Annotated in this window: 44 protein-coding genes and 2 pseudogenes; 25 read left to right on the top strand and 21 right to left on the bottom strand. The window is 72.3% G+C overall.

Annotated elements, in window-relative coordinates:
• Nucleotides 1-162: 162 nt before the first annotated feature.
• Together AB0E85_RS30995 and AB0E85_RS31000 are read right to left on the bottom strand one after the other, a co-directional pair.
• A complete protein-coding gene (locus tag AB0E85_RS30995; RefSeq protein ID WP_361934064.1) occupies nucleotides 163-930 on the bottom strand; it encodes a hypothetical protein in 768 nt (255 codons plus the stop codon).
• Between the two features lie 164 nt (nucleotides 931-1,094).
• Nucleotides 1,095-2,768, bottom strand: coding sequence for a PucR family transcriptional regulator ligand-binding domain-containing protein (locus tag AB0E85_RS31000; protein WP_361934067.1), 1,674 nt, complete (start codon nucleotides 2,766-2,768; stop codon nucleotides 1,095-1,097).
• Nucleotides 2,769-3,074: 306 nt separating this feature from the next.
• Between AB0E85_RS31000 and AB0E85_RS31005 the strand changes: the two genes are divergently transcribed.
• The 5 genes from AB0E85_RS31005 (at nucleotide 3,075) to AB0E85_RS31025 (ending at nucleotide 9,705) form a co-directional block, all read left to right on the top strand.
• Nucleotides 3,075-3,965 (top strand): xanthine dehydrogenase family protein subunit M, encoded by an 891-nt coding sequence (locus AB0E85_RS31005; protein WP_361934070.1) that lies wholly within the window; start codon nucleotides 3,075-3,077, stop codon nucleotides 3,963-3,965.
• Nucleotides 3,965-4,546, top strand: a complete 582-nt coding sequence (locus AB0E85_RS31010; protein ID WP_361934072.1) for a (2Fe-2S)-binding protein — start codon at nucleotides 3,965-3,967, stop codon at nucleotides 4,544-4,546. The genes AB0E85_RS31005 and AB0E85_RS31010 overlap by 1 nt, the downstream gene beginning before the upstream one ends.
• 2 nt (nucleotides 4,547-4,548) lie before the next feature.
• The gene (locus AB0E85_RS31015; RefSeq protein WP_361934075.1) at nucleotides 4,549-6,948 is read left to right on the top strand and encodes a molybdopterin cofactor-binding domain-containing protein; all 2,400 of its coding nucleotides are present in this window, start codon (nucleotides 4,549-4,551) and stop codon (nucleotides 6,946-6,948) included.
• Between the two features lie 110 nt (nucleotides 6,949-7,058).
• Nucleotides 7,059-8,516, top strand: a complete 1,458-nt coding sequence (locus AB0E85_RS31020; protein WP_361934078.1) for an NCS2 family permease — start codon at nucleotides 7,059-7,061, stop codon at nucleotides 8,514-8,516.
• Nucleotides 8,517-8,553: 37 nt separating this feature from the next.
• Entirely contained in the window at nucleotides 8,554-9,705 is a 1,152-nt protein-coding gene (locus AB0E85_RS31025) for an XdhC/CoxI family protein (RefSeq protein ID WP_361934081.1), read from the top strand.
• A 35-nt stretch (nucleotides 9,706-9,740) separates the two neighbouring features.
• Here AB0E85_RS31025 and AB0E85_RS31030 read toward each other — a convergent pair whose 3' ends face one another.
• Nucleotides 9,741-10,181, bottom strand: a complete 441-nt coding sequence (locus tag AB0E85_RS31030) for an SRPBCC family protein (protein WP_361934084.1) — start codon at nucleotides 10,179-10,181, stop codon at nucleotides 9,741-9,743.
• 28 nt (nucleotides 10,182-10,209) lie between these two features.
• Nucleotides 10,210-10,977 (bottom strand): polysaccharide deacetylase family protein, encoded by a 768-nt coding sequence (locus AB0E85_RS31035; protein ID WP_361934174.1) that lies wholly within the window; start codon nucleotides 10,975-10,977, stop codon nucleotides 10,210-10,212.
• Nucleotides 10,978-11,144: 167 nt separating this feature from the next.
• On the opposite strand from AB0E85_RS31035, the gene AB0E85_RS31040 reads away from it, so the two are divergent.
• From AB0E85_RS31040 to AB0E85_RS31050, 3 genes are all read left to right on the top strand, one after another.
• Entirely contained in the window at nucleotides 11,145-12,146 is a 1,002-nt protein-coding gene (locus AB0E85_RS31040; protein ID WP_361934087.1) for a glycosyltransferase, read from the top strand.
• A complete protein-coding gene (locus AB0E85_RS31045; RefSeq protein WP_361934090.1) occupies nucleotides 12,143-12,742 on the top strand; it encodes an HAD-IIIA family hydrolase in 600 nt (199 codons plus the stop codon). The genes AB0E85_RS31040 and AB0E85_RS31045 overlap by 4 nt, the downstream gene beginning before the upstream one ends.
• Before the next feature lie 689 nt (nucleotides 12,743-13,431).
• Nucleotides 13,432-14,412, top strand: a complete 981-nt coding sequence (locus AB0E85_RS31050) for a glycosyltransferase family 9 protein (RefSeq protein WP_361934093.1) — start codon at nucleotides 13,432-13,434, stop codon at nucleotides 14,410-14,412.
• A 15-nt stretch (nucleotides 14,413-14,427) separates the two neighbouring features.
• Here the strand turns inward: AB0E85_RS31050 and AB0E85_RS31055 are convergent, their stop codons facing one another.
• The 3 genes from AB0E85_RS31055 to AB0E85_RS31065 all read right to left on the bottom strand — a co-directional run bounded on the left by AB0E85_RS31055 (nucleotide 14,428) and on the right by AB0E85_RS31065 (nucleotide 17,105).
• Nucleotides 14,428-14,748, bottom strand: a complete 321-nt coding sequence (locus AB0E85_RS31055; RefSeq protein WP_355834082.1) for a hypothetical protein — start codon at nucleotides 14,746-14,748, stop codon at nucleotides 14,428-14,430.
• A 105-nt stretch (nucleotides 14,749-14,853) separates the two neighbouring features.
• A complete protein-coding gene (locus tag AB0E85_RS31060) occupies nucleotides 14,854-15,780 on the bottom strand; it encodes a polysaccharide pyruvyl transferase family protein (protein WP_361934097.1) in 927 nt (308 codons plus the stop codon).
• A 296-nt stretch (nucleotides 15,781-16,076) separates the two neighbouring features.
• Nucleotides 16,077-17,105, bottom strand: a complete 1,029-nt coding sequence (locus AB0E85_RS31065; protein WP_361934177.1) for a LacI family DNA-binding transcriptional regulator — start codon at nucleotides 17,103-17,105, stop codon at nucleotides 16,077-16,079.
• Nucleotides 17,106-17,418: 313 nt separating this feature from the next.
• Between AB0E85_RS31065 and AB0E85_RS31070 the strand changes: the two genes are divergently transcribed.
• The 5 genes from AB0E85_RS31070 (at nucleotide 17,419) to AB0E85_RS31090 (ending at nucleotide 22,846) form a co-directional block, all read left to right on the top strand.
• On the top strand, nucleotides 17,419-18,735 hold the full coding sequence (locus AB0E85_RS31070; RefSeq protein ID WP_361934100.1) for an ABC transporter substrate-binding protein: 1,317 nt from the start codon (nucleotides 17,419-17,421) through the stop codon (nucleotides 18,733-18,735).
• 11 nt (nucleotides 18,736-18,746) lie between these two features.
• A complete protein-coding gene (locus AB0E85_RS31075; protein ID WP_361934103.1) occupies nucleotides 18,747-19,787 on the top strand; it encodes a sugar ABC transporter permease in 1,041 nt (346 codons plus the stop codon).
• On the top strand, nucleotides 19,784-20,617 hold the full coding sequence (locus AB0E85_RS31080; protein WP_361934106.1) for a carbohydrate ABC transporter permease: 834 nt from the start codon (nucleotides 19,784-19,786) through the stop codon (nucleotides 20,615-20,617). Before AB0E85_RS31075 ends, AB0E85_RS31080 begins: the two co-directional genes overlap by 4 nt.
• 32 nt (nucleotides 20,618-20,649) lie before the next feature.
• Nucleotides 20,650-22,302 (top strand): glycoside hydrolase family 13 protein, encoded by a 1,653-nt coding sequence (locus AB0E85_RS31085; protein ID WP_361934109.1) that lies wholly within the window; start codon nucleotides 20,650-20,652, stop codon nucleotides 22,300-22,302.
• Between the two features lie 88 nt (nucleotides 22,303-22,390).
• Nucleotides 22,391-22,846 carry a VOC family protein gene (locus tag AB0E85_RS31090; protein ID WP_361934112.1) on the top strand — a complete coding sequence of 152 codons (456 nt, stop codon included), beginning with the start codon at nucleotides 22,391-22,393 and terminating at the stop codon, nucleotides 22,844-22,846.
• Nucleotides 22,847-22,855: 9 nt separating this feature from the next.
• Here the strand turns inward: AB0E85_RS31090 and AB0E85_RS31095 are convergent, their stop codons facing one another.
• Nucleotides 22,856-24,391, bottom strand: a complete 1,536-nt coding sequence (locus AB0E85_RS31095; protein ID WP_361934180.1) for an MFS transporter — start codon at nucleotides 24,389-24,391, stop codon at nucleotides 22,856-22,858.
• Between the two features lie 299 nt (nucleotides 24,392-24,690).
• Here AB0E85_RS31095 and AB0E85_RS31100 point away from each other — a divergent pair, with 299 nt between their 5' ends.
• On the top strand, nucleotides 24,691-26,247 hold the full coding sequence (locus AB0E85_RS31100) for a Re/Si-specific NAD(P)(+) transhydrogenase subunit alpha (RefSeq protein ID WP_361934115.1): 1,557 nt from the start codon (nucleotides 24,691-24,693) through the stop codon (nucleotides 26,245-26,247).
• A gap of 6 nt (nucleotides 26,248-26,253) precedes the next feature.
• Nucleotides 26,254-27,687, top strand: coding sequence for a Re/Si-specific NAD(P)(+) transhydrogenase subunit beta (gene pntB / locus AB0E85_RS31105; protein WP_361934118.1), 1,434 nt, complete (start codon nucleotides 26,254-26,256; stop codon nucleotides 27,685-27,687).
• A gap of 68 nt (nucleotides 27,688-27,755) precedes the next feature.
• Here pntB and argG read toward each other — a convergent pair whose 3' ends face one another.
• The 5 genes and pseudogenes from argG to AB0E85_RS31130 all read right to left on the bottom strand — a co-directional run.
• Nucleotides 27,756-29,210: an argininosuccinate synthase gene (gene argG, locus AB0E85_RS31110; protein ID WP_361934121.1), complete on the bottom strand. Its 1,455-nt coding sequence runs from the start codon at nucleotides 29,208-29,210 to the stop codon at nucleotides 27,756-27,758.
• Nucleotides 29,211-29,283: 73 nt separating this feature from the next.
• Nucleotides 29,284-30,279, bottom strand: a complete 996-nt coding sequence (meaB, locus tag AB0E85_RS31115; RefSeq protein WP_361934124.1) for a methylmalonyl Co-A mutase-associated GTPase MeaB — start codon at nucleotides 30,277-30,279, stop codon at nucleotides 29,284-29,286.
• Nucleotides 30,276-32,450, bottom strand: a complete 2,175-nt coding sequence (gene scpA / locus AB0E85_RS31120; RefSeq protein WP_361934127.1) for a methylmalonyl-CoA mutase — start codon at nucleotides 32,448-32,450, stop codon at nucleotides 30,276-30,278. The genes meaB and scpA overlap by 4 nt, the downstream gene beginning before the upstream one ends.
• Nucleotides 32,450-34,258: a methylmalonyl-CoA mutase family protein gene (locus tag AB0E85_RS31125; RefSeq protein WP_361934130.1), complete on the bottom strand. Its 1,809-nt coding sequence runs from the start codon at nucleotides 34,256-34,258 to the stop codon at nucleotides 32,450-32,452. The genes scpA and AB0E85_RS31125 overlap by 1 nt, the downstream gene beginning before the upstream one ends.
• A 202-nt stretch (nucleotides 34,259-34,460) precedes the next feature.
• A pseudogene (locus tag AB0E85_RS31130) lies at nucleotides 34,461-35,031 on the bottom strand (alpha/beta hydrolase); the annotation flags it as partial.
• Between the two features lies 1 nt (nucleotide 35,032).
• Between AB0E85_RS31130 and AB0E85_RS31135 the strand changes: the two are divergent.
• From AB0E85_RS31135 to AB0E85_RS31145, 3 genes and pseudogenes are all read left to right on the top strand, one after another.
• Nucleotides 35,033-35,402: pseudogene (locus AB0E85_RS31135) on the top strand (MarR family transcriptional regulator); the annotation flags it as partial.
• A 334-nt stretch (nucleotides 35,403-35,736) separates the two neighbouring features.
• Nucleotides 35,737-36,090, top strand: coding sequence for a hypothetical protein (locus tag AB0E85_RS31140; RefSeq protein ID WP_361934133.1), 354 nt, complete (start codon nucleotides 35,737-35,739; stop codon nucleotides 36,088-36,090).
• 164 nt (nucleotides 36,091-36,254) lie between these two features.
• Nucleotides 36,255-36,761 (top strand): ATP-binding protein, encoded by a 507-nt coding sequence (locus AB0E85_RS31145; RefSeq protein WP_361934136.1) that lies wholly within the window; start codon nucleotides 36,255-36,257, stop codon nucleotides 36,759-36,761.
• Nucleotides 36,762-36,792: 31 nt separating this feature from the next.
• Here the strand turns inward: AB0E85_RS31145 and AB0E85_RS31150 are convergent, their stop codons facing one another.
• Nucleotides 36,793-38,148 carry a hypothetical protein gene (locus AB0E85_RS31150; protein ID WP_361934183.1) on the bottom strand — a complete coding sequence of 452 codons (1,356 nt, stop codon included), beginning with the start codon at nucleotides 38,146-38,148 and terminating at the stop codon, nucleotides 36,793-36,795.
• Nucleotides 38,149-38,264: 116 nt separating this feature from the next.
• Between AB0E85_RS31150 and AB0E85_RS31155 the strand changes: the two genes are divergently transcribed.
• Nucleotides 38,265-39,506: a molybdopterin-dependent oxidoreductase gene (locus AB0E85_RS31155; protein ID WP_361934139.1), complete on the top strand. Its 1,242-nt coding sequence runs from the start codon at nucleotides 38,265-38,267 to the stop codon at nucleotides 39,504-39,506.
• 316 nt (nucleotides 39,507-39,822) lie between these two features.
• Here AB0E85_RS31155 and AB0E85_RS31160 read toward each other — a convergent pair whose 3' ends face one another.
• Genes AB0E85_RS31160 through AB0E85_RS31170 form a run of 3 tightly spaced genes read right to left on the bottom strand, consistent with a single transcriptional unit; the run spans nucleotide 39,823 to nucleotide 41,938 of the window.
• Nucleotides 39,823-40,581, bottom strand: coding sequence for a class I SAM-dependent methyltransferase (locus AB0E85_RS31160; protein ID WP_361934142.1), 759 nt, complete (start codon nucleotides 40,579-40,581; stop codon nucleotides 39,823-39,825).
• Nucleotides 40,578-41,231, bottom strand: coding sequence for a DUF2064 domain-containing protein (locus AB0E85_RS31165; RefSeq protein ID WP_361934145.1), 654 nt, complete (start codon nucleotides 41,229-41,231; stop codon nucleotides 40,578-40,580). The genes AB0E85_RS31160 and AB0E85_RS31165 overlap by 4 nt, the downstream gene beginning before the upstream one ends.
• Nucleotides 41,228-41,938 carry a glycosyltransferase family 2 protein gene (locus AB0E85_RS31170; protein ID WP_361934186.1) on the bottom strand — a complete coding sequence of 237 codons (711 nt, stop codon included), beginning with the start codon at nucleotides 41,936-41,938 and terminating at the stop codon, nucleotides 41,228-41,230. Before AB0E85_RS31170 ends, AB0E85_RS31165 begins: the two co-directional genes overlap by 4 nt.
• A 128-nt stretch (nucleotides 41,939-42,066) precedes the next feature.
• Between AB0E85_RS31170 and AB0E85_RS31175 the strand changes: the two genes are divergently transcribed.
• Together AB0E85_RS31175 and AB0E85_RS31180 are read left to right on the top strand one after the other, a co-directional pair.
• Nucleotides 42,067-42,792, top strand: coding sequence for a response regulator transcription factor (locus AB0E85_RS31175; protein WP_361934148.1), 726 nt, complete (start codon nucleotides 42,067-42,069; stop codon nucleotides 42,790-42,792).
• A 2-nt stretch (nucleotides 42,793-42,794) separates the two neighbouring features.
• Complete coding sequence (locus AB0E85_RS31180; RefSeq protein ID WP_361934151.1) at nucleotides 42,795-43,907, top strand: HAMP domain-containing sensor histidine kinase; 1,113 nt, start codon at nucleotides 42,795-42,797, stop codon at nucleotides 43,905-43,907.
• A gap of 120 nt (nucleotides 43,908-44,027) precedes the next feature.
• Here AB0E85_RS31180 and AB0E85_RS31185 read toward each other — a convergent pair whose 3' ends face one another.
• Nucleotides 44,028-45,146 (bottom strand): acyl-CoA desaturase, encoded by a 1,119-nt coding sequence (locus AB0E85_RS31185; RefSeq protein WP_361934154.1) that lies wholly within the window; start codon nucleotides 45,144-45,146, stop codon nucleotides 44,028-44,030.
• A 7-nt stretch (nucleotides 45,147-45,153) separates the two neighbouring features.
• Nucleotides 45,154-46,209 (bottom strand): ferredoxin reductase, encoded by a 1,056-nt coding sequence (locus AB0E85_RS31190; protein WP_361934157.1) that lies wholly within the window; start codon nucleotides 46,207-46,209, stop codon nucleotides 45,154-45,156.
• Between the two features lie 86 nt (nucleotides 46,210-46,295).
• Between AB0E85_RS31190 and AB0E85_RS31195 the strand changes: the two genes are divergently transcribed.
• Entirely contained in the window at nucleotides 46,296-47,435 is a 1,140-nt protein-coding gene (locus AB0E85_RS31195; RefSeq protein ID WP_361934159.1) for a helix-turn-helix domain-containing protein, read from the top strand.
• Between the two features lie 196 nt (nucleotides 47,436-47,631).
• Here the strand turns inward: AB0E85_RS31195 and AB0E85_RS31200 are convergent, their stop codons facing one another.
• Nucleotides 47,632-48,633, bottom strand: coding sequence for an NAD-dependent epimerase/dehydratase family protein (locus AB0E85_RS31200; RefSeq protein ID WP_361934162.1), 1,002 nt, complete (start codon nucleotides 48,631-48,633; stop codon nucleotides 47,632-47,634).
• Between the two features lie 124 nt (nucleotides 48,634-48,757).
• Here AB0E85_RS31200 and AB0E85_RS31205 point away from each other — a divergent pair, with 124 nt between their 5' ends.
• Nucleotides 48,758-49,489: a flavodoxin family protein gene (locus AB0E85_RS31205; protein ID WP_361934165.1), complete on the top strand. Its 732-nt coding sequence runs from the start codon at nucleotides 48,758-48,760 to the stop codon at nucleotides 49,487-49,489.
• A 130-nt stretch (nucleotides 49,490-49,619) separates the two neighbouring features.
• Nucleotides 49,620-51,050, top strand: coding sequence for a DUF1996 domain-containing protein (locus AB0E85_RS31210; protein WP_361934168.1), 1,431 nt, complete (start codon nucleotides 49,620-49,622; stop codon nucleotides 51,048-51,050).
• Nucleotides 51,051-51,126: 76 nt separating this feature from the next.
• Here AB0E85_RS31210 and AB0E85_RS31215 read toward each other — a convergent pair whose 3' ends face one another.
• Nucleotides 51,127-51,696: an isochorismatase family cysteine hydrolase gene (locus AB0E85_RS31215; RefSeq protein ID WP_361934189.1), complete on the bottom strand. Its 570-nt coding sequence runs from the start codon at nucleotides 51,694-51,696 to the stop codon at nucleotides 51,127-51,129.
• Nucleotides 51,697-51,917: 221 nt separating this feature from the next.
• Here AB0E85_RS31215 and AB0E85_RS31220 point away from each other — a divergent pair, with 221 nt between their 5' ends.
• On the top strand, nucleotides 51,918-53,033 hold the full coding sequence (locus AB0E85_RS31220) for a winged helix DNA-binding domain-containing protein (protein ID WP_361934171.1): 1,116 nt from the start codon (nucleotides 51,918-51,920) through the stop codon (nucleotides 53,031-53,033).
• Nucleotides 53,034-53,169 lie beyond the last annotated feature (136 nt).

Consider the following 53,169-nt stretch of genomic DNA (forward strand, 5'->3'; position numbering starts at 1 on the left):
GCCGCCCCAGCTGCGGGCATGCGTGCCGCTGGGGGCGATGGGGGTCCCCCCTGCTCGAGCGAAGCCGAGAGCTTGGGGGAGGGTGGGCGCAGCGGCACCCCGCTCCGCCGGGTTGCGGAACGCCCCGGCCCCAGCGGCAGCGCCGAGTACCCCACACCCCCCTCAAGCCGTCGCAGCCGGCGGAACCGGCGGAGCCAACTGGCGGGACAGCCACGTCGGTACGCCCCCGAGGAGGCGGAACAGGCGGCGGGCCTCCTCGCGCAAGCGGGACGCCTCCGGCTCCGTCTCCGTGTCGGCCAGGGACACCAACGCCGGGGCCGTGCCGACGAGATAGCCCAGCTCCTCCCGGATCCGCAGCGACTCCGCGAAACCGTGCCGCGCCTCCGCCAACTCCCCTTCCCGCAGGGCGAGTCCGGCCATATGGCGCCACGTGAACGACAGCAGCAGTGGATCGGAGTGCGCCGTCGCGCCCGCATGCGCGCGGCGGTACGCCGCGCGCGCGGCCTGGGGCGCGCTCGTCAGGTTCTCCGCCAGCAGCCCGCGCCGGAAGTCCAGCAGAGCCCGCGCCGGAGCCCCCGGAGGGACCAGCGCCGCCGCCCGCCCGAGCGCGGCCCGCGCCTCGTCGGCACGGTCCCGCACCGCGAGCAGCGTCGCCGCGTAGGCCAAGTAACCGCGTTCACAAGCGGCCGCGCCGCGTTCGTCGTCGCTGTGGGCCATCGCCTCGGCCGTGCGCAGCGCGTCCTCGGCCTCCTCCCAGCCCTGTTCGGTGTACAGACACCGTTCCACCAGCAGCGACGCGCGTTGCAGCGCCGCCGCCGGTGTGGTCGGCGGCAGCAGGGCCGCCGCGTCGGCCCAGCATCCGCGGGAGCGCAGCCGCCATACCGCGGTCTGGAGGGGATCGTCACCGGCGGTCGTTCCGTTACCAGACATGGCGGTATGCGCCACGTTGCCCTCCCCGAGCACGCCATCGAGCTGTTGAGTGGTGGCGGCATCTCAGCACGAATCGGCGGGCGGGGCCAAGAGGGTGGGTGAAGGATTTCACAAAGTCGTGGGACTCGGGGGCGCCCCGGGTTTGGGCCGGGACACCCCGTGTCTCAGCTCATGCGCAGGGCCAGGAAGAAATCCAGCTTGTCCTCCAGCCGCGAAAGATCACGGCTCGTCAACTGCTCGATCCGGCCGACCCGGTAGCGCAGCGTGTTGACGTGCAGGTGCAGACGGGCGGCGCAGCGGGTCCAGGAGCCGTCGCAGTCGAGGAAGGCCTCCAGGGTGGGGATCAGCTCGGCGCGGTGGCGGCGGTCGTAGTCGCGCAGCGGGTCCAGGAGGCGGGCGGTGAAGGCCCGGCGGACGTCGTCCGGGACGAAGGGCAGCAGCAGGACGTGGGAGGCCAGTTCCTGGTGGCCGGCCGCGCAGACCCGGCCCGGGCGGGCCGCGGCGACGCGCCGGGCGTGGCGGGCCTCCTCCAGCGCGCCGCGCAGACCTTCCGCCGAGTGGACGGCCGCGCTGACGCCGAGGGTGAGCCGGCCGTCGTCGTCGAGGCCCGCCGTGAGGGGCTCCCGTACCGATCCCAGGAGGGTGTCCGCGAGGACGCCTGCCTCCGTGCCGTCGTGCTCCGCCGAGACGGCCGGGAGGGGCACCAGGGCGATGGCCTCGTCGCCCGTGTGGGCCACGGCGATGCGGTCGGAGTGCTCCGGTCCGGCCACCGCGGGGTCGACGAGGACCTCCTCCAGCAGGGCCTGCGCCACCGGGCCGCCCTCGATCTCCCCGCCCTCCCAGTCGACCCGGGCCACGACCACCTGCCAGTGCGGCGCGGCCCCCAGGCCGGGCAGCAGGACCGGCGCGGCCACCCGCAGCCGGGCGGCGATCTCGGCGGGCGCCGCGCCCGTCTGGACCAGTTCCAGGACCTCCTGGGCCAGGCGGCGGCGGACCGTGCGGGCCGCGTCGCGGCGGTCCCGCTCGACGGCGATCAGCTGGGTGACGCCGTAGAGCAGGTCCAGGCGCTCCTCGGGCCAGTCCCCGGCGTCCGCCTCCACGGCCAGCAGCCAGTCCGACAGGACGGTCTCGCGGACGTCCCGGGCGGGCTGCGGGGAGCGGCCCGTGGAGCGGACCGGGAACAGGGAGTACGTCGTGGCGCCCAGGGTGACGCGGTGCGGGCCGCGGCGGCCCGTGCGGGTGGCGGCCAGGTGTTCTCCGGCGAGCCGGGCGCAGGTCTCGGCCGGCAGGGCGGGGCCCGCCGCCTTCGAACCGGCGATCAGGCGGCCGGTGGGGGAGAGGACCCAGGCCCGCAGGTCCAGGTCCGTGCCCAGCAGGTCCAGGACCACGTCGGGGCCGCCGCCGGCCGGGCCCGAGGTCATCATCCGGCGGTGGCGGTCGACGACCGCCGCGAGGTCTCCGGCGCGCTCGCCGGAGACCTGCCGGACGACGTGCTCGGTGATCGTCGCGAACGCCACCGACTCGTGCACCGCGAAGAGCGGGAGGCGGTGCCGGGCGCAGGCCACGACCAGGTCCTCGGGGACGTCCCCGAGCTCGGCCTCGCCCGCGGCGAGGGCCGTCACGCCCGCCTGCACCAGGATCCGGACGAACGGCTCCGAGTCGTCGGCGTCCCGGCGCCAGGCCAGCCCCGTGAGTACCAGCTCGCCGCCCGCGAGGTAGCGGCTGGGGTCGCGGAGGTCGGTGGTCATCACACCCCGGACGGTGCGGTCCAGCTCGTCCTCGCCGCCGAGCAGCCTGAGGCCCAGCGCGTCGGTGTCCAGCAGTGCGCGCAGCCGCATTCTCGTCGCCGCCGATCTTTGTCTCGAAATCAAACCCTGCCCCGGCTGTGTTCCAGGTCACGCGGCCGTGTCGCGCGTTTCCACAGGAGAACGAGGAGGTTTCTGAGGGCCTCCGTTCATACGAATCTACAAGATGCCTGTCCTGGCCAGCCAACTCCTTCATGGTTTCCGTGACTGACTCAGTCGGAGCACCCCCCTGTGTACTGAGGCCACTACGCGTCAACAGCACATGAACGAGCCGGGACCGCCGCACACGGATTGGCTCAAACCGAACGCCCCACGAGAAGACGAAGAAGAGAGCCGGTCATGGACTTCCTTCGCCCCGCCAGCTGGGAGGAGGCGCTCGCCGCGAAGGCCGAGCACCCCACAGCTGTGCCGATTGCGGGTGGCACCGACGTGATGGTCGAGATCAACTTCGACCACCGCCGGCCCGAGTACCTCCTGGACCTGAACCGCATCGGCGACCTCGGCGAGTGGGAGGTCGGCGAGGAGAGCGTGCGGCTGGGTGCCTCCGTGCCGTACACGAAGATCATGGAGAACCTGCGCGCCGAGCTGCCGGGCCTCGCCCTCGCCTCGCACACGGTCGCCTCCCCGCAGATCCGCAACCGCGGCGGCGTCGGGGGCAACCTCGGCACCGCCTCCCCGGCCGGTGACGCCCACCCCGCCCTGCTCGCCGCGGGCGCCGAGGTGGAGGTCGAGTCGGTGCGCGGCAGCCGTCTCATTCCGATCGACGCGTTCTACACGGGTGTCAAGCGCAACGCGCTCGCGGCCGACGAGCTGATCCGCGCCGTGCACGTGAAGAAGGCCGACGGGCCGCAGCAGTTCTCCAAGGTGGGCACCAGGAACGCGATGGTCATCGCCGTGTGCGCCTTCGGACTCGCGCTGCACCCCGGGACGCGGACCGTGCGGACCGGCATCGGTTCGGCCGCCCCGACGCCCGTCCGGGCCAAGGCCGCCGAGGAGTTCCTGAACGCCGCGCTGGAGGAGGGCGGCTTCTGGGACAACGGAAAGATCGTCACCCCGTCGGTCGCCAAGCAGTTCGCGGACCTGTGCTCCGCCGCCTGCAACCCGATCGACGACGTCCGGGGCACCGCGAGCTACCGCCGCCACGCCGTCGGCGTCATGGCCCGCCGCACGCTGACCTGGACCTGGGAGTCCTACCGCGGCGCCCGCCGCACCATCGAGGGAGCTGCCTGATGCGCGTCAACTTCACGGTCAACGGCCGCCGGCAGGAAGCCGACGACGTGTGGGAGGGCGAGTCCCTGCTGTACGTGCTGCGGGAGCGGCTCGGGCTGCCGGGTTCGAAGAACGCCTGCGAGCAGGGCGAGTGCGGCTCGTGCACGGTCCGTCTTGACGGCGTGCCGGTGTGCTCCTGCCTGGTCGCCGCCGGGCAGGTGGAGGGCCGCGAGGTCGTCACCGTCGAGGGGCTCGCCGACTTCGCCAAGCAGCGCGCCGAGGGTGGCTGCGCGTCCGGGGCCTGCGGTACGTCGTTGCAGAGCGCCCAGGAATGGGAAGCCGGGGGCACCGACTCGCAGACCGGCGAGGGCACCGAACTCTCCCCGATCCAGCAGGCGTTCATCGACGCCGGCGCCGTGCAGTGCGGCTTCTGCACCCCCGGCCTGCTGGTCGCCGCCGACGAGATGCTGGAGCGCAACCCGACCCCGAGCGACGCGGACATCCGCGAGGCGCTGTCGGGCAACCTGTGCCGCTGCACCGGCTACGAGAAGATCATGGACGCGGTCCGCCTCGCGGCCGCCCGGCAGTCAGAGGCGGTCTGATCATGGCTTCCCCCAGCGGAACCCCCACGAAGATCACCCAGGGCTCCCCGACCAAGGGCGGCATCGGCGAGTCCACGCTCCGCCCCGACGGCACCCTCAAGGTCACCGGCGAGTTCGCGTACTCGTCCGACATGTGGCACGAGGACATGCTGTGGGGGCAGATCCTGCGCTCGACCGTCGCGCACGCCGAGATCGTGTCCATCGACACGGGCGAGGCCCTGGCCATGCCGGGCGTCTACGCCGTACTGACGTACGACGACCTGCCCACCGACGTGAAGAACTACGGCCTGGAGATCCAGGACACCCCGGTCCTGGCCCACGGCAAGGTCCGCCACCACGGTGAGCCGGTCGCGCTGGTCGCCGCCGACCATCCGGAGACGGCACGCCGCGCCGCCGCGAAGATCAAGGTGGACTACCGCGAACTGCCCGTCATCACCGACGAGGCCTCCGCGACCGCCCCGGACGCGCTCCTCGTCCACGAGAACCGCGACGACCACCACGCCGGCCACGTCCCGCACCCCAACATCGTGCACCGCCAGCCGATCGTCCGCGGCGACGTGGCCGCGGCGCGCGAGCGGGCCGACGTGATCGTCACCGGCGAGTACACCTTCGGCATGCAGGACCAGGCCTTCCTCGGCCCCGAGTCCGGCCTCGCCGTGCCGGAGGAGGACGGCGGCGTCCACCTCTACATCGCCACCCAGTGGCTGCACAGCGACCTGCGCCAGATCGCGCCCGTGCTCGGCCTGCCCGAGGACAAGGTGCGGATGACGCTCTCCGGCGTCGGCGGCGCGTTCGGCGGCCGCGAGGACCTGTCGATGCAGATCCACGCCTGCCTGCTGGCCCTGCGCACCGGCAAGCCCGTCAAGATCGTCTACAACCGGTTCGAGTCGTTCTTCGGGCACGTCCACCGCCACCCCGCCAAGCTCCACTACGAGCACGGGGCCACCAAGGACGGCAAGCTCACCCACCTGAAGTGCCGGATCGTCCTGGACGGCGGCGCCTACGCCTCCGCCTCCCCGGCGGTCGTCGGCAACGCCTCCTCCCTGTCCGTCGGCCCGTACGTGGTCGAGGACGTGGACATCGAGGCCATCGCCCTCTACACCAACAACCCGCCCTGCGGCGCCATGCGCGGCTTCGGCGCGGTCCAGGCGTGCTTCGCCTACGAGGCGCAGATGGACAAGCTCGCAGCCAGGCTCGGCATGGACCCGGTGGAGTTCCGCCGGCTCAACGCCATGGAGCAGGGCACGCTCCTGCCCACCGGGCAGCCCGTCGACTCCCCGGCCCCCGTCGCCGAGCTGCTGCGCCGCGTCAAGGCGATGCCGATGCCGCCGGAGCGCCAGTGGGAGTCCAGCGAGGGCGCCGACGTACGGCAGCTGCCGGGCGGCCTGTCCAACACCACGCACGGCGAGGGCGTCGTCCGCGGGGTCGGCTACGCGGTCGGCATCAAGAACGTCGGCTTTTCCGAGGGCTTCGACGACTACTCCACCGCCAAGGTCCGCATGGAGATCGTCGCCGGCGAGCCCGTCGCCACCGTGCACACCGCGATGGCGGAGGTCGGCCAGGGCGGTGTCACCGTCCACGCGCAGATCGCCCGCACCGAGCTGGGCGTCACCCAGGTGACCATCCATCCGGCCGACACCCAGGTGGGCAGCGCCGGTTCGACGTCGGCCTCGCGGCAGACGTACGTCACCGGCGGCGCGGTGAAGAACTCCTGCGAGCTGGTCCGCGAGAAGGTCCTGGAGATCGGGCGCCGCAAGTTCGGCTCCTACCACCCGGCCTGGGCGACGGCCGAACTGCTCCTGGAGGGCGGCAAGGTCGTCACCGACGGCGGCGAGGTCCTCTCCGACCTGGTCGACGTCCTGGAGGACGAGGCAGTCGAGGTCGAGGCGGAGTGGCGGCACCGGCCGACCGAGCCCTTCGACCTGCGCACCGGCCAGGGCAACGGGCACGTGCAGTACTCCTTCGCCGCCCACCGGGCCGTCGTCGAGGTCGACACCGAGCTCGGCCTGGTCAAGGTCATCGAACTGGCCTGCGCCCAGGACGTCGGCAAGGCGCTCAACCCGCTGTCGGTGCTCGGCCAGATCCAGGGCGGCACCACACAGGGCCTGGGTGTGGCGGTCATGGAGGAGATCGTCGTCGACCCGAAGACGGCGAAGGTCAAGAACCCCTCCTTCACCGACTACCTGATCCCGACCATCCTCGACACGCCGACCATCCCGGTCGACGTTCTCGAACTCGCCGACGAGCACGCCCCGTACGGGCTGCGCGGCATCGGCGAGGCACCCACCCTGTCGTCGACCCCGGCCGTCCTCGCGGCGATCCGGAACGCGACCGGGCTCGAACTGAACCGGACTCCGGTGAGGCCCGAGCACCTGACGGGTACCCAGCTCTCCGAGGGCTGAGCAGTCACGATCCCCCTGGGGGCTGCGTCCCCCAGGTCCCTTGTTCGTCTCGGGCCGTCCCCCGGGTCGTGAACATCCCAACCCCCTTTGAAACTTGGGAGACGGCACCCATGACCCAGCAATCACTGGAGCCGAGGACCACAGCCGAGGACGCGGGCGAAGGCACCCGCGTCCCGGCCGGACGGTCCTGGCTCGACCGGTACTTCCACATATCCCACAGAGGGTCGACGGTCGCCCGTGAAGTGCGCGGCGGCATCACGACCTTCATGGCGATGGCGTACATCCTGCTGCTCAACCCCCTGATCCTGTCCGGCAAGGACGCCGCCGGGGACACGCTCGCCCAGCCGGCCCTGATCACGGCGACCGCGTTCGCGGCGGCCTTCACCACCCTGCTGATGGGCTTCGTCGGCAAGGTGCCCCTGGCCCTCGCCGCCGGCCTGTCCGTCTCCGGTGTCCTCGCCTCCCAGGTCGCGCCCGAGATGACCTGGCCGCAGGCGATGGGCATGTGTGTGATGTACGGCGTGGTCATCATGCTGCTGGTTGTCACCGGTCTGCGCGAGATGATCATGAACGCGATCCCGCTCGCGCTCAAGCACGGCATCACCATGGGCATCGGCCTGTTCATCGCCCTCATCGGGTTCTACAAGTCGGGCTTCGTGCACCAGGGCGAGGCGACCCCCCTCGCGCTCGGCCCGGCGGGCGAACTGGCCGGCTGGCCCGTGCTGCTCTTCGCCGGCACCCTGCTGCTGATCTTCATGCTCCAGGCCCGGCACATCCCGGGCGCCATCCTCATCGGCATCGTCAGCGGCACGGTCGTCGCGGCGATCCTGAACGCGGCCGGCGTCATCAACCCCAAGCAGTGGGCGGGCGGCGCACCCGAACTGCACGGCAGCGCCGTCTCCATGCCCGACTTCTCGCTCTTCGGGGACGTGAAGTTCGGCGGCTGGGGCGAGGTCGGCGCGATGACGGTCGGCCTGATCGTCTTCACCCTGGTGCTCGCCGGGTTCTTCGACGCGATGGCCACCATCATCGGCGTCGGCACCGAGGCCAAGCTCGCCGACGACAAGGGCCGCATGCCGGGCCTGTCCAAGGCGCTGTTCATCGACGGGGCCGGCGGCGCGATCGGAGGCGTGTCCGGCGGTTCCGGCCAGACGGTGTTCATCGAGTCGGCGACGGGGGTCGGAGAGGGCGCCCGCACGGGCCTCGCCTCCGTCGTCACCGGTCTGTTCTTCGCGGCCTGCCTGTTCTTCACCCCGCTCACCGCGATCGTGCCGCAGGAGGTCGCGTCCGCCGCGCTCGTCGTCATCGGCGCCATGATGCTGATGAACGCCCGGCACGTGGACTGGGCCGACCGGGCCACCGCCGTCCCGGTGTTCCTCACCGTCGTGCTGATGCCGTTCACGTACACCATCACCACCGGTGTCGCGGCGGGCGTCATCTCCTACGTCGCCATCAAGACCGCCCAGGGCAAGTGGCGTGAGATCGGCGCCTTCATGTGGATCCTCACGGCGGTGTTCCTCGTGTACTTCGCCCTCAACCCGATCGAGAGCTGGCTGGGCGTCCACTGACGCCGGCCTTCCCGCGACCCCAAGGAGACCGAGACAGATGCTGGACATCGCCGAGGAGCTGAACCGGTGGGTCGAGCAGGGCCGTGACTTCGCCGTGGCCACCGTGGTGGCCGTCGGCGGCAGCGCGCCCCGGCAGCCCGGCGCCGCGCTCGCGGTGGACACCGACGGCACGGCGATCGGCTCGGTCTCCGGCGGCTGCGTGGAGGGCGCGGTCTACGAACTGTGCGAGCAGGCGCTGCGGGACGGCGGATCCGTCCTGGAGCGCTTCGGGTACAGCGACGACGACGCCTTCGCCGTAGGACTGACCTGCGGCGGCGTCATCGACATCCTGGTCACCCCGGTACGGGCCGCCGATCCGGCCCGCCCGGTGGTCGCGTCCGCGCTCGCCGCCGCCGCCCGAGGGGAGGCGGCGGCGGTGGCGCGGATCGTGTCGGGCCCGCCCGAACTGACGGGCCGGGCCCTGCTGGTCGGCCCCGACGGTTCCCACGACGGCGGCTTCGGCGCCCATCCGGAACTGGACCGCACGGTCGCAGCCGAGGCCCGCGCCTTCCTGGACGCGGGCCGCACCGGCACCCTGGAGATCGGCGAGCGGGGCTCCCGCTGCGGGGCGCCCCTCACGGTGCTGGTCGAGTCCTCGGTCCCCGCACCCCGCATGATCGTGTTCGGAGCGATCGACTTCGCCGCCGCCCTGGTCCGCGTCGGCAAGTTCCTCGGCCACCACGTCACCGTGTGCGACGCACGCCCCGTCTTCGCGACCCGGACGCGCTTCCCGGAGGCCGACGAGATCGTCGTCGAGTGGCCCCACCGCTACCTGGAGCGCACCGACGTCGACGCCCGCACGGTCCTGTGCGTGCTGACCCACGACGCCAAGTTCGACGTGCCCCTGCTGAAGCTGGCACTGCGCCTTCCGGTGGCGTACGTCGGTGCCATGGGCTCCCGGCGCACCCACCTGGACCGCAACGCCCGTCTGCGGGAAGTCGGCGTCACCGAGCTGGAGTTGAGCCGCCTGCACTCGCCGATCGGGCTGGACCTCGGCGCCCGTACGCCCGAGGAGACGGCCCTGTCGATCGCGGCGGAGATCGTCGCCGCGCGCCGTGGCGGCAGCGGGGTCTCCCTGACCGGCGCGCACACGCCGATCCACCACGAGCCGGGGCCGGCGGCCATGGGCCGGATCGGGTCGGTCGCCTGAGCACCGGCGGGGAACGCCGGGCCCACGCCGGTGCGTCAGGCCTGCCGGAGCAGACGGTTCAGGGCCCGCCCGAACACGTACCGCGAGGAGCGCCGCACCACCGCGTCGAAGGCCGACGGCACGAACCGGACTCGGATCTCCTCCCGCCACACCACGCGGGAACGTCCTCCCGGCCCCGGCCGCACCTCCAGCTCCGCCCACCCGAGGACGACCCGCCCCCGCTTCTCCAGCCGGCACAACCCGGTGCCCCCGTCCGCGGGCGGCTGCCACACCGTCACCTCCATCGGGTCGTCGAAGGCCAGCGGCCCGGCGCCCGAGCGGGCCACGACGAGTGTGCCCTCGCGTGTCGGCCCGGGCGGCACGACCCTGACCACCGTGAGCGGCACCGCGTCACCGTGCCGCCGCCACCGGGTGATCCGCCGCCACGCCTCGTCGAGGGAGAGCGGAACGGTGCGTTCGATCAGGAAGTTCGCCACCCCCCGATCGTAGGGAACCCGCAGGGCGTCACCGGTACACCTCGCCCGGCTCCGCCTTCCCCGGAGCGAGGAGCTGAGGCACCGTCACGAAGACGTAGCCGCGTTCCTTCAGCGCGTCGATGATCCCCGGTACCGCCGGCACCGTGCCGTCGTAGAGGTCGTGGAGGAGGATGATGCCGTCCCGGGAGGACTGGGCGAGGACGCGGCGGGTGATCAGGTCGGAGTCGGTCGTCTTGTAGTCCTTCGCCGTCACGCTCCACAGCACCTCGGCGAGGCCGAGTTCGCGGCAGATGGCGTGCACGGTGTCGTCGGTGCGGCCCTGCGGCGGGCGCATCAGGGTCGGGCGCCGGCCGGTGAGGCGCTCTATCTCCTCGTTGGGGCGTTCCAGTTCCTCGCGTATCTCCTCGGGTCTCAGCTCGGTCAGGATCTTGTGGTCCCAGGTGTGGCTGGCCACCTCGTGCCCCTCGTCGGCCATCCGCCGCACCAGCTCGGGGTACTTCTCGATGTGCCGCTTGCCGAGGAGGAAGAAGGTCGCCGGGACCTGTTTCTCCTTCAGGATGTCCAGCAGCCGCGCGGAGTGCTCGCTCGGTCCGGCGTCGAAGGTGAGTGCGATGCACTTGACCTCGCGGCAGTCGACGGCACCGAAGCGGGCCGGCTGCATGTCGGTCGCCGGACGGGCCCGGACGGTGCTGGGAGACGTGGTGTCGGTCCCCGTGCAGCCGCTCAGGGCGAGGGTGAGGGCGGCGGTCACCGCGAGCGTTCCGGCCGTTCGGAACGCGGTCCCCGTTTTCGTCATCTTCTTGGTCAGAGAAGGCATGCCGGGACTATATATCGCGTGTATACACGTGGTTTATAGTCCCCGAGGCGTGCCCGGACGGCCCTGACCCGGTGTTTGAGGGAGCCGTACCGCGGCACTCGCCAGCTCGGTAGTCCGCGCACGCCGCAGGAGGGAGGGCCGCACGCATGACGTCGTACGCCGTCGTGATCCCCACCCTCGTTCCGGACACCCTCGCCGACTGTCTCGCCGCGCTCGCCGCGGCGACCGGACCGCGCCCCGAGGAGATCGTCCTCGTCGACGACCGGGCCGACCCCGAACCCGGGCCGCTGGAGCACCCGTTGAGCGTCCTCGGCGACCTGCGGGAGCGGACCGTCGTGCTGGGCGGCGGCGGTCGTGGGCCCGCCGCCGCCCGCAACACCGGGCTGCGCGCCGTGAGCGCGCCGTGGACGGTGTTCCTCGACGACGACGTCCAGGTCGGGGCCCGCTGGTGCGACCGGCTGGCCGAGGACCTCGCAGAGGCGTCCCACGACACGGCGGGAGTCCAGGGCGTCCTCGCCGTGCCGCTGCCCGGCGAACGCAGGCCCACCGACTGGGAACGCGGTACCGCGGGACTCGTCCGGGCCCACTGGGTCACCGCCGACATGGCCTACCGCACGGAAGTCCTCCGGCAGGTCGGCGGCTTCGACGAACGCTTCCGGCGCGCCTTCCGCGAGGACGCCGACCTCGCGCTGCGCGTCCTCGACTCGGGCTGGCGTATCCGGCAGGGCCACCGCACCACCCGCCACCCCGTGCGCTCCGCCTCCCGCTGGGTGTCCGTGCGCCAGCAGCGCGGCAACGCCGACGACGCCCTGATGCGACATCTGCACGGCCCCGACTGGTGGGACAAGGCCGTCGCGCCGCGCGGCCGGATCCGCACCCACGCGGCCATCACGACCGCCGGGGTCGCGGCCTGTGCCCTCGCCGCCACCGGGCACGGCCGGGCCGCGACGGCCTGCGCGCTCGGCTGGGCGGCCGGCACGGCGGAGTTCGCCCGCGCCCGTATCGTCCCCGGGCCGCGCACCCGCCACGAGGTGGCGACGATGCTGGCGACCAGCGTGCTCATCCCGCCCACCGCGACCTGGCACCGGCTGGCAGGTGCCTGGCGTCACCGTCACACCCCCGCCTGGCAGGAGGAGGCCACCCCGTGAGCCCGGTGAAGGCCGTGCTGTTCGACCGCGACGGCACGCTCGTCGAAGACGTCCCGGAGACCGCCGACCCCGACCGTGTACGCCCGGTCGAGGGCGTCCGCGACACCCTCGCCCTGCTGCGCGGGCACGGCATCCGCACCGGCGTCGTCACCGACCAGCCCGGCGTCGCCCGGGGGCTGCTCAGCGACGCCGATGTCCGCCGTGTCAACCACCGCGTCGACGAACTGCTCGGCCCCTTCGACGTGTTCGCCGTCTGCCCGCACGGTCCCGACGACGGCTGCCACTGCCGCAGGCCACAGCCCGGCCTGCTGCTGTGGGCGGGCGGGCGGATCTGCACGGGCCCGGCCGAACTGGTCGTCATCGGCTCCACCGCCGCGGGCGCGGAGGCCGCCCGCCGCGCGGGCGCCCACGGCATCCTCGTCCCGAACGGCCGCACCCGCCCCGAGGAGACCGCACGGGCCGACCACATCGCCCCGGACCTGCTCACCGCGGTCCGAGCGGTGCTGGACGAACCGCCCCAGGGCCGCGTGCTCGCCGACGAGCGCCCCATACAGAGGGCGTTCACCTCCGGCCCCGAACCGGACGGGCCGGCGTGACGGCCGCCGCCGTACGGGGCGTTCGCCCGCGCTGACCCGGTGACAGGTCATGGACACCGCGCGGACCTTGACCCTTCGGCGACGCGCCGTGGGCTCAGGCAGGTGCGGTTATCGGCTGCCGCCGGAGGGAGCGATGGCCGGCACCGGCCTGGGTGCGGGGGTTCGGGGCCATGGTCGGGTGGGCCGGGTGCGTGCAGGGGGTGCTGGGCGGTGTTCGGCTGGCGCGGGTGCGCGGGTGCGCGGGTGCGCGGGTGCGCGGGTGCGCGGGTGCGCGGGTGCGCGGGTGGTGCCCGAGCATGCCCGCCGCGGTGGGATTGGCGGGTGCGCGTGTGGGGAGGCATCCTGGGCTCTTCCCGGCTGACCCCTGTGCACGGGGCTGACCCCTGTGCACGGGGCTGACCCCTGTGCACGGGCGAGGTCCTGACCGGGCAGGTGGCCGTGCCGGTGCGGTGTCGGCACCGGGCCGGTTCCGTGACCTCGCGGGAGTCCCGGTCGGCCAGGCGGACGCACTCTCACCGCTCCGGACGCAGTGGCACGTCCGGACCGCGCGGGTCGCGCCCGGCCGGTGCGGCGGTGAAGGCCGGTGCCGCACGAGGTCGTTTCCCTCGCCCGGCCGCTGCCGGGCCCCGCTGCACCCGATGGGCGGGCCTGCGGCGGCGGATGCCGGGTGCGCGCGGCAGGCTGCTGGCATGACGACCCCGGACCGAACCGCGCAGCCCGCGCGACCCCGCCTCCTCGTCCTGCGCGCCCTCGGCCTCGGGGACCTCCTCGCCGGTGTCCCCGCGCTGCGCGCCCTGCGGCGGGCCCACCCCGGGCACGAACTCGTGCTGGCGGCCCCCGCCGAACTCGCGCCGGTCGCGGAGGCGACGGGAGCCGTGGACCGGCTGCTGCCCGCCTCCGCCCCCGGCCGGGCCGTCCCGCGCACCCTCGACTGGACCGGTCCGCCCCCGGACATCGCCGTCGACCTGCACGGCAACGGCCCGCCCAGCCACCGGCTGCTCCTGGGCCTGCGTCCGCTGAAGCTGCTGGCCTTCGCCCACCCGGACCTGCCCGGGACCGACGGCCCGCCCTGGTACCCGGAGGAGCACGAACGTGACCGCTGGTGCCGGCTGCTGCGGGCGTACGGCATCGACGCGGACCCCGGCGATCTGCTGCTGTCCCGCCCGCGGGCCGCGTCCCCGGCCCCCGGCGCGGTCGTCCTGCACCCCGGCGCCGGGTCGCCCGCGCGCTGCTGGCCCGTCGAGCGGTACGCCGCCGTCGCGGCCGAACTGCGCGGCCGGGGCCTGCGGGTCGTGGTCACCGGCGGCCCGGCCGAGGGCGACCTGGTGGCCAGGCTCGTCAAGCAGGCCCACCTGCCGGACACCGACGTGTTCGACGGCGGCCTGCCCTTCGAACGGCTGTCGGCTCTCGTGGCCGACGCCTACGCCGTGATCAGCGGGGACACCGGCATCGCCCACCTCGCGGTCGCCCACGGCACACGCTCCGTCACCCTGTTCGGCCCGGTCGCACCGAGCCGCTGGGGCCCGCCTCCCGACCCCCGCCACCGCGCTGTGTGGCACGGCCCGGAGGGCGACCCGCACGGCCGCCGGCCCGACCCGGCTCTCCTGCGCATCACCGTCGAGGACGTCCTCCGAGCCGTCGGCGAACTGCCCGACACCCCGCGGACGTAGGGGACAGGGCCGTGCTCAGCCGTCGCAGCACCGGCACATCAGCCGGAACGCGGCGAACATCGTCAGGGGCCACAGCGCGGCGAACGCCCAGATCACACCCGGTTCGGACGTGACGATCCCGGCCACCATCAGCCCTACCGACACCGCGAGCAGGACCACGACGGTCCAGACACGGGGACGGTAGGCGGCCAGTCGGGCCAGGACGCGGGCGGGGTCGGGGCGGCGGCTCACTCGGTGGGTGCGCAGCTTGCGGTCGAGGCGACGGTCGCGGCGCAGAGCGCGTTCCATCTCGTCGAGGATGCGCTGCTCGTTCTCGGGAAGTCGGCCGATGGACACGCTCTCTCCTTCCGGGCGGCCGGACCGTCTCTCCTCCCGGGGGGACGTGCGGCGGGGGAAGTACAGCGGGGGACGTACAAGCGGGTGCCCCGTGGTGGCCCCCGGCTAACCGGGCACGGGCCGCGCCAGTGCCTCGACGAGCCGGTCCGCGCTGTCCGGCACGGAACCCTCGCGGAACCCGTCGCGGATCTGCCGAGCGGTCACCCGGCCGCCGGTCAGGCACCAGTCCCACCAGCGGTCCAACTGCCGCACGTCGAGCTGCTCGGCGGGCACCAGCGCGGGCCAGCCACAGGCCCGGGCCTGCGCGGTCAGCTTGGCGCCGCCCGCGACCGGGTCGACGGCCAGCACCGGTGTGCCCACCCGCAGCGCGATCACCAGCCCGTGCAGCCGGTCGGTGACGACGAGGTCCAGCCGGGCCAGGACGGACTGGAGCTGTGCGGGCGTCGCGCTCAGGTGCCAGTCGTGCGTGTCCAGCCGGGTCTCCAGCTCCAGCCGTCCGCAGTCCTTGGAGGCCAGCCAGCGCGTCACCTCTTCGGCGACCTGTCCGTGCCGCCGCAGCTGCCCGTACTCGTGCTGCCCGTGCGCGAGGATCACCCCGACGACGGGCCTTGCCGGCACGTCCGGGGCGCGGGCCGCGAGGTCCTCCACCGGCTCGCTGTCCGGTCCGTCCCGGGGCAGCACCCGGTGGAAGCCGGTCACGGCCGGGCTGACGGGGTCGATCACCGAGGTGCCCACCGCGATCCGCACGCAGTGCGCGAAGCGCCGGTGCAGCTCCTCCACCTGCGGTCCGTGCAGCGGGCCGCACACGAACACGAGGTGGGTGTAGTCCTCGGGCCACAGCCGGTCCAGATGCAGTGCCTCCGGACGGAAACGGGGACTCCAGGCGACGTCGTAGGGGATGCCCGTCCCCAGAAGCACGTCCTCCACCCGGCGCAGGGCCAGCACGTCCCCGGCGGTCGCCTCCCTGTCCCGGAAGCTGAACCAGCCGGTGAGCAGCACCCTGCGTGGTCGCTTGCCCTGTTGTGTCTGCACAGGCCCTGAGTGCCCGCCTCTCGGCAAGACATTCAGGGCATTACTCGCATTTACCGCACCGTCACTGGGTGTGGAACGCGGCGACCGCCCGGTCGGTGTCGGTGCTCACCGCCTGCACGTTCAGCGGGTACTCCCAGTGGCGGACGCATCGCCCCGGGTAGTGGTGCGACTCGTACGCCACACCCGCCGGACCCACGGCCCGCGCGGCCGGCTGTGCCGACGCCCCTGCCCCGCGGCAGCCCCCTCGTCCCGGTGCCGAGTCTGGGCAACGGCCCTCGCGGGCCGCCCGAGTACTTTCAGTCCGGCGGCAGTTGGGGCTCGGGCCGGAGGGCGGGAGGCGGGGCGGTGGTGGTCCGGGGGATGACATGGGTCGGCAGCACGAGGTGCCGCTCCCGGTCCGCGCCCGGGTCGTCGATGAGGGACAGCGCCAGTCCGCCGGCCTCCCGGCCGATCAGCGCCGGCGACTGGGCCACCGTCGTCAGATCGAACCACTGCGCGACCGGCTGGTCGTCGAAGCCGACGACCGACATCTGCCCGGGCACCTCGATGTGCGTCGCGCGGAGCGTCCAGATCACGGCGACGGCCACCTCGTCCTGCTCGGCGAAGACCGCGGTGGGCGGCTCCCGCAGCCCGAGCAGCCGGCCGACCGCCTCGGCCGCACCCCGCTTGTCGCCGGACGGGGTGGCGACCACCAGATCGTCGTCGAGGGGCAGGCCGGCCTCCGCCAGCGCCTGCCGGTATCCGACCAGCCGCTCCTGCGAGCTGAAGGAGAACCCGCAGGCACCCTCTGTCCGCACGTAGGCGATCCGGCGGTGGCCGAGGTTCAGCAGGTGCCGGGTGCCGTGCAGGGCGCCGGCCACGTCGTCGACGTACACGCTGGGGCGTCCGCCGACGTGCTGGCTGACGTAGACGACCGGCATGGCCAGGTCGTCCAGCCGGGCCGTCTCCTCGTCGGTGAGGTCGAAGGAGAACACCAGCAGCGCGTCCGCGTTGCGCCGGGCCGGGAGATGCTCGAAGAACGCGGTGCGCTCGGCCATGTCCGGGATCACATACACCGTCAGTTCCATGCCGGCCGCCCGCAGGACGCGCGCGAGGCCCGACAGGGCGGTGCCCATGAACCACGAGCTGAGGGTGGGCACCAGCACCGCCACGTTGCGGGTGCGGCCCGTCACGAGACTCGCGGCGTGGCGGGAGACCGCGAAGTCCAGCTCCCGGGCGGCCTGTTCGACCCGGGCGCGGACCTCGGGGGAGACGGTGGACAGACCGCGCAGGGTGCGCGAGACGGTGGAGGTGGAGACCCCGGCCCGCGCCGCGACGTCAGCCATCGTGGGGTGCCGCTGACCTGGTGGCATGCGCCGAACGCTAGCACGTGGACACCGCCTCGGGCGGCCGGTGCTGGCAGCGCTGTCTCACCGGATTCTTGCCTTCTTACGACGTTGGTCCGCATTGACTTCCCCATGGCTGCGCTTCTAGCGTGCAAACGTTGTCTCGACAGGTTCGAAGTCGCCCCGGATGGTCGCCTCTCACCCGCTGTGACCTGCTGTCTTTAGCAGTGCAATGCCGTGGCAACGCAATCTCATGACCAAAGCCATCCCGGGGGAACAGACACGACTTCGGTTCGTCAGACCAGGAGCGACAGTGAAGACCAGCACCGCCAGAGCGATTCAGTGTTCCGCAGCGCTCGCCGCCGCCGGACTCCTCCTCACCGCCTGCGGCTCGTCCGGCGGCAGCGGCGGCAGCGGCGGCTCGGGCGGCTCGGCGCAGGCCGCGACGGCCACGTTCAAGGGCCGCGGCCCCATCACCTACGTCGCGGGCAAGGACACCACCGGCACCGTCCAGACCATCATCAACCGCTGGAACAAGGCCCACCCGAAGGAGAAGGTCACCTTCATCCAGCTGCCGACGGACGCCGACTCGCAGCGCCAGCAGATGATCCAGAACGCGGAGACGAAGTCCGACGCCTACACGGTGCTCGCCACCGATGTCGTGTGGACGTCCGAGTTCGCCGCCCACCAGTGGATCGAGCCGCTGCCCGCGGACCGGTTCCCGCTCGGCAAGATGCTCAAGCCGGTCGTGGAAACCGGCCAGTACCGCGGCAAGCTGTACGCGGTCCCCGCCAGCTCCAACGGCGGCCTGCTGTTCTACCGCACCGACCTGCTCAAGAAGGCGGGCATCACCCGGCCCCCCACCACGTGGGCGCAGATGACCGCCGACTGCGCCAAGGTGACGAAGCTCCCCGAGGCGAAGAACATGTCCTGCTACGCCGGGCAGTTCCAGAAGTACGAAGGCCTCACGGTGAACTTCGCCGAAGCGGTCAACTCCGCCGGCGGCCGCATCGTCGACGCCGACGGCAAGCCCGACGTCGACACCCCGCAGGCGAAGAAGGGCCTGGACTTCCTCGTCAAGTCCTTCAAGGACGGGACGATCCCCAAGGAGGCCATCACCTACCAGGAGGAGGACGGCCGGCAGGCCTTCCAGTCCGGCAAGCTGGTCTTCCTGAACAACTGGCCCTACGTGTACTCCCTGGCCCAGAAGAGCGCCGTCAAGGGCAAGTTCGCCGTCGCCCCCCTGCCCGGCCTGAACGGCCCCGGCGCCTCCAGCCTCGGCGGCTCCGACCTGGCCCTGTCGTCCTTCGCCAAGAACAAGGCCACCGCGCTGGACTTCATGAAGTTCTTCACCAGCGAGGAGAGCTCGACCTACTTCCTGAAGAACGCCTCCCTCGCCTCGCCCTACGCCGACCTGTACGACAACGCCGCACTGGACAAGCAGTTCCCGTACCTGCCCGACCTGAAGCAGTCCATCACCAAGGCCGTGCCCCGCCCCCGCGTCGTGCAGTACGGCGACGTCACCGCCGCCGTACAGAACGAGGTCTACGCCGCCCTCACCGGCAAGAAGAGCAGCGGCCAGGCGCTGAAGGACCTACAGGCGGACCTGCGGAAGCTGACGGCTCAGTGAGGGCGTGGCGCATGGCCGACACCGCGATCCCGCCCGGCACCACCGCACACCGGCCCGGGACGGCGGCCGCCCGCCGCCCCGGGCGGCCCCCCGCGTCCGCCCGCCCGCGAGGCCGCTCCCGGGCCACCGCGGGCACGGGCCGCCTGGCCGCGCTCCTGGTCTCCCCGACGCTGCTGGTCCTCACCATCGTCGTCCTCTACCCGACGCTCATGGCACTCGACGAGTCCCTGTACGGGGTCAAGGGCCTGGACCCCAGGACCGGTTTCATCAGCGACACCGAGCCGTTCGTCGGGCTGAAGAACTACACCGACATCTTCACCCAGGCCGGCGACCGCTTCTGGAACGCCTTCTGGAACACCACCGCCTTCACCGTCGTCACGGTCTCGCTGGAGACGGTGATCGGCGTGGCCATGGCCCTGATCATGCACCGGGCGTTCCGGGGCCGCGGCCTGGTCCGGGCGAGCATCCTGGTGCCCTGGGCCATCCCGACGGCCATCTCCGGGCTGCTCTGGAAGTGGATCTTCAACGCCGACGGCATCGCCAACGTCCTCCTCGGCCACCAGGTGCTGTGGACCGCCGACGGCTTCTCCGCCAAGGTCGCCGTCGTCATCGCCGACGTGTGGAAGACCGCCCCCTTCATCGGGCTCCTCGTCCTGGCCGGCCTCCAGGTCATCCCCAGGGAGGTCTACGAGGCGGCCCGGCTCGACGGGGCGAGCGCCTTCCAGCAGTTCCGGCGCATCACCCTGCCCCTGGTCAAGCCCGCCCTGCTGGTGGCCGTGCTGTTCCGCTGCCTCGACGCGCTACGCATGTTCGACCTGCCCTACATCCTCATCGGCGCCCAGAAGGGCTCCGTGGAGACCCTGTCGATGCTCGCCCAGAACGAGGCGTCCAACGTCCGCTTCGGCCCGGCCTCCGCCTACTCCGTCCTGCTCTTCCTCTACGTCTTCCTCATCGCGCTCGCCTTCGTACGGCTGCTCGGCGCCGACCTCATGGGGGACGCCGGCGGCAGGAAGAAGAGCGGGAGCCGCCGCGCACGGGAGGTGACGGCATGACCCTCACCGCCAAGTGGCGGCAGTGGCTGCCCCATCTCGGCATCGCCCTGGTGGTGGCCTACTGCCTGGCCCCGTTCTACTGGATGCTGGTCTCCAGCCTGCGCAGCACCAACGACATCTTCAGCACCTCGCTGCTCCCGTCCCCGGTGTCCTTCGCGAACTACCGCTCGGTGTTCGGCCCGGCCCAGGGCTTCACCCGGGCACTCCTCAACAGCCTCGTCGTCGCGGGCGTCACCACCGCGCTGTCGCTGGTCCTCGCCACGTTCACCGCGTACGCGATGGCCCGGCTGGAGTTCCGCTTCAAGCGGCTGATCCTCACCCTGATCATCGCCACCTCGATGTTCCCCGTGGTGTCGATCGTCGTGCCGCTGCTGAAACTGTTCACGGACATCGGCTGGATCAACACCTACCAGGCGATGATCGTGCCCAGCATGTCCTTCACGCTGCCGCTCGCGGTGTGGAACCTGACCACGTTCTTCCGGCAGCTGCCCGACGAACTGGAGCAGGCCGCCATGGTGGACGGCTGTACCCGCGGCCAGGCCTTCCGCAAGGTCATCGTGCCGCTGGCGGCACCGGGCATCTTCACCACCGCGATCATCACGTTCATCGCGGCCTGGAACGAGTTCCTCATCGCCCTGTCGATGACCAACAAGCCGGGCATGCAGACCGCCACGGTCGCCATCTCCAAGTTCTCCGGCGCCACGACCTACCAGACGCCGTTCGGCAGCCAGATGGCCGCGGGCGTCGTCGTCACCATTCCGCTGGTGGTCATGGTGCTGCTCTTCCAGCGCCGTATCGTCGCCGGGCTCACCGCCGGCGCGGCCAAGTAGACACCCCACCCCCCTCAGGAGCCGGAACCACCGTGTCCTTCACCGCACCTTGGTGGCGCAGCGCCGTCATCTACCAGGTCTACATCCGCAGCTTCGCCGACGGGAACGGCGACGGCGTCGGCGACATCGCGGGCCTCCGCTCGCGCCTGCCGTATCTGAAGTCGCTGGGCGTGGACGCCGTCTGGATCAACCCCTGGTACAAGTCGCCCATGGCCGACCACGGTTACGACGTGGCCGACTACCGGGACATCGACCCGCTGTTCGGCACGCTGTCCGATGCCGAGCGGCTCATCGAGGAGGCGCACGCGCTGGGGATCCGGGTGATCCCCGACATCGTCCCGAACCACACCTCCGACCGGCACGCCTGGTTCCGGGCGGCGCTGGAGGCCGGCCCGGGCAGCCCCGAGCGCGCACGCTACGTCTTCCGTCCCGGCCGCGGCCCCGGCGGGGCGCAGCCCCCGAACGACTGGGTGTCCTGCTTCGGCGGCCCCGCCTGGACCCGGCTGCCCGACGGTGACTGGTACCTGCACCTGTTCGCGCCGGAGCAGCCCGACCTGAACTGGCAACATCCCGAGGTACGGGAGGAGTTCGAGTCGGTCCTGCGGTTCTGGTTCGCCCGCGGCGTGGACGGTTTCCGTATCGACGTCGCCCACGGGCTGATCAAGCACCCGGACCTGCCCGACCTGCCGCCGCGAGCGCAACCGGCGGTGCTGGGGCCGCTCACCCGCCGCGACGAGGCGCGCCGGCACCTCGACCATCCGCACTGGGACCGCGACGAGGTGCACGAGATATACCGGGCCTGGCGCAAGGTCGCCGACGAGTTCCCCGGGGACCGCTCCTTCGTCGCCGAGGCCTGGGCGGACACCCCCGAGCGCCTCGCGGCCTACGTCCGGGCGGACGGCCTGCACACCGCCTTCAACTTCGACTTCCTCATGTGCCGTTGGGACGCCGGGGACCTGCGGGCCGTCATCGACGACTCCCTCGCGATGCTCGGCGCGGTGGGCGCACCGGCCACCTGGGTCCTCTCCAACCACGACGTCATGCGCCACCCCAGCCGCTACGGCCGTACCGCGCGGCGCAGCTGGACGGTCGACACGCGCTACGAACCCGAGGGCCCGCTCGATCCCGCCCTGGGCACCCGGCGCGCCCGCGCCGCCGCCCTGCTGATGCTCGCGCTGCCCGGCGGCGCCTACGTCTACCAGGGCGAGGAACTCGGCCTGCCCGAGGTCGAGGACCTGCCCGAGTCCGCCCTCCAGGACCCGATCTGGGAACGCTCTGGCCACACCGACCGCGGACGCGACGGCTGCCGCGTCCCGATCCCCTGGTCGGGCCCGGTGGCCCCCTACGGCTTCGGCACCGGCGCAGAGCCCTGGCTGCCGCAGCCGGACGACTGGGCGGGGCTCGGCGTCGAGGCCCAGACCGGCGATCCCGCCTCCATGCTGGAGCTCTACCGCACGGCCCTGCGCATCCGCCGTGACCACCCCGCCCTCGGCGACGGCGCTATGACCTGGCTGGACACCCCGGAGGGGGTGCTGGCGTTCCGCCGCGAGCCGGGCTTCGTCTGCGTGGTCAACCTTTCCGGAACGCCGTACGAGCTGCCCGCGCACACCGGCCTCCTGCTGGGCGCAGGCCCTGTCGAGGGCGGGGTCCTGGCGCCGGACCAGGCGGTGTGGCTGGCGGTGTGACCGCCGTACAGGAGGGGTGAGGGGTGAACGGCCCCGGACCGGCCGATTTCTACAATCCACGCCCCCCGGACCCGGCGATCGTGGAGGCATGACTCAGACACCCGCACAGCAGACCGTCACCCGACTCTACGCCCGGCTCGTGGTCCCCGACGGCCCGCGCGCGATCGACTTCTACCGGGCCGCGCTCGGCGCCGAGGAGGTCGAGCGGTACACCGGCCCCGACGGGAGGATCGTGCACGCCCTGCTGCGGCTCGGCGGCTCGGTGATCGCGGTGAAGGACGCCGACGAGGGCGACCCGGCGCCGGGGTCCCTCGGCGGCAGTCCGGTGATCATGGCCCTCGACGTGTCCGACGCCGACGCCGTGGCCGAGGCCATGCTGCGGGGCGGGGCGACCGTGGTGTACCCCGTCGCCGACCAGCACTACGGGCAGCGCGGGGGCCGTCTCGCCGACCCGTTCGGCCATCTCTGGATGATCTCCCAGACGATCGAGGACCTGACACCCGGGCAGATCCAGGAGCGGACGGACGAGTTGTTGACGTTCTGAAGGACCTCGTCAGCCGGCGTGCGCGGCCGGCTCCGGCTCCTCCACCTTCGCGTTCGCGTCCACCTTGTCTCCCGGGTGCCGCAGGGCGCACAGGAACGCGATGCCCAGCGCGATGGCCATGCCGTAGAACACCCATTGGTTGGCCTCCGCGAAGTCCATGCGGATCGCCGACATCGCGTCCCGGGTCGCCTCGGCGGCGGGGCCGGTGCCGGTGGGCGGCTGGGCGTCGCCGTTGCCGGTGACCGATTCGGTGACGTCGCGCGCCACGCTCTTTGCCGTCCCCGCGGGCACGCCCCGGGACTCCAGGGTGCCCGTGACGTTGCCGGTCGTGACGTGCGTCAGGACCGTGCCGTAGACCGCCATGCCCACGCTCGCCGCGAAGTTGCGCACGGTCTGGGTGATGCCGGTGACCTCGCCGTAGGAGGTGCCGATGGCCCGGTTCACGGCGTCCGTCGACGCCGGCGCCAGGATGAAGCCGATGCCGGCCCCGGCGAGCGCCGCGTAGAGCCACTGGTCGTGCATGGTCAGGTTGGTGAGCTCGCCCGCCCAGAGCGCGAACCCCACGGCGCCCACCACCCCGCCCAGCTTCAGGGCCGGCCTCGCGCCCTTCTTGTCGAGGATCCGGCCGCCCCACTGGGAGGCGATCGCGAAGCCCACGAAGATGTACAGCAGGAACAGCGCCGCCTGGTTCGGTGAGGCGCTCAGCGACACCTGGGCGTAGACGGAGGCGAAGAAGAACAGCGGGACGAAGGCGAGCATCGCGAAGAACAGCACCAGCGCGTCCACGCCGAAGGCCTTGTCGCGGAACACCCGCAGATCGATCAGCGGGTGCTCCACCCCGCGTTCGTAGCGGACGAACCCGGCCAGCACCGCGAGGCCGCCCACGATGCACACCCAGGTCGCCCAGCTGTCCCAGCCCCAGGAGAACGCCTGCTGGAAGCCGAGGACGCTCAGACCCATGCCGATCGCGATGAGGACGGCACCCGGTACGTCCAGCGTGCCGGACCGCCGCCGGTCGGGGATGTGCGCCAGGGCCGTCAGCACCAGCGCCACGATCGCCACCGGGACGTTGACCCAGAACACGGCCCGCCAGGTCCAGTCGGTCAGCCAGCCGCCCAGCAGCGGGCCGATCGCGGTCAGTGCGCCGGTGATCCCGAAGAAGAGAGCCAGGGCGCGTCCGCGCCGCTCGACGGGGAACACCGTCACCACCACGGCCAGAGCCGCGGGGAACAGCAGGGCGGCCCCCAGCCCCTGCGTGGCGCGAAAGATGATCAGCCAGGCCTGCGCGGCGCCGCCCTCGGGGACACAGCCGCACAGCACCGACGAGACGACGAACACCAGCGTGCCGATGATCACGATCCGGCGCGGCCCGTAGAGGTCGGCGAGGCGCCCGCCGAGGGCGAAGAACGCCGCGAGGGCCAGCAGATAGGCGTTGACCACCCACTGCATGCCGGAGGACGACAGGCCGAGTTCGCGGACGATGTCCGGGGCCGCGATCGACACGATGGTCTGGTCGATGAAGGTCATGGCGACGGCGAACATCATCGCCGCCAGCGCGACACTCTGGTGCGGTGCGGATCGGGAGGGGGCCGCGGCCTCGCCGCGCCCCGGGCGCGTGCTGCTCACGCTTTCAGTCTGCGCCCGGCTGTGTCGTGTCGCATCAGATGGCTCATCAGTCCCGGAAGCCACACCGATACCGCGAATCCTGCTCTCCGGCAACCCCTCGGCGGTGTGAGGACGGCCTCCTCGGCCATGTGACCGTGGTCCGCCACGGATGCCGCGTCGAACGTGCAGGATGCGGGCACCAAGGAGGACAGGCAGTCGAACGACGGGAGAGGCACACGATGGTCCCAGCGGAACCGCAACCCCAGCGGATCGGCATACCGGCCGAATCCACTGCGGGCGAGACCAGGGTGGCGGCCACGCCGGCCACCGTGGGGAGACTTGTCGCACTCGGGTACGACGTCGTGGTCGAACCGGGAGCGGGAGCCTCGTCCCGCTTCTCCGACGCGGCCTACCAGGAGGCGGGCGCCGAACTCGGCGACCCGTGGCAGGCGGAGATCGTGCTGAAGGTCAACGGCCCCTCCAGCGAGGAGACCGGGCGGCTGCGCGAGGGGGCGACGCTGATCGCGCTCATCAGCCCGGCCCTCAACCCGGAGCTGGTCGAGGAGCTGGCAGCGCGGCCGATCACCGTGCTCGCCATGGACGCGGTGCCGCGCATCTCGCGGGCGCAGTCCCTGGACGTGCTCAGCTCGATGGCGAACATCGCCGGCTACCGCGCCGTGGTCGAGGCCGCCCATGCCTTCGGCCGGTTCTTCACCGGCCAGGTCACCGCCGCCGGCAAGGTGCCGCCCGCGAAGGTGCTGGTGGCCGGGGCGGGCGTTGCCGGGCTGGCGGCCATCGGCGCGGCCCGCAGCCTCGGCGCCGTGGTCCGTGCCACCGACCCCCGGCCCGAGGTCGCCGAGCAGGTGCGCTCCCTGGGCGGGGAGTTCCTGACGGTCACCGCCGAGCAGGAGGTGAGCACCGACGGCTATGCGAAGGCCACCTCGGACGACTACAACCGGCTCGCCGCGCAGCTCTACGCCGAGCAGGCCGCCGACGTCGACATCATCATCACCACGGCGCTCATCCCGGGCCGTCCCGCCCCGCGGCTGATCACCGCCGAGGACGTCGCGCGCATGAAGCCCGGCAGTGTGATCGTCGACATGGCGGCCTCGCAGGGCGGCAACGTCGAGGGCACGGTCGCCGGGAAGGCCGTCGTCACCGACAACGACGTGACGATCATCGGCTACACCGACCTGCCCGGCCGGCTCCCCGCGCAGGCCTCGCAGCTGTACGGCACGAACATCGTCAACCTGATGAAGCTGCTCACCCCGGGCAAGGACGGCCGGCTCGTCCTCGACTTCGACGACGTGGTGCAGCGGTCGATCACCGTGGTCCGCGAGGGCGAGAAGACCTGGCCGCCGCCCCCGGTCCAGGTGTCCGCCGCACCCACCCCGGCCGGCGCGAAGGAGCCGGACCCGGCCCCTGCCGAGACACCGGCGAAGACCGCCCGCCCGGCTTGGTCCTCCTACGCCCTGGTCGGCGCCGGAGCGCTCGCGCTGTTCCTGGTGACGGCCTTCTCGCCGAGTGAACTGCTGGGCCACTTCACGGTGTTCGTGCTGGCGATCGTCATCGGCTTCTACGTCATCGGCAACGTGCACCATGCGCTGCACACCCCGCTGATGTCGGTGACCAACGCCATCTCCGGCATCGTCGTGGTCGGTGCGCTGTTGCAGATCGGGCAGGGCGACACCGCCGTGACCGTGCTGTCGTTCGCCGCGATCCTGCTGGCGAGCATCAACATCTTCGGCGGATTCGCCGTGACCCGCCGCATGCTCGGCATGTTCTCGAAGGGCTGATCAGGGATGACCACAGACACGGCCGCTCAGGCCGCCTACGTCGTCGCGGCGCTGCTGTTCATCCTCAGCCTCGCCGGCCTCTCCCAGCACAAGACGTCCCGTTCGGGAGTCGTCTGGGGCATCGCGGGCATGGTCGTGGCCCTGGCCGCCACGGTCGGGCTCGCCTCCCGCAGCATCACCACGACCGGGCTCGTGCTGATCGCCGTCGCCACCGCACTGGGTGCGGGCATCGGCCTGTGGCGGGCCCGGGTGGTGGAGATGACCGGCATGCCGGAGCTGATCGCCATCATGCACAGCCTCGTCGGCCTCGCCGCCGCGTTCGTCGGCTGGAACGGCTACCTCGACGTCGACGCCGAGCTGTCCGGTTCGCTGCTGGCGATCCATCACGCCGAGGTGTTCATCGGGGTGTTCATCGGCGCTGTGACCTTCACGGGTTCCGTCGTCGCGTACCTGAAGCTCTCGGCACGCATCAACTCCCGTCCGCTCACGCTGCCCGGCAAGCACGTCCTCAACATCGGCGCACTCGTGGCCTTCGTGGGGCTCACGGCGGCGTTCGTCGTACGCCCCGGCATGGGCCTGCTCATCGCGGTCACCGTCATCGCGCTCGCCCTCGGCGCGCACCTGGTCGCCTCGATCGGCGGCGGTGACATGCCGGTGGTCGTCTCCATGCTCAACAGCTACTCCGGCTGGGCGGCGGCGGCCTCGGGCTTCCTGCTCGCCAACAACCTGCTCATCGTCACCGGCGCGCTGGTCGGCTCCTCCGGTGCCTACCTGTCGTACATCATGTGCAAGGCGATGAACCGCTCCTTCATCTCGGTCATCGCGGGTGGTTTCGGGACCCCGGCGGCAGCGGCCGAGGAGGGCGAGCAGGGCGAGCACCGGGAGATCAACGCCGAGGAGACCGCCGAACTCCTCGGCAACGCCACCTCGGTGATCATCACCCCCGGCTACGGCATGGCCGTCGCCCAGGCGCAGTACCCGGTGGCCGAACTGGCGCGCAAGCTGCGCGAGCGGGGCGTGGAGGTGCGCTTCGGCATCCACCCGGTGGCGGGGCGGCTGCCCGGGCACATGAACGTACTGCTGGCCGAGGCGAACGTCCCGTACGACATCGTCCTGGAGATGGACGAGATCAACGACGACTTCGCCGCGACCTCGGTCGTGCTGGTCATCGGTGCCAACGACACGGTCAACCCGGCCGCCACCGACAACCCGTCCAGCCCCATCGCCGGGATGCCGGTGCTGCACGTGTGGGAGTCGGCCAACGTGATCGTCTTCAAGCGGTCCATGGCCGCCGGGTACGCGGGTGTGCAGAACCCGCTGTTCTTCCGGGAGAACACGCAGATGCTCTTCGGTGACGCCAAGCAGCGGGTGGAGGACATCCTGCGCGGCCTGGACGCCCTGGACACCCCGGTCCGGGAGATGGCCGGCACCTCGCGCTGAGCCGCCCGGCACCCGAACGCGAAAGGCCGGCTCGACGGTGTCGAGCCGGCCTTCCGGGTCACATGCGGTCAGTCCGTGCCGGACTCCATCGCCGCCCGGTCCAGCCAGGCGTCCTCCTCCGAGACCTCGCCCCGGGAGGCGATGGCCTGGGCACCGCCCTGCGGCAGTTCCGGCATGGTGCCGATCAGCCCGGTCGCGGCGGCCTGGGACGCGCCGATCGTGGGGCTGCCGGTGCCGATCAGGCCGATGCCGGCGTACTGCTCCAGCTTGGCGCGCGAGTCGGCGATGTCGAGGTTGCGCATGGTGAGCTGGCCGATGCGGTCCACCGGACCGAACGCGGAGTCCTCGGTGCGCTCCATGGACAGCTTGTCCGGGTGGTAGCTGAACGCCGGGCCCGTGGTGTCGAGGATCGAGTAGTCCTCGCCGCGCCGCAGCCGCAGCGTCACCTCGCCGGTGACGGCGGCCCCGACCCAGCGCTGGAGCGACTCCCGGATCATCAGCGCCTGCGGGTCCAGCCAGCGGCCCTCGTACATCAGCCGCCCGAGACGCCGGCCCTCGGCGTGGTACTGGGCGAGGGTGTCCTCGTTGTGGATCGCGTTGACGAGGCGCTCGTAGGCGGCGTGCAGCAGGGCCATGCCCGGGGCCTCGTAGATGCCGCGGCTCTTGGCCTCGATGATCCGGTTCTCGATCTGGTCCGACATGCCGAGGCCGTGCCGGCCGCCGATGGCGTTGGCCTCCATCACCAGGTCGACGGGGGAGGCGAACTCCTTGCCGTTGATCGACACCGGACGGCCCTCGGCGAAGCCGATCGTCACGTCCTCGGCGGCGATCTCGACCGACGGGTCCCAGAACCGGACACCCATGATCGGCTCGACGGTCTCGACGCCGGTGTCCAGGTGCTCCAGCGTCTTGGCCTCGTGGGTGGCGCCCCAGATGTTGGCGTCCGTGGAGTACGCCTTCTCCGTGCTGTCCCGGTAGGGCAGGCCGTGGGCCAGCAGCCACTCGGACATCTCCTTGCGGCCGCCGAGCTCCGTCACGAAGTTCGCGTCCAGCCAGGGCTTGTAGATGCGCAGGTGCGGGTTGGCGAGCAGGCCGTAGCGGTAGAACCGCTCGATGTCGTTGCCCTTGAACGTCGAGCCGTCGCCCCAGATCTGGACGTCGTCCTCCAGCATCGCCCGCACCAGCAGCGTGCCGGTGACGGCGCGGCCGAGCGGGGTGGTGTTGAAGTACGCCCGCCCGCCCGAGCGGATGTGGAACGCGCCGCAGGTCAGCGCGGCCAGGCCCTCCTCCACCAGCGCGGCACGGCAGTCGACCAGACGCGCGATCTCGGCCCCGTAGGTCTTGGCACGGCCGGGCACCGAGGCGATGTCGGGCTCGTCGTACTGGCCGATGTCGGCGGTGTAGGTGCACGGGACGGCGCCCTTGTCGCGCATCCACGCGACCGCGACGGAGGTGTCGAGACCGCCCGAGAAGGCGATGCCGACGCGTTCGCCGGCGGGCAGGGAGGTGAGGACCTTGGACATAGAAAGAGTATGTATCACTTTGCATAGTCATGCAAGCCGGGTATGCGAAATCGCCGTTCCGGTTGCTTCCGGTTCAGGAACCAGCGGCCTCGGAGCCGCCGCCGAGCGCACCGAGGATCCGCTCGGCGGCCAGGGTCGGGGTGAGCTCGCCCTCCCTGACCCGTTGCTCCAGCACCGGCGCCAGAGCCCGTACCGCCGGATCGGCCTGGAGGCGGCCGAGGAGTTCGTCGCGGACCATGTTCCAGGTCCAGTCGACCTGCTGGTCGCGGCGCTTGGCGGTGAGGCGGCCCGTGGAGTCCAGCAGGGTGCGGTGCTGTTCCAGGCGCTCCCACACCGTGTCCAGGCCCGACGACTCACGGGCGCTGCAATGCAGCACCGGCGGGGTCCAGAACGCGTCCTTGCCGTGCATCAGCCTGAGCGCGCCCGCCAGTTCCCGCGCGGCGGCCCGGGCATCGCGCTCGTGCGGGCCGTCCGCCTTGTTCACGGCGATCACGTCGGCCAGCTCCAGCACGCCCTTCTTGATGCCCTGGAGCTGGTCGCCCGTGCGGGCGAGGGTGAGCAGCAGGAACGTGTCGACCATGTTCGCGACGGCGGTCTCGGACTGGCCGACGCCGACCGTCTCCACCAGGACCACGTCGTAGCCGGCCGCCTCCATCACCACGATCGACTCGCGGGTGGCCTTGGCGACCCCGCCGAGCGTGCCGGCCGTGGGGGAGGGGCGCACGAACGCCGCCGGGTCCACGGCCAGGCGCTCCATCCGGGTCTTGTCGCCCAGGATGGAGCCGCCCGTACGGCTGGAGGACGGGTCGACGGCCAGTACCGCGACCCGGTACCCGAGCGAGGTCAGCAGCGTGCCGAAGGCGTCGATGAACGTCGACTTGCCCACGCCGGGCACCCCGCTGACACCGATCCGCCGGGCCCGGCCGCTGTGCGGCAGCAGCGCGGTCAGCAGCTCCTGCGCCAGCGCCCGGTGCTGGGGCCGCGTCGACTCGACGAGTGTGATGGCGCGGGCGATGATCGCCCGCTTCCCGTCGAGCACGCCCTTCACATACGCGTCGACATCGATCACAGGTCGTGCCCGAGGCCGTCCGACAGTCGCTTCACCAGGTCGTACGCCGCGTCCGGGATCACCGTCCCGGGCGGGAAGACGGCCGCCGCGCCCATCTCCAGCAGCGTCGGCACGTCCTGCGGCGGGATCACACCGCCGACCACGACCATGATGTCCTCGCGTCCCTCCTCGGCCAGCGCCTCGCGCAGCGCCGGGACGAGGGTGAGGTGACCGGCCGCGAGCGACGAGACGCCGACGATGTGCACGTCCGCCTCGACGGCCTGCCGGGCCACCTCGGCCGGCGTCTGGAACAGCGGGCCGACGTCCACGTCGAAACCGAGGTCGGCGAAGGCGGTGGCGATCACCTTCTGGCCGCGGTCGTGGCCGTCCTGGCCCATCTTGGCGACCAGGATGCGCGGGCGGCGGCCCTCCGCCTCCTCGAAGGCGGACACCAGGGTGCGGGTGCGGTCCACGCTCGGGGACTCTCCGGTTTCGTTGCGGTACACGCCGGAGATCGTACGGATCTGGCTCGCGTGCCGGCCGTACACCTTCTCCAGGGCGTCGGAGATCTCCCCGACGGTGGCCTTCGCGCGGGCCGCGTGCACGGCCAGCTCCAGCAGGTTGCCCTCGCCGCCGGCGGCCCGGGTCAGCGCGTCCAGCGCGTCCTGGCAGGCCCGCTCGTCCCGCTCCGCGCGCAGCCGCCGCAGCTTCTCGATCTGCTGGGCGCGCACGGAGGAGTTGTCGACCTTCAGGACCTCGATCTGCTCGTCGGTCTCCACCCGGTACTTGTTGACGCCGATGACCGGCTGGCGGCCCGAGTCGATCCGGGCCTGGGTGCGGGCCGCGGCCTCCTCGATGCGCAGCTTGGGGATACCCGCGTCGATGGCCTTGGCCATGCCGCCCGCGGCCTCGACCTCCTCGATGTGCTGCCAGGCCCGCCGCGCCAGGTCGTACGTCAGCTTCTCCACGTACGCGCTGCCGCCCCACGGGTCGATCACCCGCGTCGTGCCGGACTCCTGCTGGAGCAGCAGCTGGGTGTTGCGGGCGATGCGCGCCGAGAAGTCGGTCGGCAGGGCGAGCGCCTCGTCCAGGGCGTTGGTGTGCAGCGACTGCGTGTGGCCCTGGGTGGCCGCCATCGCCTCGACGCAGGTGCGCGTGACGTTGTTGAAGACGTCCTGCGCGGTCAGCGACCAGCCCGAGGTCTGCGAATGGGTGCGCAGGGACAGCGACTTGGCGTTCTGCGGGTCGAACTGCTTCACCAGCTTCGCCCAGAGCAGGCGCGCCGCCCGCAGCTTGGCGACCTCCATGAAGAAGTTCATGCCGATCGCCCAGAAGAACGACAGCCGCGGCGCGAACGCGTCCACGTCCAGGCCGGCTTCACGGCCCGCCCGGATGTACTCCACGCCGTCCGCGAGCGTGTACGCCAGCTCCAGGTCGGCCGTCGCACCCGCCTCCTGGATGTGGTACCCGGAGATGGAGATGGAGTTGTAGCGCGGCATCCGCTGCGAGGTGTACGCGAAGATGTCGGAGATGATCCGCATCGACGGCTTCGGCGGATAGATGTAGGTGTTGCGGACCATGAACTCCTTGAGGATGTCGTTCTGGATGGTCCCGGCCAGCTTCTCGGGCGGTACGCCCTGCTCCTCCGCCGCCACGATGTACAGCGCCAGCACCGGCAGCACGGCGCCGTTCATCGTCATCGACACGGTCATCCTGTCCAGCGGGATGCCGTCGAACAGCTGGCGCATGTCGTAGATCGAGTCGATCGCCACGCCCGCCATGCCGACGTCACCGGTCACCCGCGGGTGGTCGCTGTCGTAGCCGCGGTGCGTGGGCAGGTCGAAGGCGACCGACAGGCCCTTCTGCCCGGCCGCGAGGTTGCGCCGGTAGAAGGCGTTGGACTCCTCGGCCGTGGAGAAGCCGGCGTACTGGCGGATCGTCCAGGGCTGGTTGACGTACATCGTCGGGTACGGGCCGCGCAGGTACGGCGCGGCGCCCGGGTACGTCCCCAGGAAGTCCAGGCCCTCCAGGTCACGGCCCGTGTACAGCGGCTTGACCGCGATGCCCTCGGGGGTCTCCCACAGCAGGTCGTCCCCGCCGGAGGCGTTCTTGACCGCCGTGCGCCACTCGTCGGCGCCGCCGTCGGGGGCCGGCATCCCCAGTTCGATCCCGGAGAAGTCGGGGATTCCCATCAGGACACTCCCATGCGGTCGAGGGTGGCGGACAGCACGGCGATGGCGTCACAGCCCGCGAAGACGTAACCGTCGACACCGGGATGCTCCCCGGGCCGCCCGGCGAGGAACACGTGCGCGGCGCCGGCGGCCTTCAGCTGTCCGGTCACTGTCCCGGCCTGCTCCTCGTACAGGGCGTCGCTGGAGCACAGGCAGGCCTCGGTGGCGCCGCTCTCCTCGAAGGTGCCCTCCGTGACGGGCTCGATGCCGCCGGCCTGGAAGAGGTTCGAGGCGAAGGTGAGGCGCGCGGTGTGGGCGGCCGCCGGGCCGAGCGCGGCGAGGAAGATCCGGGGCCGGGAGCCGGTCGCGGCGAAATGGGCGTCGGAGCGGGCGCGCAGCGCCTCGTACGCCTCGTCACGGCGCACCCGCGGCAGTCCGCCGGACGGCTGCTCGGGCGCGCTCTCCCGGACGACCGGCTTCTCCGCGAGGAACGGGAACTCGCTGACGCCGGTGATGGGTTCGCGCCGCTTGGCCAGCCTGCCGGTGCGGACCTGCCAGGTCTCGGCCAGGTCCCGCGCGAGGTCCCCCGAACGCAGGGCCGCCGCCTGGCCGCCCAGCCGCTCGACGCGCTGGAAGAACTCCCAGCCCGCGTGGGCGAGTTCGTCGGTGAGCCGCTCCACGTACCAGGAGCCGCCCGCCGGGTCGATCACCCGGGCCAGGTGCGACTCCTCGATGAGGATCGTGGAGGTGTTGCGGGCGATCCGGCGCGCGAACGCGTCCGGCAGGCCGAGGGCGTGGTCGAAGGGCAGCACGGTGACCGCGTCGGCCCCGCCCGCCCCCGCGGCCAGCGTGGCGATCGTCGAGCGCAGCATGTTCACCCACGGGTCGCGGCGCGTCATCATCACCGGCGACGTCACCACGTGCTGGAGCTGCGCCCCCGCGCGCGGCGCCCCGCAGGCCTCGGCCACCCGGGCCCACAGCCGGCGCGCGGCCCGCAGCTTGGCGATCGTCAGGAACTGGTCGGCGGTCGCCGCGTACCGGAACTCCAGTTGCGCGCAGGCCTGTTCGACACTGAGCCCGGCGCCGGTCAGCTCCCGCAGGTACGCCACCGCGGTGGCCAGGGAGCAGCCCAGCTCCTGGGCGGCCGAGCCCCCGGCCTCGTGGTACGGCAGCGCGTCCACGGTCAGCGCCCGCAGCCCCGGGTACCCCTCGGCGCACAGCCGCGCGAGCCTGGCCGCCGGTGCGAAGTCACCCTGCTGTCCGCTGCGGGCCTCCTGCCCCAGCGGGTCCGCGCCCAGGTTGCCGCGCGCCCGGTCCGGGGCGACACCACGCTCCTCGTACAGCCGCAGCAACTCCCGCGCGGCGGGCTCGGAGTCGGGCCCGGCGTCGAGGACGACGGGAGCGAGGTCGAGATGGACCCCGTCGAGCACCCGCCCGAGCTCGGGCACCGGGATGCCGGAGCCGCCCACGCCCAGCCAGAGGGAGGTGACGCCGTTCTCCAGGTCCGTCAGCACCGGGCCGCTGTCGGCCACCGTGTGCCGCTGCCGTACGTCCCAGCCGCCGAGGGTGTTCCCCTCGGCCCGGCCGCCGCGCACAAAAGGCGCGAACCCGGGCAGGCCCGGCTCCGGCGCGGGGTCATGGGCGGTGTAGAGGGGGCGGGTGCGCAACCCGTCCTCCAGGGCGGTGGACAGGGCTTCCTCGGCCTCGGCGCCCTCCACGTCCTTGCCCGACTTGCGCAGGACACCCGCCACAAGGCGCTGCCACTGCTCGTGGGGCACGTCAGGGAATTCGCCGGCCAGCTCAAGCCCGTCGTCAGGCAGGACCGTCATGCTCGGATGCTAGGTCACGGACGCGAAGGAGCAGCAGTGGGCACGGCTGTGACGTTTCCCTCGCCGAGAATGTGGCCCTGATCTCCACCTGCCGCTCTTGAATCAGGGCAGGTCAGGTACTAGGTCGTGTATCGGCCGATGCTATGAGCGGAGCTGAACGAGGGTTGATTTTCAGGGTGCGGTACCCGGGGCGGGCTGAGACTCAGTCACCGGGCCGTTCCAGGAAGCCGGCGAGGCTACGGTTCGCCCCGGGCGGGATGGCGTGCGGAAGCGCGTGACGGGGACACATCCGGCAGTACGGTCGTTGCGACGCGTGGCAGCAGCGCCTCCGCGCGGGCGGCCACCTTGGAGGGGTCATGGGTCCTGCTGCTTCCGGCGAGGAGCAACAGGACCGGCAGGTCCAGGCCGCGCAGGGCGTCCGGTGCCGGGCGCGGCCCGGTTACGGGTCGGAGAGAGGGGAAACCGGCGGCCGCCTCTTGGAGGGCGAGCCAGTCGGGATCGAGGGCGGAGCCTTTGGTCTCCCGCTCCAGGAAGGCGCGGACCCGGCGGGGTGTGTTCCTCAGCAGCATGGGCAGTGCGTGCAGCAGGTAGGCCGGGCTGAACCCGGCGAAGCACTGGGTCGGCTCCAGAAGGGCCGGGCGGCGTATCCGGTCGGGCGCGCGCATGGCGTGATGCGGCGCGATCCAGGCGCCGTACGAGTGTCCGCCCAGGTCGGTCTCGGCCACTCCGAGGCCGTCGAGGACCGCGTCCAGCCAGGCCGACAGGTCGGCGACCGGCAGGCACAGCATCCGGTTCGCACAGTGCAACGGCATGCACCCCACCGACGTGCGTGCGCTGATCGCCCTGTTGGACGCCGCCCGCGCCGGTGAGGAGACCACAGCAGGGCACTTGGGCACCGCTCTCGGGCTCAACTCGGCAGGAACCACAGCACTGGTCGACCGCCTGTAACGGGCCGGGCATGTGCGGCGGGTGCGATGCGCGGGACCGCCGCAAGGTCACCATCGAAGTGGACGAGCGGGCGGTCGCCCTCGGCTGGTCCCACTTCGGACCGCTCATCGATCGGGCGGTGGACCTGCTGCGGGGATACGACGAGCGGGAACTGGCCGCGGTCAGGGGCTTTCTGACCGGGATGCGGAAGGCGGCGGGCTGGGATGTATCTCGAATATGCTGGTCACAGCCACTGGTTAGCCGCGGACTGGGACGCTCGCGCGGCGGGTTCACCAGCAGACGCGTCCCTCATCGCCACCGTCATGGTGCCGGCCTTCGACCGGCCGAACTACCCCGTCCTGGGCATCGGCTGGCCCTCGGCATCCGCTGTTGAGGCCACAATGTTTTTGTTTCCGTGGCACGAGGTGTAACGGGGCGGCAATCGCACGGCGCTGTAGAGGGCAGAAAAGTCGGCCTGAACCGAAACCCGCTCCCGGTGTCATTTCACCTGGGCGACCGGCCGACGCATCCGAACATCGATGGGATCTCTCGTGAACGGCACCGACCCGGCCTCCGCATACCAGCCGTACGACCAGCCCACGCCGCCCGACCGCACCGCTCGCAACCAGGCCACCGCGCGTCGGGCGGCCCTCACGATCTGCACGATCGCCGACATCGCGGCCGGTCTGCTGGGCCTGTGGATCGTGCTTTATCTCCTCGACGCCAATCAGGGGAATCCCTTTGTCGAGTTCGTGCACGGAACGGCGGACTGGCTTTCCGGTTGGGCGCAGGACATTTTCACGATGGACACAGAAGGGTTGCGCGTGGTCCTCAATCATGGACTTCCGGCGGTCATCTATTTGCTGATCGGTCACGGAATCGCCGCCCGGATCAACAGAGTCTGACGAACGCGTGGAGCCGGCCCCCGTCGTTCCTTGCCTCGGCCGCAGGACATGCGGCGCAGAGCACACCACGACGGCGGGCGGTCGGCAGTATGCGAGCTCCGTGGCGGGGTAAGCGACGTCCGAAAGGTCACTGAGCAACACGCAACACAATGAAAGAGCCCCACATGGTCATCCCGCTTATGAAGCAGGCGGCAGATGAGCCGGGCACGGACGAACAGGCCACCCTGCGCTGCGGCGCGGCCTGGGCCGACGGCGCGGCGTGCGCCGTCGAGGCGCGCCGGGCGCTACAGGCGTTCCTGGCGCACGTACCGTGTACCGGCCGCCCGCCCGTGCCGGCCCCGCTGGCGATCGACGCCGAACTGGTCGTCAGCGAACTCGTCACCAACGCGATCCGGCACGCTCCCGGCCCCTGCGGGATGATCCTGCGGCTCTCCGACGACGGACTGGCCATCACCGTGTGGGACACCTCCGCCGAGCAGCCGGTGGTCCGCAAGCGCGACGGGCAGCGCTTCGGCGGCCACGGCATGCACGTGGTGCACACGGTCAGCGCGGAAGTCGCCGTCGCGTCCCTCGGCGTGGGCAAGCAGATCACCGCCTACCTGCACACGGCGCCGGACGCCGCCCCCGATGCCGACCCCCTCGCGCTGACCGACGCCAACCCGGCCGCCTGACGCGAACGGCGAGACCTGCCGCCGGCAGCGGTCACCACCCGGTGATCAGCAAATGGTTGAGGAACAGCGCGAGCAGGGCCTGGACGGTGAGCCAGGCGCGGGGGCGGGTCAGGAACGCGCAGGCCGGGAGCAGCCACAGGGCGAAGGGGAGCCAGATGCGTTCCGTCTCCGCCTTGCTCATGCCGGACAGGTCGGCCACCAGCAGGGCGAGGAGCGCGGCGGAGACCAGGAACGCCAGGCGGACGCCGGCCCGGGGTCCGGTGCGACGCCGGACCAGTGCGGCCGCCGTCCGCCGCAGTCCCGCCGCCGTCGCCACTCCCGTGACGAGCACCGTGCAGGCCAGGTTGGCCCACACCCAGTAGCCGTAGGGGCGGATGCCGCCCGCGCCCTGGCCGTAGCGCGTGACCAGCAGGCGGTAGGCCTCCCACCAGTCGAAGCCCGCGATCGTGAACGCCGCGGGGACCACGGCCAGTGCGGCGAGCCACGGCACCGCCAGGGCCGGGCGCTCCCGGATCGTGTGGCGGCCGAGCACCAGGACCGCCGCGGCGATCAGCGCGACGAGCGTCAGCCCGTACGACAGGTAGCAGGTCAGGCCGAACAGCAACCCGGACGCGCCCGCCCACCCCGGGGACCCCCGGGTGACCGCGAGAGCCAGGAAGGCCACCGCCCACGCCGCCACCGCCGCGAAGTACGCGTCGGCCGAGGTGCCCATCCACACGGCCGCCGGAGCCAGGACCAGGAAGGGAGCCGCCCGGCGGGCGAGGGTCTCGTCGGCCAGCGCGCGGACCGTGACCAGCACGGCCACGCAGGCGGTCGCCCCGACGGCGATGCACCACACCCCCGCCCACCCGCCGCCTCGCAGCCCGATCCGGTCGAGCAGCACGAAGGTGAGGGTGGCGGCCGGCGGATGCCCGGCGACGTGGGCGGGCCAGTTGTCGGGGGAGTCCAGCAGGATGTGCCCGGTGAAGCCCCGCAGCGCCGCCGGGATGTCCTGGAAGCGGTCGACGACCTGGAGGTATTCGTGCCGCGTGGTGAGCCGGCGCGCGATGCCCCGGTCCCAGCCGTCGATCAGGGCGAGGGAGAAGATCCACGCCGAGGCTGTGCCCCAGGCGGCCACGAGCAGGGCACGCCAGCGGAGGCGGGCCGCCAGCGCGGGGCCCTGGGCGACGGTGGCGATCGCCACCAGGACGGCGGCCGGCGTGCCGGGGCCCACGTGCGGCGCCCAGGACGCCAGCAGCGGGGGCCAGTCGACGAACAGCGTCCTGCGGGTGTCCTCGATGTGGCGGCCCACCACCACGGACACCGTCACGAGCAGCACGGCGGCCGCGGCGGCGTACAGGTCACGGCGCAGGTCCCGGGAGGGCGAGGCGAAGGGCGGAGTGCGGATCACACCGGCACGCTAGGCCGCCCGGCCGGCCGCGGACCGCCGACCGGGCCCGACGTCAGCGTTTCGTCATGGGTCGCACACCCTCCCGCGGGGTGCTCGCGGCCTACCGTCGGCTCATGCGAGACGATCCACGCGCCCCACGGCTCCCCACGTCCCCTGGCTTCTGGCGCAGCCCCTTGCGCGGCCCCCGGTTCACCTCGGTGCTGGGCGTGGTCCTGCTCGCCGGCATCACGGTGCTGTTCGTGACGGGACTCCTCTCGTACGCCGCGTACAACCCGGACCTGTCGCCGGTCAACGACAAGACCCCGGACAAGGGGATCCTCGGCTTCTACCTCTTCGACTGGCCGACGAACCCGCACTGGCTGTACCGGCTGAACCAGGGCGTCCACGTCACCCTCGGCATCACCCTGATCCCCGTCCTGCTCGCCAAGCTGTGGTCCGTCGTGCCGAGGCTGTTCGCCCTGCCCCCGGCCCGCTCGCTCGCGCACGCCCTGGAGCGGATCTCGCTGCTCCTGCTGGTCGGCGGCGGGCTGTTCGAGTTCGTGACGGGTGTCCTCAACGTCCAGCTCGACTACGTCTTCCCGGGCTCGTTCTACCCTCTGCACTTCTACGGCGCCTGGGTGTTCTTCGCCGCCTTCGTGGCGCACGCCGTGCTGAAGGCGCCCACGGCACTGCGCAATCTGCGGGGGATGCGGGAGGAGAGGAACGACCTGGTCTCCCCGCGTCCCGCCGAGCCGACCGTCTCCCGGCGGGGTGCCCTGTGGTTCGTCGGGGGCGGCTCACTGCTGCTGTTCGTCACGACCGTGGGGCAGAACTTCGGGGGCCCGCTCCGGCGCACCGCCCTCCTGGCCCCGCACGGCGGCGCCGAACCCGGCGACGGCCCCAACGGCTTCCAGATCAACAAGACCGCCGCGTACGCCGGGATCGACCCGGCGGAGACGGCCGGGGACGCGTGGCGGCTCGTGGTGACAGGGCGTGGGGGAACCCTCCGCCTCAGCCGCGCCCGGCTCGCCGGGCTTCCCCTGCACAGCTCGGCTTTGCCCATCGCCTGCGTGGAGGGCTGGTCCACGCCGGACCAGTGGTGGCGCGGGGTGCGGCTGCGCGACCTCGCGGCCCTCGTCGGCCACGAGGACGACCCACCGGACCTGTTCGTCGAGTCCCTCCAGCGGCACGGTGCCTTCCGCAAGGCCGCCCTGAGCGCCGACCAGGTGGCCGACCCGCGCTCCCTGCTGGCTCTGTACGTCAACGGCGAGGAGCTGTCCCCCGACCACGGCTACCCGGCGCGGATCATCGTGCCCGCGGCGCCCGGTGTGCTGAACACCAAGTGGGTGGCCCGCATGACGTTCGGAGACCTGTGATGCGCGCACCGCGGCTGCCGCTCGGCAGCCCCCTGCACCTCCTGCTGCTGTCCTGCTCGTTCGCCCTCGCCGCCTACGCGGGGGTGCGCCTGCTCGCCGGCGACTGGTTCGGCGTGGCGCTGTGGGTCGTGGGCGCGGCGCTGCTGCACGACCTCGTGCTGCTGCCGCTGTACGCGGCGGCGGACCGGGCGGTGGTGTCCGGGTTCGGCGCGGTCCGCCGCCGCGAGTGGGCGATGTACGTGCGCGTACCGGCCGCCCTCTCCGGACTGCTGCTGCTCGTGTGGTTCCCGCTGATCAGCGGCGCGGTGGAGCGGCGCTACCGGTCCGCCACCGGCCTGCCCGCAGACGTGTTCCTCGCGCGCTGGCTGCTGATCACCGCCGTCCTCTTCGGCGGCTCGGCGCTGCTGCTGATGGTGCGGCTGCTGCGGCTGCGCAGGGCGGCGAAGTGCCGTCCGCCGGCCGTCCACTGACCCGCCCGCTCCCAGCCCCGCGCGTACCCGAGCAGCGCCCGGGTGCCCAGGCGCGCCCACGGGAAGGGGTCGCCGGTGGTGGCACGGGCGTCGGTGATGTGCACGCGCACGCGTTCGTCGACGTCCGCCGGGACCGTCTCGGCGATCAGCAGGCCCCCGGGGCGCAGCAGCCCGGCGACCCGCTCCAGCAGGGCACGCGGGTCGCCGCCGATGCCGAGGTTGCCGTCCATGAGCAGCACGGTGTCCCAGCGGCCCTCGCCGGGCAGCTGCTCGAACACCGACCGCCGCAGCGCCTGGCCCCCGAGCCGGGCGGTGTGCTCCACCGCGGCCTGGCTGACGTCGATCCCCAGGGCGGCCTGCCCCCGGGCGGCCAGTTCGGCCACGAGCCGCCCGGGCCCGCACCCCACGTCCAGTACGGCCCCCTCGCACCGGTCCAGCACGTCCCGGTCGACCGGGTCGGCCCCGGCGCACCAGCGCTCCACCTCCAGCGGCAGCAGCCAGCCGTCCGTGCGCCGCAGGAACAGCGGGCCGCGGCCGGCGCGCAGGGCGGCGTCGTAGGGGTCGGCGGCGGCCCACGCCAGGGCGGTCGCGGACGGGGCGCTCATCGGGGACCGACCGGGCGGGGACCCGGCCCGGTGGCCGGTGTCCCGGCCGCCGGGCACCGCGCCAGCCGCGCCGCGAAGCGCCCGCCGGGGGCGAGTGCGGCGACCGCGTGGGCGTCGGCGGCGGTGTCGACGTCGCGCAGGGGCGGCAGGTCGCGCACCCGCAGTCCCGCGGCGGCCAGCCGCTCCCGCTGCACGGCACCCGTCACCGCCGTCGACATGGGCACGCCCCGCAGCAGAGCGGGATCCGGGCGCGCAAGACCGAGGGCCCAGAAGCCACCGTCCTCCGCCGGGCCGAACCAGGCGTCGCAGCCGGCGAAGTCCACGGTGAGCAGCTCCGGGGTCACCTGCGGGGTGTCCATGCCGATGAGCAGGGTGGGGCCGGCGCAGCCCGCGAAGGCCTCCGCAAGCCGTTCGTCGAGACCGCCCGCACACTGCGCCACGACGTCGAAACCCGGTGGCAGCCAGGGGCCGGGGGCACCGTCGAGGACCAGGACGCGCCGGGTGGCGGGCGTGGCGGCCACGGCGTGCAGTGTGTCCGCGAGGGCCGCTTCGGCCAGTTCGGCCGCCTCCCCGGGCGTGAAGGGCGGTGTGAGGCGCGTCTTCACCCGGCCCGGTCGCGGCTCCTTGGCGATGACGAGGAGTGTGGTCAACGGACGGTTCCCCCTTCGCGCGCGGTCGTTGCCGTCTCGCGGGCGGGCGGTTCGGCCAGCACGCGGCTCATGTCCCGTACGGCCTGCCACGTACCGCGCCACGTGCCCGTCACCTTCGAGGCCCCCGCACGCGGCAGGTACGGCACGTCGTACTCGGCGATCCGCCACCCCGCGTCGGCCGCGCGGACGACCATCTGGAGCGGATAGCCGCTGCGCCGGTCGCTGAGGCCGAGGGCGAGCAGCGCCTCCCGCCGGGCGGCGCGCAGCGGGCCGAGGTCGTGCAGCCGCAGCCCGGTGCGGCGGCGCAGCATCCGCGCGAGCGCGAGATTGCCGGCCCGGGCGTGCGGCGGCCACGCGCCCCGCCCCTGCGGACGCCGCCGCCCGAGCACCAGGTCGGCCCCGCCCTCGCGCACGTCGCGCACGAAGGGGACCAGGAGCCCCGGGTCGAGGGAGGCGTCGCAGTCGCAGAAGCACACCACCTCGGCGGTGGCGGCCGTCAGCCCGGCGTGGCAGGCCGCGCCGAAGCCACGCCGCGGCTCGTGCACCACGGTCGCGCCTTTCGCGCGGGCGATGCCGGCCGAGCCGTCCGTGGAACCGTTGTCGACGACGAGTGCGCGCCAGCCCGGCGGAATCCGTTCGAGCACCCAGGGAAGGGCCTCGGCCTCGTTCAGGCAGGGCAGCACCACGTCGACGTCCGGAGGTGTCATCGTCACGGCTTCACCCTACGAACGCGAATCGGGCATAACGGGCCATCGCTCCTTACGAAACGCGGACGTCGGGCGGCCGGATCGGTCCCCGGGCCCCGCCGGGGGCGGCCTGGTGCCAGGCTGGAGGCATGCAACAGCCGTACGAGCCCCCCGGGACCACGGGCGCGGCCCCCAGGATCCTGGTCGTCGACGACGATCCGACCGTCGCCGAGGTCGTCGCCGGATACCTGGACCGCGCCGGTTACGCCGTCGACCGCGCCGACGACGGCCCGAGCGCTCTCACCCGCGCCGCCGCGCGCCGCCCGGACCTCGTCGTGCTCGACCTGATGCTGCCCGGCATGGACGGCCTGGAAGTGTGCCGGCGGATCCGCGGCCAGGGCCCCGTGCCCGTCATCATGCTCACCGCCCGCGGCGACGAGGACGACCGCATCCTGGGCCTGGAGGTCGGCGCCGACGACTACGTCACCAAGCCCTTCAGCCCCCGCGAACTCGTCCTGCGCGTCGAGTCGGTGCTGCGGCGCAGCCGCCCCGCGGCCACGGGGGACCGGCTGGGAGCGGCCGGTCTGACCGTCGAGCCGGAGGCCCGCCGCGCCACCAAGAACGGCACCGAACTCGCCCTCACCCTCCGCGAGTTCGACCTGCTCTCCTTCTTCCTGCGGCACCCGGGACGTGCCTTCGGCCGCGAGGACCTGATGCGTGAGGTCTGGGGATGGGACTTCGGTGACCTCTCGACCGTCACGGTCCACGTCCGCCGCCTGCGCGGCAAGGTCGAGGACGACCCGGCCCGGCCCCGCCTGATCCAGACCGTCTGGGGCGTGGGCTACCGCTTCGAACCCGGTGAAGGGGACGACTGACCGTGCGCGACAACCTCCTCATCGCCCTGTACGCCTTCGCCGGTGCCGCCGCGACGGGACTGGCCGGAGCGGGGGTCCTGCGACTGATCCGCCGCCGCTCGCTGACCGTCTCCCTCGCGGTGGTGGCGGCGGTCGGCGTCGTCGCGATGCTCGCGGGCACGCTCATCGTCGCCTGGGCGATGTTCCTGTCGCGGCACGACCTGACCGTCGTCACGACCGTCGTCGCCATGGCGGCCGTCGTCTCCCTGGCCACCGCGCTCCTGCTGGGCCGCTGGGTCGTGGCCCGCAGCCGTGAACTCGCCGCGGCCGCACGCTCCTTCGGCGACGGCGGTGACTTCGCCGCCCCCGACGGGCCCGCCACCGCCGAACTCGCCGCGGTGAGCCGTGAGCTGGCGGCCACCAGCGCCAGACTCGCCGAGTCCCGGGAGCGGGAACGCGCCCTGGAGACCTCTCGCCGTGAACTCGTCGCCTGGATCTCCCACGACCTGCGGACCCCGCTGGCCGGTCTGCGCGCCATGTCGGAGGCCCTGGAGGACGGCGTCGCCGCCGACCCCGCCCGCTATCTCCGGCAGATGCGGACCGAGGTCGAACGACTCAACGACATGGTCGGCGACCTCTTCGAGCTCTCCCGCATCCACGCCGGGACGCTGGCCCTGACCCCCACCCGGATCTCCCTGTACGACCTGGTCGGCGACGCCCTGGCCGGTGTCGACCCCCTCGCCCGCGCGCACGGGGTCCGGCTGGTGGGCGGCCGGGTCGAGCCGGTGCCGGTGGAGGTGGACGGCAAGGAGATGAGCCGGGTGCTGGGCAACCTGCTGGTCAACGCGATCCGCCGGACCCCGGCCGACGGCACGGTCGCGATCGCCGCCGAGCGTATTCCCGAGGGCGTCGTCCTGTCCGTGACGGACGGCTGCGGCGGCATCCCCGAGGAGGACCTGCCGCGCGTCTTCGACACCGGCTGGCGCGGCACGCACGCCCGGACGCCCCCGGCCGGCGCGGGCCTCGGCCTGGCCATCGTGCGCGGCATCGTGGAGGCCCACCAGGGCCGGGCCGGCGTACGCAACATCCCCGGGGGCTGTCGCTTCGAGGTCGTGCTGCCCGCGGCGGCATCCTGACCTCGGGCGGGCTCCGCGTTCGAGTCCCGGCCCGCGCTCCGGCCGCCGCGCCCGCGGTCCCGTCCGGCCGGTCGGGACCGCGGGCGCGCCCGGCTCTCGCTCCGGCGACGGTACCGGGATTCAGGCCGCGACGAGCTCCTGCTCGCGGTCCGGCGTCGGGGCGCTGGGCCTCTTGTTCGGCAACGAGAGCCGGAAGACCTTGCGCCACGCGGAGAACACCTGCTTGGGCAGCGGCCCGGTGACGTACTCCAGCTCGTACTTCTCGAACAGCGCACGCACCTTCACAGCGACCTCGGCGTACCGGTTGCTCGGCAGGTCGGGGAAGAGGTGGTGCTCGATCTGGTGCGACAGGTTGCCGGTCATGAAGTGCATGGCCCTGCTGCCGCTGATGTTCGCCGAGCCCATCATCTGGCGCAGGTACCACTGGCCCCGCGTCTCGCCCTTGATCGACCGGCGCTCGAAGACCTGCACGCCTTCGGGGAAGTGCCCGCACATGATCACCGAGTGGGACCAGAGGTTGCGGACCAGGTTGGCGGTGAACGTGGCGGCGAGCGTGGGGAGGAACGACGGGCCCGACAGCAGCGGGTGGATCACGTAGTCCTTGAGCACCTGCTTGCGGATCTTGCGGCCGACGGCCTTGGCCCGCGCGCGGAACTCCGGGTTCTTACGGCGGTGCTTGCTCAGGTTCCTGCCGAGTTCCAGGTCGTACGCCGCGATGCCGTACTCGAAGAAGCAGGCGTTGATGAAGTTCCACAGCGGCTGACCGAGGTGGAAGGGGTGCCACTTCTGGTCCTCGTCGACGCGCATGATGCCGTAGCCGAGGTCGTTGTCCTTGCCGATCACGTTGGTGTAGGTGTGGTGCAGCTCGTTGTGCGAGTGCTTCCACTGGTCGGCCGGCGAGACGTGGTCCCACTCCCAGGTGGTGGAGTGGATCTTCGGGTCCCGCATCCAGTCCCACTGGCCGTGGAGGATGTTGTGGCCGATCTCCATGTTGTCCATGATCTTCGCCACGGACAGACCCGCGGTGCCGAGCACCCACGCGGGCGGGAAGAACGAGAAGAGCAGCACGCCCCTGCTGACCAGTTCGAGCTTGCGCTGCGCCGAGATCACCTTGCGGATGTAGGCGGCGTCCTTCTCGCCACGGCCGGCGATCACCTCGTCGCGGATCGCGTCGAGCTCGCGGCCGAGCTCCTCGATCTGCTCCGCGGTCAGGTGGGCGGTGGGGTCGATAGCGGTCAAGGTGTTCCTACCGTTCGATGTCGCAGGGGCCCGCGGCGGCGGACACACAGGTCTGGATGAGGACGCCCGGCTCGGCCTCGGTGATCTCGCCGGTGCGCAGGTCGCGGACGGCGCCCGCCTTGAGCGGTGTGACGCAGCCGAAGCAGATGCCCATGCGGCACCCGGAGGGCATGAGCACACCGGCTTCCTCGCCGACGTCCAGCAACGGCGTGGCGCCGTCCGCGTCGACGGTCCTGCCGGTGGCGCTGAACGTGACCTCACCGCCGTCGCCCGTGGCGACGACGGTCGGCCGGAAGCGTTCGGTGTGCAGGCGCTCCGGCACGCCGTGCCCGGCCCAGTGCTTCTCGGCGGCGTCGAGCAGGCCCGCGGGCCCGCACGCCCAGGTCTCGCGCTCGGCCCAGTCGGGCACGAGTTCGTCGAGACGGGTGATGTCGAGCATGCCGTCCGTGTCGGTGTGCACCTCGGTGAGCCGCAGCCTGCCGTCCGCGACCAGGTCGTGCAGTTCGCTGCGGAAGATCACGTCGTGCGGCTGTGGCGCGCAGTGGACCATGACGACGTCGTCGAAGGCGGTGTCACGCAGCATGCCCATCACGGGCGTGATGCCGCTGCCGGCCGTCAGGTAGAGCACCTTGGCGGGCCTGGGCCGCGGCAGTACGAAGTCACCGGTCGCCTGGTCGAGCTGGATGAGCGTGCCCGGCTTCACCCTGCGGACCAGGTGGTTGCTGACCTTGCCGTCCGGGATCGCCTTCACGGTGATCGTGACGCGGCCGTCCCGGCGGTGCGTCGGAGAGGTGATCGAGTAGGCACGCCACAGGCGCACCCCGTCGACGTCGACGCCGATCCGCACGTACTGGCCGGCCGTGTGGCCGCGCCAGCCACGACCCGGCCTGATCACGATGGTCGCGGCGTCACCCGTCTCGGGGTGCACGGCCTCGATGCGTCCACGCAGGTCAGCGCCCGCGCGCAGCGGGCTGACCAGGTCGAGGTAGTCCGACGGCAGCAGCGGCGTCGTGACCATCTCCAACATTTTCCACGCCCTGCTGCGGAGGGCTGCACTCGTCATGACTCCAGCTTGCTGCGTCTCAGGGCGTAAAGTCCTGACCGTAGGACGTGAATCTGGGCGGCAGAATTGTTCGCAGGGAATGAATCGTGAGCCATGTAATCCGGAGAGCCAGCGAACTGGCCTTGGATGAGGCGACGGTCACCGCACTCCGGGCCGCGCTGAAGACCACCGCCGACGAGGTCGTCCAGGCGATCATCGACGAGGTACCTCCCTACGCCAACGCCCTCTCGGGCCACATGGGCGCCACCATCCGCCGAGCGGTCCGCACCGCCCTGGGGCACTACCTGGACCTCGCGAGCGGGAACGCCACAGGCGGCGACGGCGGTGACGCGGCCTACGAGCTGGGCCGCGGCGAGGTCCGGGACGGCCGTTCGATGGACGCCCTGCTCAGCGCCTACCGCGTCGGAGCCCGCGTGGCCTGGCGATGCCTGGCAGCGGGTGCCGTACCCGCAGGTCTGCCCGCCGCCGAGGTCGCCAAGTTCGCCGAGCTGACCTTCGCCTACATCGACGAGCTCTCCGCCGCGAGCGCCGCGGGCCACGCCGACGAGCTGGCCGCCCAGGGGAGGGCCCACGAGCGTCACCTGGAACACCTCGCCCGCGACCTGCTCGCCGGCGCGAGCCCGGACGTGCTGCTCGTCTCGGCTCAGCGGGCCGGATGGCAGCCTCCGGTGGCACTGACCGCCGTCCTGCTGCCCGCTGCCCAGACCCGGCCTGCCTACCGCGCGCTCGACCCGAGCACCCTCGTCCTGGACGACCTGCCGGACGCGACCGGCGTGCTGCTCGTCCCCGACGCCGACCGAGCACATCTCCTGCGGCAGCTGACCGACCGCACGGCCGTGGTCGGCCCGGCCCGGCCATGGACGCGTGCGTCCGCCTCGTACGCGCGAGCCGCACGCGCGCGCTCCCTCTCCTCAGACATCCGCGACACCGAGGACCACCTGCCCGAGCTGGTACTGAGCGCCGACGTGGAGGCGTTCGCAGACCTGCGTGCCCGAGCCCTCGCACCGTTGCGGACCTTGCCCGACGCGACCGCACGGCGGCTGGAGGAGACGTTGCGGGCATGGCTGCTGCACCAGGGCAGGCGGGAGGAGGTGGCGGCGGCGTTGTTCGTCCACCCCCAGACCGTCCGGTACCGGATGTCGCAGCTGCGGGAGCTGTTTCCGGATCTCGCCTCGCCACACCGGGTGCTCGAACTGACGCTGGCGGTCGGTCTCGGGGCCGGCTGACGCGAACCGGGGTTGCCGTGCAGACCGGACAAGGCCGCGGGAAGCCCCCCGCGGTGCTGTCTTTGAGAAGCGCCGGCGTCCCTCATGTCTCGTCCCTGCCGGGAGTCCGTGACGGCCGCTGCCGGGGTGCTTGCCGGGTGCCGCGACCGGCGATGACGGGGGCCATGGGCGCCACCGGCCTCACCGGGCCGGCCGCCTACGCGCCCCGCATCCCCGCCCGCGCGAACTCCGTCATGCCCTCCTCGAAGCCGACCGCCGGCTTCCAGCCCAGCTCCGCCCGCAGCCGCGAGGAGTCCGCGGTGATGTGCCGTACGTCCCCGAGCCGGTACTCACCCGTGACGACCGGCTCGGGTCCGCCGTGCGCGGCGGCCAGCGCCCGGGCCATCGCGCCGACGGTGTTCGGGGTACCGCTGCCGGTGTTGTACACGGTGAGCGCGCCCGGAGCGGCCTCGGCCTCCAGCGCCACGGCGTTCGCCGCCGCCACGTCCCGGACGTGCACGAAGTCCCTGCGCTGCCGCCCGTCCTCGAACACCCGCGGGGCCTCGCCCCGGGCGAGCGCCGAGCGGAAGAACGAGGCGACCCCGGCGTACGGAGTGTCCCGGGGCATGCCGGGCCCGTACACGTTGTGGTAGCGCAGTGACACCGCCGACCCGCCGGTGCAGCGGGCCCAGGCGGCGGCCAGGTGCTCCTGGGCGAGCTTGGTCGTCGCGTACACGTTCCGCGGATCGGCCGGGGCGTCCTCGCCGACCAGCCCGGGGGAGAGGTCCGCCCCGCACACCGGGCACGGCGGCTCGAACCGGCCCGCGTCGAGCGCGGCCACGGCCCGTGGCCCGGGCCTCACCACCCCGTGCCGCGCACACGCGTACCGTCCCTCGCCGTACACCACCATCGACCCGGCGAGCACGAGGGTGGGGACGCCCGCCTCCGCCATGGCCGCGAGCAGCACGGCCGTCCCGAGGTCGTTGTGCGCGACGTAGTCCGCCGCGTCGGCGACCCCGTCGCCCAGCCCGACCATCGCGGCCTGGTGGCACACGGCGTCCACACCGGCCAGGGCGCGGCCCACGGCTGCGGGGTCCCGCACGTCCGCCGCGGGATCCTCCCGTACGTCGAACACGACCGCCTCGTGCCCCCGCTCCCGCAGGGCGGCGACCACATGGGACCCGATGAACCCGGCACCGCCGGTGACCAGTACGCGCATACGGGCACGCTAGGCGCCCACGGCCGCTGCCTCCCGGGAACGCGGCCGTACGTCATGACTCCGTAAGACGGGCACGGGTGTGCCGGAACGCGACAAACCGGACCCGGCACGAGACCCTGCCCCCATGACAGCCCCCTCCGCACCCGGCACGGCGCACCGTTTCGACGACCTGACCGCCCTCTACGTCAACTGCACCCTCAAACCGTCCCCGCAGCGCAGCCACACCCAAGGCCTGATCGACAGGAGCCGGTCGATCATGGACAACGCCGGCGTGACCACGGAGCTGATCCGTGCCGTCGATCACGACATCGCGCCCGGCGTCCACCCGGACATGACCGAGCACGGCTTCGCGACGGATGTCTGGCCGGCGCTGTACGAGAAGGTCATGGCGGCGGACATCCTGGTCCTGGCCGGCCCCATCTGGCTGGGCGACAACAGCTCCGTCACCAAGCAGGTCATCGAGCGCCTCTACGCCTGCTCCTCGCTGCTCAACTCCCAGGGGCAGTACGCCTACTACGGCCGGGTCGGCGGCTGCCTCATCACCGGCAACGAGGACGGCATCAAGCACTGCGCGATGAACGTCCTCTACAGCCTCCAGCACCTCGGCTACACGATCCCGCCCCAGGCGGACGCCGGCTGGATCGGCGCGGCCGGCCCCGGACCGTCGTACCTGGACCCGGACTCCGGTGGCCCGGAGAACGACTTCACCAACCGCAACACCAGCTTCATGACCTGGAACCTGATGCACATCGCGGCCCTGCTGAAGCGTGCCGGAGGGGTCCCCGCCCACGGCAACCAGCGCTCCCAGTGGGATGCCGGGTGCCGCCCCGGAGCGGACAACCCCGAGCACCGCTGACCGGCGCGCGGGCGCCGGGGTGCCAGTTCTTACGCGATGGTGACGCCCCGTCGGAACCCGTGGTCCGCCCTCGTCCCAGGGGCCACGGTGGTCACATCTGACACACCTGACGGACGAACGGAAGACCACCATGAACCAGGGACACAGGCGCAACCGGAAGCGCCGTAACGCGATCGTCCTGGTCGCCGGACTGGCCGCGGGCGGGGTCGGACTCTCGCTGGTCGCCATGCAGGCCAACGCGACCGACGCCCCTCGTGCCACCACCCGCGCGGCCTCACCCATCTCCTGCCCCTCGGTGGCCGACCGGCTGCCGGACGTGCCCTCGCAGGCGCGCGCCGAGGTCGACCGCAACCTGCGCCTGCTCCAGTCCCAGATCACCGAGGCCGGGAACCGGCTGGCGGCCACGCGCGGCCAGGGCGGTGCGGACTTCGTGCAGAACGCCATCCTGGGCCCGCTGAAGGACAAGCGGACCGCCACCGTCGACCGCATCGCCATCGCGATCAGCCGCACCGGCGCGCCCCGGCCGCAGGGCCTGAGCGGCCTGGCCGCGTGCACGCTGGCAGGCGCAGGTCAGGGCGAGCAGGGGCAGGGCCAGCAGGGGCAGGGACAACAGGGGCAGGGGCAGGCGGGGCAGCAGGGGCAGGGAGCGAGCCCGTCTCCGGCCGCCGGCAACGGCCCCGTGCCCGAGGACTTCGTGGACATCACCAAGGTCACCCCCAACGTGCCCGCCCGGCCCCGCGACGGCCGCAACGCCTCCAAGGGCGCCTTCAAGACCCGCTGCGGTGTCAACGCGGAAGGCAGGCACAACTCCGACAACGTGATCGTCGCCCCGGGGGTGGGCAACGGAGCCCACCACACCCACGACTACGTCGGCGCCATCGGCGTCGACGCCTTCACCACCGACGACACCCTCGCCGCGGCCCGCACCACGTGCACCAACGGCGACCGGTCGACCTACTACTGGCCCGTGCTGCGCGACCGCAGCGGCGTCGAGGAGGCGGACGCGGACAAGCCCGGTGGTGGAGCCGAGGGCAACATCGGCAAGATCCTCACCCCCACGTCCGTGAGCCTCACCTTCGTCGGCAGTCCCACCACCAAGGTGGTCGCCATGCCGCGCTTCCTGCGCATCATCACCGGCGATGCCAAGGCCAACGCGAACGGCGGCGCCAACGCCAACGCGGCCTGGTCCTGCACCGGCTTCGAGAACCGCGTCCAGCTCAAGGACAAGTACCCCATCTGCCCCGCCGGCAGCCAACTGGTCCGCACCGAGCGCTTCCAGAGCTGCTGGGACGGCCGCAACACCGACAGCGCCAACCACCGCAGCCACGTCGCCTTCGCCGACGCCCGGGGCAGGTGCCCGGCCGGGTTCAAGGCGGTCCCGCAACTCGTGCAGCGCCTCACCTACAGCGGCCTGGCCGGCAGCACCGCCTTCGCCGTGGACAGTTTCCCCGAGTCGCTGCACAAGCCCGTCACCGACCACGGAGACTTCATCAACGCGATGCCCGAGCGGCTGATGAAGCAGGCGGTCAAGTGCATCAACTCCGGCCGCCGCTGCGGCTGAACCGGGGGACCCCGGTGTCGAGCCGCACCCGGTCGCTGCCGTGCCGAGCGGAGCGTGCCTCCCGTACAGGAGGGCCTCAGGCCTGGTGGGGCTCGAACTCGGTCTCCTTCGCCGTGGTGATCCGGGCACCCATGTTGCGTTCCATCATCTCCAGGGCGGCGGACGCCAGGTGGGGATGGATGGAGGCGACGGCGTCCTTCGGCACCGTCACCTCCAGATGGCGGATGTGCGCGTCCAGGGCGGAGTAGAGGACGCACTGCTCGGTGACCTGTCCGGTCAGCACCACGTGCCCGACGCCCAGGCTCCACAGGAGATAGGACAGGGGCGTCTCGAAGAAGACCGAATGGCGCGCCTTCATGACGAAGAGCGACCGGTCGTCGGGCCGGATCGGCTCGATCAGGTGGGCGTTCGGCTGCGAGAGAGCCGCCTCCAGCAGCTCTCCGTGGTGCGAGCGCCACAGCCCGAAGTTGTCGTTCACATAGATCACGGGGACGTCCGCCTCACGGGCCCGGCCGAGCAGTTCGGTCAGGACCGGCACGACCCCCTCGGCGGACGGCACGAGGAGCTCGGCGTCCTCGTGGTCGTAGGTGTTGATCATGTCGATCACGATCAGAGCCGCCCGCGCCGGGTCCGCGCCTCGTTCCATGCCCTCCACCGCCCGTCCGGTGCTGTCACTCATGGGGTGCGGTGGGATGCGGCGGGGGTGGGCGTCGGAGCATCGGATCTCCCGAGTGGTGCGGGTGGTGCGGGTTCCGGGAATGTACTGCTGAGTACCCGGCAGTGCCGTGGGCCTAACGGCCCATGAACACCGCCCGAAGCCCGAAGTCGCGGACAGAACCTGTCCGCAATCCCCGCTACCGTGCCCCCATGACGAACACCAAGCGGAGCGTCACCGGCACGGCACCCCTGCTCGGCACCCGTGCTCTGAACCGTGCGACCCTCGACCGCCAGTTGCTCCTGCGCCCCGCCCCGCTGTCCGTCGCGGCGGCCGTCGAGCATCTGGTCGGGCTCCAGGCGCAGAACGTCAAGCCGCCGTACTACGCGCTCGCCGCCCGCCTCGACGGGTTCGCACCCGAGGCGCTGTCCCGGTTGATGGCGGACCGCGAGGCCGTCCGGATCGTCACGATGCGCTCCACCATCCACACCCACACCGCGGACGACTGCCTCAGCCTGCGACCGCTGGTGCAGCCCGCCCGGGACCGGGAGCTCGTCACCTTCCGCAAGGGACTCGCCGGTGTCGACCTGGACCGGCTCGCCGCGATCGCCCGCGACCTCGTCGAGGCCGAGCCGCGCACCATGACACAGCTGCGCGAGGCCCTGATCCGGGAGTGGCCCGACGCCGAACCGCAGGCCCTGGCCGTCGCCGCCCGCTGCCGTCTCCCGCTCGTGCAGGTGACGCCCCGGGGGCTGTGGGGGCGCAGCGGGCAGGTCCGTCTGACCACCGCGGAGCACTGGCTCGGCCGGCCCGCGCAACCGGCACCCGCGCCCGACGCGGTCGTCCTGCGCTACCTCGCCGCCTTCGGCCCGGCCTCGGTGCGGGACATGCAGGCCTGGGCCGGAATGACCCGGCTGCGTGACGCCTCCGAACGCCTCCGCCCGCGGCTCGTGACCTTCCGGGACGAGACCGGCGTCGAACTCTTCGACCTCCCGGACGCCCCCCGCCCCGACCCCGAGACCCCCGCACCGCCGCGCTTCCTGCCCGAGTTCGACAACCTGCTGCTCTCGCACGCCGACCGCACCCGCGTCGTCCCGCCCGAGCACCGGGGCCGTTCGTGGCAGGGGAACCTGGCCCACCGCACGCTCCTGGTCGACGGCTTCCTGGCGGGGCTGTGGCGGCTGGAGGAGGACGCGCTCGTGATCGAGCCCTTCGAACGCCTCACCCGGGCCCGGCGGAACGAGGTCACCACCGAGGGCGAGCGGATGCTGCGGGTCATGCACCCGGGGTCGTCGTACGACATCCGGTTCGGTGTCGTACGGGGCTGAATGCGCTGTCCGGACATGGAGAGGGGGCGTTGCGGGCCGCTACACCGAGAGCCCCGGAGGACTCGTCATCCGCACCAGCGCCCCGGACAGCCCCGACCGCGTCTACGGCTGGCGCATGCGCGGCTACGGACTCGAA

Origin of the sequence: Streptomyces sp. NPDC029044, from assembly GCF_040637495.1 — a bacterium.
Lineage (GTDB): Bacteria > Actinomycetota > Actinomycetes > Streptomycetales > Streptomycetaceae > Streptomyces.

Excerpts from the sequence above, each read along its gene's own strand:
- AB0E85_RS31090 (WP_361934112.1), top strand. The coding sequence starts at position 22,391 with ATGACTCAGACACCCGCACAGCAGACCGTCACCCGACTCTACGCCCGG.
- AB0E85_RS31020 (WP_361934078.1), top strand. The coding sequence starts at position 7,059 with ATGACCCAGCAATCACTGGAGCCGAGGACCACAGCCGAGGACGCGGGC.
- AB0E85_RS31220 (WP_361934171.1), top strand. The coding sequence starts at position 51,918 with ATGACGAACACCAAGCGGAGCGTCACCGGCACGGCACCCCTGCTCGGC.
- AB0E85_RS31075 (WP_361934103.1), top strand. The coding sequence starts at position 18,747 with ATGGCCGACACCGCGATCCCGCCCGGCACCACCGCACACCGGCCCGGG.
- AB0E85_RS31145 (WP_361934136.1), top strand. The coding sequence starts at position 36,255 with ATGGTCATCCCGCTTATGAAGCAGGCGGCAGATGAGCCGGGCACGGAC.
- AB0E85_RS31010 (WP_361934072.1), top strand. The coding sequence starts at position 3,965 with ATGCGCGTCAACTTCACGGTCAACGGCCGCCGGCAGGAAGCCGACGAC.
- AB0E85_RS31175 (WP_361934148.1), top strand. The coding sequence starts at position 42,067 with ATGCAACAGCCGTACGAGCCCCCCGGGACCACGGGCGCGGCCCCCAGG.
- AB0E85_RS31035 (WP_361934174.1), bottom strand. The coding sequence starts at position 10,977 with ATGACGAAAACGGGGACCGCGTTCCGAACGGCCGGAACGCTCGCGGTG.
- AB0E85_RS31190 (WP_361934157.1), bottom strand. The coding sequence starts at position 46,209 with ATGACGAGTGCAGCCCTCCGCAGCAGGGCGTGGAAAATGTTGGAGATG.
- AB0E85_RS31200 (WP_361934162.1), bottom strand. The coding sequence starts at position 48,633 with ATGCGCGTACTGGTCACCGGCGGTGCCGGGTTCATCGGGTCCCATGTG.
- argG (WP_361934121.1), bottom strand. The coding sequence starts at position 29,210 with ATGTCCAAGGTCCTCACCTCCCTGCCCGCCGGCGAACGCGTCGGCATC.
- AB0E85_RS31080 (WP_361934106.1), top strand. The coding sequence starts at position 19,784 with ATGACCCTCACCGCCAAGTGGCGGCAGTGGCTGCCCCATCTCGGCATC.
- AB0E85_RS31000 (WP_361934067.1), bottom strand. The coding sequence starts at position 2,768 with ATGCGGCTGCGCGCACTGCTGGACACCGACGCGCTGGGCCTCAGGCTG.
- AB0E85_RS31005 (WP_361934070.1), top strand. The coding sequence starts at position 3,075 with ATGGACTTCCTTCGCCCCGCCAGCTGGGAGGAGGCGCTCGCCGCGAAG.
- AB0E85_RS31160 (WP_361934142.1), bottom strand. The coding sequence starts at position 40,581 with ATGAGCGCCCCGTCCGCGACCGCCCTGGCGTGGGCCGCCGCCGACCCC.
- AB0E85_RS31215 (WP_361934189.1), bottom strand. The coding sequence starts at position 51,696 with ATGGAACGAGGCGCGGACCCGGCGCGGGCGGCTCTGATCGTGATCGAC.
- AB0E85_RS31210 (WP_361934168.1), top strand. The coding sequence starts at position 49,620 with ATGAACCAGGGACACAGGCGCAACCGGAAGCGCCGTAACGCGATCGTC.
- AB0E85_RS31095 (WP_361934180.1), bottom strand. The coding sequence starts at position 24,391 with ATGATGTTCGCCGTCGCCATGACCTTCATCGACCAGACCATCGTGTCG.
- AB0E85_RS31205 (WP_361934165.1), top strand. The coding sequence starts at position 48,758 with ATGACAGCCCCCTCCGCACCCGGCACGGCGCACCGTTTCGACGACCTG.
- AB0E85_RS31040 (WP_361934087.1), top strand. The coding sequence starts at position 11,145 with ATGACGTCGTACGCCGTCGTGATCCCCACCCTCGTTCCGGACACCCTC.
- scpA (WP_361934127.1), bottom strand. The coding sequence starts at position 32,450 with ATGGGAATCCCCGACTTCTCCGGGATCGAACTGGGGATGCCGGCCCCC.
- AB0E85_RS31025 (WP_361934081.1), top strand. The coding sequence starts at position 8,554 with ATGCTGGACATCGCCGAGGAGCTGAACCGGTGGGTCGAGCAGGGCCGT.
- AB0E85_RS31155 (WP_361934139.1), top strand. The coding sequence starts at position 38,265 with ATGCGAGACGATCCACGCGCCCCACGGCTCCCCACGTCCCCTGGCTTC.
- AB0E85_RS30995 (WP_361934064.1), bottom strand. The coding sequence starts at position 930 with ATGTCTGGTAACGGAACGACCGCCGGTGACGATCCCCTCCAGACCGCG.
- AB0E85_RS31065 (WP_361934177.1), bottom strand. The coding sequence starts at position 17,105 with ATGGCTGACGTCGCGGCGCGGGCCGGGGTCTCCACCTCCACCGTCTCG.
- AB0E85_RS31170 (WP_361934186.1), bottom strand. The coding sequence starts at position 41,938 with ATGACACCTCCGGACGTCGACGTGGTGCTGCCCTGCCTGAACGAGGCC.
- AB0E85_RS31015 (WP_361934075.1), top strand. The coding sequence starts at position 4,549 with ATGGCTTCCCCCAGCGGAACCCCCACGAAGATCACCCAGGGCTCCCCG.
- AB0E85_RS31050 (WP_361934093.1), top strand. The coding sequence starts at position 13,432 with ATGACGACCCCGGACCGAACCGCGCAGCCCGCGCGACCCCGCCTCCTC.
- AB0E85_RS31100 (WP_361934115.1), top strand. The coding sequence starts at position 24,691 with ATGGTCCCAGCGGAACCGCAACCCCAGCGGATCGGCATACCGGCCGAA.
- pntB (WP_361934118.1), top strand. The coding sequence starts at position 26,254 with ATGACCACAGACACGGCCGCTCAGGCCGCCTACGTCGTCGCGGCGCTG.
- AB0E85_RS31125 (WP_361934130.1), bottom strand. The coding sequence starts at position 34,258 with ATGACGGTCCTGCCTGACGACGGGCTTGAGCTGGCCGGCGAATTCCCT.